General features: G+C 43.8%; 40 protein-coding genes (1 of these 40 cut by a window edge). 26 read left to right on the plus strand and 14 right to left on the minus strand.

Going from position 1 to position 44373, the window contains the following annotated elements; all coding sequences use genetic code 11:
* Positions 1 to 923 carry the 3' portion of an ABC transporter substrate-binding protein gene (locus AB6E08_RS04600; protein WP_372043838.1) on the plus strand. Its footprint begins 43 nt before the window's first position, so the window shows 923 of its 966 coding nt (coding positions 44-966); its start codon lies off the left edge, out of view; it ends in the stop codon at positions 921 to 923.
* A 251-nt stretch (positions 924 to 1174) separates the two neighbouring features.
* Positions 1175 to 2641, plus strand: a complete 1467-nt coding sequence (locus AB6E08_RS04605; protein ID WP_372063820.1) for a GGDEF domain-containing protein — start codon at positions 1175 to 1177, stop codon at positions 2639 to 2641.
* Between the two features lie 43 nt (positions 2642 to 2684).
* Here AB6E08_RS04605 and dusC read toward each other — a convergent pair whose 3' ends face one another.
* Both dusC and AB6E08_RS04615 read right to left on the minus strand, forming a co-directional pair.
* Positions 2685 to 3641, minus strand: a complete 957-nt coding sequence (gene dusC / locus AB6E08_RS04610) for a tRNA dihydrouridine(16) synthase DusC (protein WP_017099046.1) — start codon at positions 3639 to 3641, stop codon at positions 2685 to 2687.
* A gap of 70 nt (positions 3642 to 3711) precedes the next feature.
* A complete protein-coding gene (locus AB6E08_RS04615; RefSeq protein WP_009848626.1) occupies positions 3712 to 4254 on the minus strand; it encodes a prepilin-type N-terminal cleavage/methylation domain-containing protein in 543 nt (180 codons plus the stop codon).
* A gap of 219 nt (positions 4255 to 4473) precedes the next feature.
* On the opposite strand from AB6E08_RS04615, the gene AB6E08_RS04620 reads away from it, so the two are divergent.
* A complete protein-coding gene (locus tag AB6E08_RS04620) occupies positions 4474 to 5094 on the plus strand; it encodes an SEC-C metal-binding domain-containing protein (protein WP_017101192.1) in 621 nt (206 codons plus the stop codon).
* Between the two features lie 73 nt (positions 5095 to 5167).
* On the opposite strand, the gene dsbB is transcribed toward AB6E08_RS04620, so the two are convergent.
* Together dsbB and nhaB are read right to left on the minus strand one after the other, a co-directional pair.
* Positions 5168 to 5692 carry a disulfide bond formation protein DsbB gene (gene dsbB, locus AB6E08_RS04625; RefSeq protein ID WP_017101191.1) on the minus strand — a complete coding sequence of 175 codons (525 nt, stop codon included), beginning with the start codon at positions 5690 to 5692 and terminating at the stop codon, positions 5168 to 5170.
* 131 nt (positions 5693 to 5823) lie between these two features.
* Entirely contained in the window at positions 5824 to 7416 is a 1593-nt protein-coding gene (nhaB, locus tag AB6E08_RS04630) for a Na(+)/H(+) antiporter NhaB (protein ID WP_017101190.1), read from the minus strand.
* Between the two features lie 641 nt (positions 7417 to 8057).
* On the opposite strand from nhaB, the gene fadR reads away from it, so the two are divergent.
* Positions 8058 to 8897 (plus strand): fatty acid metabolism transcriptional regulator FadR, encoded by an 840-nt coding sequence (gene fadR, locus AB6E08_RS04635; RefSeq protein ID WP_009848622.1) that lies wholly within the window; start codon positions 8058 to 8060, stop codon positions 8895 to 8897.
* A 141-nt stretch (positions 8898 to 9038) separates the two neighbouring features.
* On the opposite strand, the gene AB6E08_RS04640 is transcribed toward fadR, so the two are convergent.
* Entirely contained in the window at positions 9039 to 9518 is a 480-nt protein-coding gene (locus tag AB6E08_RS04640) for a DUF1456 family protein (RefSeq protein WP_372063823.1), read from the minus strand.
* Between the two features lie 220 nt (positions 9519 to 9738).
* Positions 9739 to 11799 (minus strand): methionine--tRNA ligase, encoded by a 2061-nt coding sequence (gene metG / locus AB6E08_RS04645; protein WP_372063825.1) that lies wholly within the window; start codon positions 11797 to 11799, stop codon positions 9739 to 9741.
* Between the two features lie 158 nt (positions 11800 to 11957).
* Between metG and apbC the strand changes: the two genes are divergently transcribed.
* The 3 genes from apbC to AB6E08_RS04660 all read left to right on the plus strand — a co-directional run bounded on the left by apbC (position 11958) and on the right by AB6E08_RS04660 (position 16201).
* Positions 11958 to 13034 (plus strand): iron-sulfur cluster carrier protein ApbC, encoded by a 1077-nt coding sequence (gene apbC, locus AB6E08_RS04650; RefSeq protein WP_372063827.1) that lies wholly within the window; start codon positions 11958 to 11960, stop codon positions 13032 to 13034.
* Positions 13035 to 13290: 256 nt separating this feature from the next.
* Positions 13291 to 13932: a uridine kinase gene (udk, locus tag AB6E08_RS04655; protein ID WP_004734002.1), complete on the plus strand. Its 642-nt coding sequence runs from the start codon at positions 13291 to 13293 to the stop codon at positions 13930 to 13932.
* A gap of 106 nt (positions 13933 to 14038) precedes the next feature.
* On the plus strand, positions 14039 to 16201 hold the full coding sequence (locus AB6E08_RS04660) for an AsmA family protein (RefSeq protein WP_372063829.1): 2163 nt from the start codon (positions 14039 to 14041) through the stop codon (positions 16199 to 16201).
* A gap of 227 nt (positions 16202 to 16428) precedes the next feature.
* On the opposite strand, the gene cobO is transcribed toward AB6E08_RS04660, so the two are convergent.
* Positions 16429 to 17034: a cob(I)yrinic acid a,c-diamide adenosyltransferase gene (gene cobO, locus AB6E08_RS04665; RefSeq protein ID WP_029224060.1), complete on the minus strand. Its 606-nt coding sequence runs from the start codon at positions 17032 to 17034 to the stop codon at positions 16429 to 16431.
* A gap of 84 nt (positions 17035 to 17118) precedes the next feature.
* Between cobO and AB6E08_RS04670 the strand changes: the two genes are divergently transcribed.
* Positions 17119 to 17568, plus strand: a complete 450-nt coding sequence (locus tag AB6E08_RS04670; RefSeq protein WP_012603561.1) for a low molecular weight protein-tyrosine-phosphatase — start codon at positions 17119 to 17121, stop codon at positions 17566 to 17568.
* 110 nt (positions 17569 to 17678) lie between these two features.
* Here the strand turns inward: AB6E08_RS04670 and AB6E08_RS04675 are convergent, their stop codons facing one another.
* Positions 17679 to 19226 (minus strand): SulP family inorganic anion transporter, encoded by a 1548-nt coding sequence (locus AB6E08_RS04675; protein ID WP_102248942.1) that lies wholly within the window; start codon positions 19224 to 19226, stop codon positions 17679 to 17681.
* Between the two features lie 261 nt (positions 19227 to 19487).
* A complete protein-coding gene (rne, locus tag AB6E08_RS04680; protein WP_372063832.1) occupies positions 19488 to 22640 on the minus strand; it encodes a ribonuclease E in 3153 nt (1050 codons plus the stop codon).
* 618 nt (positions 22641 to 23258) lie between these two features.
* On the opposite strand from rne, the gene rluC reads away from it, so the two are divergent.
* Positions 23259 to 24203 (plus strand): 23S rRNA pseudouridine(955/2504/2580) synthase RluC, encoded by a 945-nt coding sequence (rluC, locus tag AB6E08_RS04685; RefSeq protein WP_371707014.1) that lies wholly within the window; start codon positions 23259 to 23261, stop codon positions 24201 to 24203.
* Positions 24204 to 24455: 252 nt separating this feature from the next.
* On the opposite strand, the gene AB6E08_RS04690 is transcribed toward rluC, so the two are convergent.
* Positions 24456 to 25037 (minus strand): nucleoside triphosphate pyrophosphatase, encoded by a 582-nt coding sequence (locus tag AB6E08_RS04690; RefSeq protein WP_017099037.1) that lies wholly within the window; start codon positions 25035 to 25037, stop codon positions 24456 to 24458.
* 149 nt (positions 25038 to 25186) lie between these two features.
* Between AB6E08_RS04690 and yceD the strand changes: the two genes are divergently transcribed.
* The 15 genes from yceD to AB6E08_RS04765 all read left to right on the plus strand — a co-directional run bounded on the left by yceD (position 25187) and on the right by AB6E08_RS04765 (position 38461).
* Entirely contained in the window at positions 25187 to 25714 is a 528-nt protein-coding gene (gene yceD, locus AB6E08_RS04695) for a 23S rRNA accumulation protein YceD (protein ID WP_004733994.1), read from the plus strand.
* A gap of 44 nt (positions 25715 to 25758) precedes the next feature.
* Positions 25759 to 25929, plus strand: a complete 171-nt coding sequence (gene rpmF, locus AB6E08_RS04700; protein WP_004737376.1) for a 50S ribosomal protein L32 — start codon at positions 25759 to 25761, stop codon at positions 25927 to 25929.
* A gap of 9 nt (positions 25930 to 25938) precedes the next feature.
* Positions 25939 to 26964, plus strand: coding sequence for a phosphate acyltransferase PlsX (gene plsX, locus AB6E08_RS04705; protein WP_012603565.1), 1026 nt, complete (start codon positions 25939 to 25941; stop codon positions 26962 to 26964).
* A 5-nt stretch (positions 26965 to 26969) separates the two neighbouring features.
* Positions 26970 to 27920: a beta-ketoacyl-ACP synthase III gene (locus AB6E08_RS04710; RefSeq protein ID WP_010437276.1), complete on the plus strand. Its 951-nt coding sequence runs from the start codon at positions 26970 to 26972 to the stop codon at positions 27918 to 27920.
* A gap of 80 nt (positions 27921 to 28000) precedes the next feature.
* Complete coding sequence (gene fabD / locus AB6E08_RS04715; protein WP_012603567.1) at positions 28001 to 28924, plus strand: ACP S-malonyltransferase; 924 nt, start codon at positions 28001 to 28003, stop codon at positions 28922 to 28924.
* A gap of 25 nt (positions 28925 to 28949) precedes the next feature.
* On the plus strand, positions 28950 to 29684 hold the full coding sequence (gene fabG / locus AB6E08_RS04720) for a 3-oxoacyl-ACP reductase FabG (protein WP_029222897.1): 735 nt from the start codon (positions 28950 to 28952) through the stop codon (positions 29682 to 29684).
* Between the two features lie 166 nt (positions 29685 to 29850).
* Positions 29851 to 30084 carry an acyl carrier protein gene (acpP, locus tag AB6E08_RS04725; protein ID WP_012603569.1) on the plus strand — a complete coding sequence of 78 codons (234 nt, stop codon included), beginning with the start codon at positions 29851 to 29853 and terminating at the stop codon, positions 30082 to 30084.
* A gap of 93 nt (positions 30085 to 30177) precedes the next feature.
* Positions 30178 to 31422 (plus strand): beta-ketoacyl-ACP synthase II, encoded by a 1245-nt coding sequence (gene fabF / locus AB6E08_RS04730; protein WP_004736554.1) that lies wholly within the window; start codon positions 30178 to 30180, stop codon positions 31420 to 31422.
* Between the two features lie 103 nt (positions 31423 to 31525).
* Positions 31526 to 32404 (plus strand): aminodeoxychorismate lyase, encoded by an 879-nt coding sequence (pabC, locus tag AB6E08_RS04735; protein WP_269334936.1) that lies wholly within the window; start codon positions 31526 to 31528, stop codon positions 32402 to 32404.
* Positions 32401 to 33417 (plus strand): endolytic transglycosylase MltG, encoded by a 1017-nt coding sequence (gene mltG, locus AB6E08_RS04740; RefSeq protein WP_012603571.1) that lies wholly within the window; start codon positions 32401 to 32403, stop codon positions 33415 to 33417. Before pabC ends, mltG begins: the two co-directional genes overlap by 4 nt.
* Before the next feature lie 10 nt (positions 33418 to 33427).
* The gene (gene tmk, locus AB6E08_RS04745; protein WP_017099458.1) at positions 33428 to 34060 is read left to right on the plus strand and encodes a dTMP kinase; all 633 of its coding nucleotides are present in this window, start codon (positions 33428 to 33430) and stop codon (positions 34058 to 34060) included.
* A 6-nt stretch (positions 34061 to 34066) separates the two neighbouring features.
* Positions 34067 to 35032 carry a DNA polymerase III subunit delta' gene (locus tag AB6E08_RS04750; RefSeq protein WP_017099457.1) on the plus strand — a complete coding sequence of 322 codons (966 nt, stop codon included), beginning with the start codon at positions 34067 to 34069 and terminating at the stop codon, positions 35030 to 35032.
* The gene (locus AB6E08_RS04755) at positions 35023 to 35790 is read left to right on the plus strand and encodes a TatD family hydrolase (protein WP_017099456.1); all 768 of its coding nucleotides are present in this window, start codon (positions 35023 to 35025) and stop codon (positions 35788 to 35790) included. Before AB6E08_RS04750 ends, AB6E08_RS04755 begins: the two co-directional genes overlap by 10 nt.
* Positions 35791 to 36234: 444 nt before the next feature.
* On the plus strand, positions 36235 to 37665 hold the full coding sequence (gene ptsG, locus AB6E08_RS04760; RefSeq protein ID WP_009848984.1) for a PTS glucose transporter subunit IIBC: 1431 nt from the start codon (positions 36235 to 36237) through the stop codon (positions 37663 to 37665).
* Between the two features lie 391 nt (positions 37666 to 38056).
* Complete coding sequence (locus tag AB6E08_RS04765) at positions 38057 to 38461, plus strand: hypothetical protein (protein ID WP_017100270.1); 405 nt, start codon at positions 38057 to 38059, stop codon at positions 38459 to 38461.
* Between the two features lie 58 nt (positions 38462 to 38519).
* Here the strand turns inward: AB6E08_RS04765 and AB6E08_RS04770 are convergent, their stop codons facing one another.
* The 3 genes from AB6E08_RS04770 to AB6E08_RS04780 form a co-directional block, all read right to left on the minus strand.
* The gene (locus AB6E08_RS04770; protein WP_009848986.1) at positions 38520 to 38618 is read right to left on the minus strand and encodes a methionine/alanine import family NSS transporter small subunit; all 99 of its coding nucleotides are present in this window, start codon (positions 38616 to 38618) and stop codon (positions 38520 to 38522) included.
* Between the two features lie 2 nt (positions 38619 to 38620).
* Positions 38621 to 40081, minus strand: coding sequence for a sodium-dependent transporter (locus AB6E08_RS04775; protein ID WP_372063838.1), 1461 nt, complete (start codon positions 40079 to 40081; stop codon positions 38621 to 38623).
* A gap of 497 nt (positions 40082 to 40578) precedes the next feature.
* Positions 40579 to 41172, minus strand: a complete 594-nt coding sequence (locus AB6E08_RS04780; protein ID WP_029223909.1) for a hypothetical protein — start codon at positions 41170 to 41172, stop codon at positions 40579 to 40581.
* 145 nt (positions 41173 to 41317) lie between these two features.
* Here AB6E08_RS04780 and AB6E08_RS04785 point away from each other — a divergent pair, with 145 nt between their 5' ends.
* Entirely contained in the window at positions 41318 to 41407 is a 90-nt protein-coding gene (locus tag AB6E08_RS04785) for a YnhF family membrane protein (protein WP_102248935.1), read from the plus strand.
* A gap of 41 nt (positions 41408 to 41448) precedes the next feature.
* The gene (locus AB6E08_RS04790; protein ID WP_372063840.1) at positions 41449 to 42651 is read left to right on the plus strand and encodes a patatin family protein; all 1203 of its coding nucleotides are present in this window, start codon (positions 41449 to 41451) and stop codon (positions 42649 to 42651) included.
* A 178-nt stretch (positions 42652 to 42829) separates the two neighbouring features.
* Here AB6E08_RS04790 and pyk read toward each other — a convergent pair whose 3' ends face one another.
* Positions 42830 to 44278 (minus strand): pyruvate kinase, encoded by a 1449-nt coding sequence (gene pyk, locus AB6E08_RS04795; protein WP_012603578.1) that lies wholly within the window; start codon positions 44276 to 44278, stop codon positions 42830 to 42832.
* Between the last annotated feature and the right edge of the window lie 95 nt (positions 44279 to 44373).

Raw genomic sequence — 44373 nt, forward strand, 5'->3', positions numbered from 1 at the left:
TGTTGTTGCTATGGACAAGCAATGTCATGGCGAACGTTGCCAAAGTTTCGGTTTCACAAGTTGTTGACCATCCAGATCTGAATGCAACACGTCTAGGACTTCTTGAAGGATTGAGAGCAAAAGGTTACGAACCGGGTAAAAATTTAGAGTTTTCTTATGAAATGGCTGGTGGCAATCCCGTTCAGGCAGCAAAAATAGCCAGAGAGTTAGTTAGTGAGAACCCTCATGTATTAGTTGGCATCGCGACACCGACCTCTCAAGCGTTGGTTTCAGCGACTCGAACGATCCCGATTGTGTTTACTGCGGTAACAGACCCTATCGGCGCAAGGCTTGTTAAACAATTGGAACAGCCGGGACGAAATGTCACAGGCCTTTCTGACTTATCACCTATTTCCCAACATGTATCTCTTATTAAAGAGCTGCTCCCTAATGCAGGTTCAATCGGTGTGGTTTATAACCCTGCCGAAGCGAATGCCGTTGCATTAGTTGGGTTATTGAAAAAGGCCACACGAGACTTTGGTTTTACTTTGCATACTGCTAAAGCGTTGACTATCGATGATGTAGAAGAAAAAACAGCATCCGTGGCTAAAAAATCTGATGTTATCTACGCGCTAACCGATAACACGGTGGCAAGCGGTATTGAAGGACTTATAAATGCAGCAAACCAAGCTGGCACACCCGTGATTGCAGGAGCAACGTCTTATGTTGGCAAGGGAGCAATCGCTGGATTAGGTCTAGATTACTATGACGTCGGGGTGCAGACCGCTGATTATGTGGCCGCTATTTTGAACGGACAAAAACCAGGGAAGTTGAGTGTTAAAACGGCTCAAAGCTCTCAGTTGGTAGTTAACCTAGATGCCGCTCGTGAGCTTGGTTTGACGCTACCTAAGTCTGTGGTTGATCGCGCTATAGTCAGCCGTTGATTAGTATTGACATCAAAAAAACAATGCTCAATAAGTCATTTTGTTAACAGGAATTTAAACCATCACAATGAACAACATTAGTCGACTCTAGCCATTAGCTGCGATCTATTTTATTCATTTTTAAGTAGTTATTTCCCCTTCAGGTGCAACGTTAATACCAACTTACATTATTTTACATCGAGAGGGCTGTCGATTAATGTCATAATATTAATGGAACTAATGAAAATAACTGAGCGCTAAGAGCACATTCTATGAAAGTAAATAGGCACTTTAGCCTTACCTTTGTCTTCGGCTTTCCCGCTGTGATCGCGACCATGTTACTTGGGCTGATAGGAAAAAATTATTTTGATGCGGTTGAAAAAGACATCAGCAGTGAGTTTCAGCGTATTGAAGAAGTGTTTAAACGAACGACCAAAATTGTTACCGCTCTAGATTACAGCTTCTCTAATTACTACAAATCAGGAAACCCTCTTTTCCTTGATCACAATAAGCAAGTGGTTGATGGTCTTTGCCGAATTTGGCCCATTGACGTATTACTTCTTGCTGACGGAAAAACCGCAGATATCCCCTCTGTCGATATCGACTATATGTTGGTTGGTCAAGAACCCCTTTGTAATGAAACCAGTGATAGCTATAAAAGTGCGTCAGAAAAAATTGCTCTAGCGCCAATTCTTTCATTTTTGTCCCAGCTTGATGAATATCACAACGGCGTACACTTTATTGATACTCGTGGGTATGTGATCTCTTCGCCAGAAGACTTTGCTAAAGAGCTAGGGAAAGAACTACTTTCGACCATAAAAAGTCGCCCGTATTGGCAAAGAACCGCCAACAATCCAGAACAATTGACTTTAACGGGTCCTGCGTATCGATTTGACTCTCTTGACCGTATGATAAGCATGACGATTCCGGTGTTTCATAAGGGGATACATCAAGGAATGCTTTCTGTTGAGATTGACGCCAGTAAATTGCTTGCGAGTTCGAATGAGCACTTAGCCGGTAGAATCGATATTATTGATACCACCTTGGTTAATCCGGTTGATAGCGCTACTTTCTATCACGCGATACAACTGGAAGGAGTCACCTCTCATCACGCGATGTACTACGAATTAGATTTTGCCAAAGAGGTCGAGTACTTTTTTGTCTACGAGAAAGACAGTCTGATTGTCGCTATCATCGTATATCTATTCTCTGTAACGCTCTTTTTCTTCGTTAACTCCAATATTGAACGTGGTTACTTCAAAGAACTAGCAGCTAAAGATCCAATGACCGGGCTGCTAAATCGCAGAGGATTGGAAGCTTTTTGGCGCAGTGTGGAGCATGACCAGTTATTCGCTTTGACTGTATTTGACATTGATAATTTCAAGTTGATTAATGATACCTTTGGTCATGACAAAGGGGATGATGTTATTCGCTACATGTCCCGCCAGATAAGTAATAGCATTCGAAGTAGTGATGTAGCAGCAAGGTTTGGTGGTGAAGAGTTTGTCGTTTATCTTAAAGGTGATGATCGTGAAACGTTAATGAGGACATTAGAGCGTGTTAAAAATGCTGTCTGTGCGAACTCAGCTAACATTGTACCTAATGGTTTTACTGTCTCTGGTGGTGTTTGTATTACTGAAGTTGAGCATAACAACCTAAGCTTTGAAGAGATATTCAAATACGCGGATGAAAAGTTGTACGTGGCTAAGACGACAGGTAAAGACCGCATCGTATTTTAACCACGCTATTGAACTTCTATGCTAGAGAAGAAGGGGAACTAACTCACACAGTTTGGCGATGTTCCTCTTGATAACGCTGAAGGCGCTCCACAATAGGTGGCGCTTTCTTGAAAGTACGAATTTCTTTAAATAGTTCGTTCGCTTCAGGGTAGCCTTTACTTAGATAAACAAACCACTGCTTCACTCTATTGGGGTAGTACATGCCTTTGTCCCCTTTTATTTGAAACTCTGAATAGCGTAGCAAAAGTTCGATGACTTTATTCCACGGCATTTTTGGGTGGTTGTGCTTAACGACGTTGCCAAGATTTGGAATGTTGAAAGCGCCACGGCAGACCATCAATGAATCGACGCCAGTGGCTTCTATGCAATCTTGACCATCTTGATAGTTCCAGATTTCCCCATTAGCAATCAAAGGTAGAGACGTTTTTTCTCTTATTTGATTGATGTAATCCCATTTAATTTCGCTGGCTTTATAGCCGCCAACTTTGGTTCTTGCATGCACAGTGAGTTCGTCTGCCTTTGCTTGTTCGATAGCGTCGACAATTTCAAAGCACTCTTCCGGGTGCTCCCAACCCAATCGAATTTTTGCAGATACGGGAATGTGTGCTGGCACCGCATCTCGACAAGACTTCACCACTTGATAGATGAGTTCTGGTTCTTTTAGCAGTGACGCACCGCCATTACTTTTGTTTACCGCTTTTGCAGGGCAACCAAAATTAAGATCAATGCCTTTAGCGCCTAAACTAGCAGCTTGAAAAGCATTCTCGGCCATCCAATTTGGGTGTTGTCCTAGAAGCTGGAGATGGATTGGAACACCAGCCATGGTTTGAGAGCCTTGATGCAATTCAGGGCAAATACGGTGAAAAACATGCGGAGGAAGAAGTTGATCAACTACGCGCACAAATTCCGTCACACAGAGATCGTAATCATTGATCTCTGTGAGAATTTCACGCATTAGATGGTCTAAAACGCCCTCCATAGGGCCAAGTATTACTCGCATTTGCTTTACCGAAACTGAATGGATCGAAAATTAAGACGCGTGATTGTACGGGCAAGTTAAAAGCTTGTCACTATGAGCTAGGTGAATCTGACGTAACAGTTATTTCACCGGTTAGAGGGAAGTAGTTGAGCCTTGGTAAATCTTCGCCTAGCGAGTAACCATCAGTGTAGTAGTAATAGCAGCTTGGATCTGATGTATACCAAGCAACGATCGGTTCTTCTGAAGGGAATACTGAGCTACCGTGATCTCTAACGGTGAGGTCAGTATTCATGAGCGCCCGCCAAAGCCTTGCGCAGTCACTCCCTCTAATTGCAGTCCCCGAATTAATCGGTAGTTGATCAACAGCGATTGGAAAACCAGTCGATGAAGGATAAACGCTGCCTTCACCATAATCGACATCTTGATTAAAATCAGGCTCTCCATCAACAAGCCACTGTGAGTGGTAAAGGTTAACCGCAGTTCGAAAAGAAGAAAAAGCACCTTGAGCTATAGCTTCATGGCTATCGCGTTGGTAATTTAGAAAGCGAGGAGCTGCGGTAACGGCAAGTATGCCTAAAATAACGACGACAGAGACCAGCTCTATCAAAGTAAAACCATTTTGGTGTTGTTTCATAATGTATTCTATATGTAACTAAATATTTCAGTGACTCTTTTTACACTTCAAACTTAAATTTTCAAAATGAAATAAGTTTAGTTTGCTGAATTGAACTAAAGATAATGTTTGCGTGGCTACTGGTAGGTGTAATTAATCATAGAGCTATACGAATAATTACTAATTGTTAGCCTTGTGGGTATAATGGAGACAACAGAATTGACCGACTAGTGAAGTAATATGAAGTATCAATTATTGAGTCTTCCTGACTCAATTAACGACGTAACAGCCCAGTTTGTAGAAGGTGCTATATTTGCATCTAACCTTGCAACTAAACCTCTTGACCCAGAGGCTTGGTTACCTATAGCTATTCCTGAAACTGGTCAGGACTTTGTTCCTCAAGTCACCGAGCAAATTAATCGCCAACATAACCTCATTCAGCGAAGTGAATATTTGCTTACAGAAGTGCTTGATGCAGATAACTTTGCTGAACAGCTAGCCGATTTTTCTGAAGGTTTTATGATGGTCTGGCCGACGATTGAAGAACAGTGGCAGGAAACGTCAATCGCAGATGGCACATTACGCATGCTACAAGCAATGTTAACAACATTCATGCTGGCGATTGATGAAGAACAGACAATCGAGCAAATGAAAGCGGCTGGATTAGAAACCCCGCCAACTTTGAATGATCTCGTCGGGCAAGTCGATTTGATGGTGACAGAAGTTGCGCTAGCAGCGGATGAAGCGATGCTCGGAAATAAATCTCAAAGTGTGAATCCGTTTAAGGGCATCGGCCGAAATGATGTTTGCCCGTGTGAAAGTGGTAAAAAGTTTAAACAGTGCTGTGGTAAAAAAGCTTAATTGCATTGTTTATAGATAATAAAAAGTCGACGTAATGTCGACTTTTTCGTTTCTTAACATGATGAGCTAATTGTTAGTCATTCTTTGATTTAACGAATTGAGAGATCACTACAAAACTGAAAGCAACCAAGTTACCCGCGAAGATAATCACTAGCCATTGAGGCATTGAAAGTTCTAAGAACTGCCATACTACCTTGCTGCAGTCGCCGTAGGCCTCAAACATCCACGGAGCCCATTGGTTTAGAGGTGCCCAGGTAGGGAAGGTCACGAACAGGTCACAGGTAGCGAAAGGAGACGGGTTAAACTGGTAGTCAACGTGCTCTAAAGCAAGCATCAACCCTTTATACGCACCTAACCCCCAACCAAGTAGACCTAGCCAACGTGATATCGGATTATGCGGGGCAATAGCACCAATCATTGCTGCGATGCCGATAGCGAGCATAGCAACGCGCTCGTAGATACACATTACACAAGGGCCAAGCATCATCACGTGCTGAAAGAAAAGAGCACATGCTTCAAAAAAGACAATAAAAGCCAGCAGTAAAAGCCAAGATAAACGTCCCTTAGAGAAGTCTTTGAGCATTGCAAAAAAGTTCACGAATTTAATCCTGTCAATAAAATAAAAAAGCCCTGATTACTCAGAGCTTTTTATCTTGGATAAGTTTCCTAATCAACTAATATTTTTGATTAGTTAGATGTACCTATTGTGTTTAGCGATAGAAATCCGGGTTAGTGGCCACCGGAGATAACTGGAGCTACCACTTCACCCGTACGGTGAATGATCCAACCTGCATCATAGAACCATGCTGTCATCGGTTCTACGAAGAACACAATACCGGCAAGGCCAACAAGTGCTAATGCGAGAGTATATGGCAAAGCCATGATGACCATGCGGCCGTAAGACAGTCGAATTAACGGAGCAAGTGCTGACGTTAATAGGAATAGGAATGCAGCTTGGCCGTTTGGCGTAGCAACAGAAGGTAGGTTGGTACCTGTGTTGATAGCAACAGCAAGCAGATCAAATTGGTCGCGAGTGATGACGCCTTCAACCAGAGCTGTTTTAACTTCGTTGATGTAAACCGTACCGACGAATACGTTGTCTGAAACCATCGACAAGATACCATTGGCTACGTAGAAGAGTGCGAGCTGTGCGCCTTTATCTTCAACGTGAAGTACAGCATCGATTACTGGCTTAAATAGAGCCTGGTCGATGATTACAGCAACAACCGCAAAAAAGACGGCAAGAAGTGCGGTAAATGGCAGTGCTTCTTCAAAAGCTTTACCCATCGAGTGCTCTTCAATTACACCTGTAAACGCTGTAGCTAAGATGATCACTGAAAGGCCAATCAAACCGACTTCAGCGACGTGAAGCGCAAGGCCAACAATAAGCCAAACTGCGATTGCACTCTGAACCCATAGTTTAGCTACATCTTGTTTTGTACGATTTGCGCGTTCTTTGTTGTCAAATTCAACTAAGATTTGGCGAACGTTATTTGGCAGCTCTGCACCGTAGCCAAACACTTTGAATTTCTCGACAAGTGCACAAGTTAAAATACCACAGAAGAAAACAGGCAGTGTAACTGGCAGCATGCGGATAATAAATTCACCGAACTCCCAACCCGCTTGCTTAGCAATTACTAAGTTTTGTGGTTCACCTACCATGGTCATTACACCACCCAGAGCAGTACCAACACCGGCGTGCATAAGTAGTGAACGTAAGAATGCGCGGTAGTTTTCAAGGTCATCACGTGTTAGCTCAGAGATCTCTTCATCATGAGTATGATCGTGCGCAGACGTTGTGCCCTTACCTGATGCAACCTTGTGGTAGATAGAGTAGAAGCCCACTGCAACGCTAATGACTACGGCGATTACTGTCAGCGCATCTAGGAAGGCAGACAAGAATGCTGCGGCGACACAGAAAGCGACAGAGAGTAGAATTTTGGATTGGATACCGAGCAGGATCTTCGTAAAAATGAACAGAAGTAGTTCTTTCATGAAGTAGATGCCAGCAACCATGAATACGAGTAAGAGTAATACTGGTAGGTTTGCTTGTAGCTCATGATAAACCATTTCTGGTTTAGTCATGCCAATGGCGACGGCTTGAATTGCCAATAAGCCACCGGGTTGGAGAGGGTAGCACTTTAGAGCCATAGCTAGAGTGAAAATAAACTCAACCACTAATAGCCACCCCGCAACAAATGGGTCAACTAGGAAAAAAACAAACGGGTTGATGATTAAAAAGGAAATGATGGCAAGTTTATACCAATCAGGAGCTTTACCAAGGAAGTTTTTGATAAAAGCGTTTCCGAGAGACATCGGCATGTTAATACTCTTTTATGTTGATTATGAATAGACAAGCAATACAACATTTTGAGAATCGAGCTGTAGATTTAGTTAAAACCTATAACTAACAGTGACTTAGAAAAACTACATTCCATGTAATGTTCTGTGGTCTTGCCAAGTCACTCCCTTAGAAACTCAAGCACTGCTTATTTTTGAGCGCAACTCTACTCTTAGATAACATTTAGTCAACAGGAAAACCCCTGTAGCACTAAAAATACCTCTTTTTTGTTGAGAAACGCGATCAAAGTAGCGCAAGCATACCACTTAAAATGTGATAAAAACCGACTAGAATCAATATTTCAGCGAAATGATTAAAATTTACAGAATAACGACGGCTTATATATGATTATTACAACTTAATATTGCAAATTAATAGATTTAAAAATATGACCAATCTCATTGATTTTAAAAAGAATTTGTTGTGTTAATGGTTTGTTTAAATGATGATTTGTAGTCGCTTGCTATCCAAACCTTGAGTGCAAACGTGTGCTGAACTTTAGAGTTTTAACTCTACTTGGGTTTTGAGTGAGTAAAATTTTTTGGGGGTATTTCCGCAGGGTGTTAACTAGTGGTATGATGAGTAAATTAGAACAAAATAATTAAATTGGATTGAAGTGTAGATGGTCATTAAGGCAAAGAGCCCGGCAGGATTTGCAGAAAAGTATATCATTGAAAGTATTTGGAATGGCCGTTTCGCCCCAGGTTCTATCTTGCCCGCAGAGCGTGAGCTTTCTGAGCTGATTGGTGTTACACGTACTACGCTTCGTGAAGTACTTCAGCGTCTTGCTCGTGATGGTTGGTTGACAATCCAACACGGTAAGCCAACTAAAGTTAATCAGTTTATGGAAACGTCAGGTCTTCATATCCTTGATACATTAATGACGTTGGACGTTGATAACGCAAGTAAAATGGTAGAAGACCTGCTTGCTGCTCGTACTAACATCAGCCCTATCTTTATGCGTTATGCATTCAAAGCAAATAAAGAGGCTTCAGAGCGTACGATTACTAACGTAATTGAATCTTGTGAATCTTTACTTGCGGCACCTACTTGGGATGAATTCTTAGAATCGTCGCCATATGCTGACAAGATCAAACAATCGGTGAAAGAAGACGTAGAAAAAGATGAAGCGAAGCGTCAAACGATCTTAATTGCTAAAACTTTTAACTTCTACGATTACATGCTTTTCCAACGTTTAGCATTCCATTCAGGTAACCAAATTTATGGCCTGATCTTCAATGGTGTTCGTAAGTTGTACGACCGTGTTGGCAGCTACTACTTCTCTAACCCAGAAGCTCGTCGTTTAGCCATGGAGTTCTACAAAAACTTGTTTGTTATTTGTGAAAGCGGTGAGCGTGAGAATTTACCACTTGTGATTCGTAACTACGGTATCGCAAGCGCACAGATTTGGAACGAGATGAAGACAACGTTACCGACAAACTTTACTGAAGACGACAGCTAAGTCTTTTCATAAAAGTATTGTTCGGTTGTTTTACTTATTGAGTAAACGACGTAAAGAAACGAAAAAGCGGCGAGATAATCAAATTATCTCGCCGCTTTTTATTTATTGATAGTTGGTGAAAACGTATCAATAGGCAGTAACTTACCCTGCAAACTCTTCTGAGTCTGGACGGTTAGTAAATTGCACGCCATTTAGAAAATCGCAAAGTAGTTGGTCTTCACATACTTTGTAGTTCTTGTTCTCTGGCTTACGGAAGTAGGCACCAATCTCGTACTTACTTAGGCTGATGCCTACCACTTCTAATATATCTAATACATCTTCTGCTTTCATGTTCAACGCAATACGCAGCTTCATGAAAATCATGTTGTTAGTCAGAGAAACTTCAGGTTTAGGTTGAACACCTTCTTTTTTGCCACGCTTAATATTGATAAAACCATTTAGGAATACCGCTAACTCTTTATCTTTCATCTTAGAGCATGACTTGTCGTTGTCGTCTTTTAGCCAATTAATCACTTGGTCATGAGCAACGGTCACATCAGCTTGCTCGATAGCTTTAATGATCTGTGCATTTTTAAGGTTTAGCGCGTGTTGAATACGACGCAAGATTTCGTTGTTAGTCACTGGGGATTCCTAAAAAGGGTTTGAAGAGTAAAAGGTGTTGGTTAGCCCGTTATTGTCGGCAAACAAATTTCTACTCTACATAGCATAGTTGACGGCGACTCTAACAGAGAACGCTTATTTTCGGTAGATATAAAAAATCCCCAATGCTTATCAACTCATTCAAGTTAAAAGTGCATTAGGGATTTCGCTATGAGTGCTTGTTATCTGACTGAAGCCAGAGCTACATTACACGCATGCCAGGTTGAGCACCTTCGTGTGGTTCAAGGATCCACAAGTCACTGCCACCAGGACCAGCAGCTAGGATCATGCCTTCAGACATACCAAACTTCATCTTACGAGGTTTAAGGTTTGCTACCATGACAGTTAGTTTGCCTTCTAACTCTTCAGGTTTGTACGCTGACTTGATACCAGAGAATACTTGGCGAGTTTCACCACCGATGTCCAGTTGGAACTTCAGTAGCTTGTTCGCTTTTGGTACTTCTTCACATGAGATAATACGAGCAATACGCATATCGACTGCTGCAAAGGCATCGAATTCAATCTCGTCTGCGATTGGCTCTTTGTCTAGCTCAGTTTGGCTTGCTTGCTCTTTTTCAGCTTCTGCTTTTTCTTTCGCAGCGGCTTCTGCGGCTGCATCTTCTTTAGAAGACTCGATCATTGCTTCTACTTTCTTCGGTTCAATACGGCTAAACAACGCCTTGAACTTAGTGATTTCGTGATCAGTTAGCGGAGTAGCAATCGCTTCCCACGTAAGCTCTTCGTTTAGGAAAGCCTCAGTGCGAGCCGCAAGCTCTGGCATAACGGGTTTCAGGTAAGCCATTAGCACGCGGAATAGGTTAATACCGACAGAAGAAACTTCTTGAAGCTCTTTCTCTTTACCTTCTTCTTTTGCAAGAACCCAAGGTGCTTTTTCGTCGATGTACTGGTTAGCTTTATCAGCTAGTGCAGTAATTTCACGGATAGCGCGGCTGAACTCACGAGTTTCGTATAGCTGACCGATACGCTCTGCAGCAGCAACGAATTCGTTGTATAGCTCAGGTTCTGCAAATTCAGCAGAAAGCTTGCCTTCGAAATGCTTAGTGATGAAGCCAGCGTTACGAGAAGCTAGGTTAACAATCTTGTTTACTACATCCGCGTTTACACGTTGAGTGAAGTCTTCAAGGTTAAGGTCAAGGTCATCGATACGGCTGTTTAGCTTAGCAGCGTAGTAGTAGCGTAGACACTCAGGGTCTAGGTGATTTAAGTACGTACTTGCTTTGATGAATGTGCCTTTCGACTTAGACATTTTCGCACCGTTCACCGTTACGTAGCCGTGTACGAATACGTTGTTTGGCTTACGGAAACCAGCGCCTTCTAGCATTGCAGGCCAGAATAGGCTGTGGAAGTAAACGATGTCTTTACCGATGAAGTGGTAAAGCTCAGTTGTGCTGTCTTTCTTCCAGTATTCGTCAAAGTTTAGATCGTCACGCTTGTCACATAGGTTCTTGAAAGAAGCCATGTAACCAACAGGAGCGTCTAGCCATACGTAGAAGAATTTGTTTTTCTCGCCTGGGATTTCGAAGCCGAAGTAAGGTGCATCACGTGAGATATCCCACTGTTGCAGACCAGACTCGAACCATTCCTGCATTTTGTTTGCAGTTTCATTCTGTAGAGAACCAGAACGAGTCCACTCTTTAAGCATGCTTTCGAACTGAGGTAGGTCGAAGAAGAAGTGCTCAGAATCTTTCATTACTGGAGTTGCGCCAGAAACCGCTGATTTAGGGTTAATTAGCTCAGTTGGGCTGTATGTCTCACCACAGTTATCACAGTTATCACCATACTGGTCTTCTGACTTACACTTAGGGCAAGTACCTTTTACGAAGCGGTCTGGTAGGAACATCTCTTTCTCAGGATCGAAAAGCTGAGAAATAGTACGGCTAGAAATGAAGCCGTTCTTTTTAAGTTCTAGATAGATGTGAGAAGCCAGTTCACGGTTCTCTTCGCTATGTGTGCTGTGGTAGTTATCAAAGCTGATATCAAAGCCAGCGAAGTCTTTTTGGTGCTCTTCACTAACAGCAGCGATCATCTCTTCTGGCGTGATACCCATCTGTTGAGCTTTAAGCATAATTGGCGTGCCGTGAGCATCGTCAGCACAGATGAAGTTTACAGTGTTGCCACTTAGACGCTGGTATCGAACCCAGATATCAGCTTGGATATGCTCAAGCATATGGCCAAGGTGAATAGAGCCGTTAGCGTACGGAAGCGCACAAGTTACCAAAAGTTGTCTTGGATCAGTTGCCATACTTAATAATTCGCTTTTTTGATAGGTATAAATTTTGAGAGGTAATACTACTTTATAACGTGTGATACGCCAAGGTATCAGACAAAGGATTCCCCTAGTTTTTTAGGGGTTCAGTCTTCATCTCGTGGGTGATAGCATAAATAAAAAAAGGAGCCCCAATGCGTAACTTTACTTCTAAGCAAGATTTCTGTTCATGGTTGAATGAGTTCGAGTCACCAATCCTCATCCCAGAGTGGGCGCTACACCAAAATATTGTATCGGTTGATCCGCGTGGGTCATTTGTTATTACCTTGCCTTTTGCTGCCAATCAGCTCGCGGTTGAACTGGAACAGTGGATCCACTCCCAGATTGAACCGCAACTTGTTAGCGCTTTTCAGTTTGAAGTAAAAGTGAAGCCGTCTGCGCTAGAAACAACAGTCGCGACACCTTTGAAGGGCGTTAAGAACATTATCGCCGTGACGTCGGCAAAGGGTGGGGTGGGTAAATCGACAACTTCGGTAAACCTTGCGCTTGCGTTATCTAAGTCAGGTTCAAAAGTGGGCTTGTTGGATGCGGATATCTACGGTCCATCTGTGCCTATGATGCTCGGTCAACTGGATGCAAAGCCAGAAGTGCAGAACAACAAATGGATGATGCCAATCGAGGCGCACGGCATTTTTACGCATTCTATTGGCTATCTTGTGTCGAAAGATGATGCTGCAATCTGGCGTGGCCCAATGGCAGCGAAGGCTTTAGGTCAGCTCGTGAATGAAACCGTATGGCCAGAATTGGATTACCTTGTTATCGACATGCCACCGGGTACGGGTGATATTCAGCTAACGCTTTCGCAGCAGATCCCAGTGACGGGCGCGGTTGTGGTGACCACCCCTCAAGATTTGGCATTAGCCGATGCGCGTAAAGGTGTGGCGATGTTTGATAAAGTGAGCGTGCCAGTGGCAGGCTTAGTGGAAAACATGAGCTACCATATCTGTAGCCACTGTGGCGAGAAAGAGCATATATTTGGCGCTGGTGGTGCGGAAGCCATGTCTGAAGAGTTTTACCTCGATATCTTAGCGCAAATCCCGCTGCACATTGATGTACGGGAAGATATTGATGCAGGTTGCCCAACCGTTATACGTCGTCCAGATAGTGAACACACGCGTCATTACTTAGAGCTTGCTGAGAATGTGGCTGCGAAGATGTTCTGGACGGGAAAAGCGAGACCAGAGGCGATTAACTTCTCGATGGTTGAATAGCAATGGCTGATCACAAAGGTGTGTAAATCATGTTTGGGTGAGATAAACAACGGTTGGATTAAGTGGATAGCCATAGGGCTTGTGCACATAGTTGTATTTAAGTTATTTGAAAGCAAACGATTGTTTTAAGTAAATGTATTGAGATCATCAATTTGACTGCAATTAGCTAACATCGCGACTAGAATCTATATGCTTTAGCCCCTATAATCAGGCGGTTTATCTCTTCCCACCACCAAACCATATCGGGTGCAAATTAATGTCTGATAATAATCAATGTGTCATCGTAGGTATCGCTGGCGCTTCAGCTTCAGGAAAAAGCCTGATCGCGAGTACGATTTATAATGAGCTGCGCGAAAAAGTAGGCGACCATCAAATTGGTGTTATCACGGAAGATTGCTATTACAGCGACCAAAGTCACTTGAGTATGGAAGAGCGAGTTAAAACTAACTACGACCACCCAAATGCACTAGATCATGACCTTTTATGCGAACATCTACAGCAGCTAATGAGTGGCAATGCCGTGGAAGTTCCTGAATACAGCTACACAGAGCACACACGCACTTCTGAAACGACTACACTTACTCCTAAGAAAGTGATCATTTTAGAAGGTATTCTGCTTCTGACAGACCCGCGTCTTCGTAAACTAATGCACGCAAGCGTATTTATGGATACACCGTTGGACATCTGTCTACTACGTCGTGTTAAGCGTGATGTAGAAGAGCGTGGTCGAACAATGGATACGGTACTTAAACAATACCAAGAAACAGTACGCCCAATGTTCATGCAGTTTATCGAGCCTTCAAAACAACATGCAGACATCATCGTTCCTCGTGGTGGTAAAAACCGTATTGCGATTGATGTGCTAAAAGCGCATATTGCGAAGTTGTTGAAGTCTTAATCGAATAAAATTTTGCCTAAGTGACTCACTTAGCTTTATTTTTTACCGAATCAGTGGCACTTTTATAGTGCCACTTTCTTTTGGAATCTAAGCAAGGAATATGCGGATGAAGAAACTACTCATTTTCATAGCTGTACCAGTGTTTGTTGTCGTTGCAGCAATTCTGGCACTAGTGCTGTTAGTGAATCCCAACCAATTTAAGCCATTAATTGTCGAACAAGCCCAAAAACACACAGGCCTAGAGCTTGTGATCGAGGGTGATATCAGTTGGCAATTCTTCCCATCTATTGGCTTCGAACTTGGTCAAACTGAATTACGTAACCCTGAAGGGTTCACTCAACCAAACCTGTTTAAGGTTGATACGGTTGGCGTTGATGTTTCGGTTACTCCGCTATTTAGCAATCAACTAGAGATCGGCAATATCACTCTAGATGGTGCAGAATTTTATTTAGAAACGCTTAAAGATGGTCGCAAGAACATCGATGCGCTCACACAAGTGTCTGCTCCTAAGGAGTCTGAACCTTCAGCGGATACAAGTTCTGAAGCAACACCGGCGCCTCAAGAGCAAACTTCTACAGACACATCTGGCTGGACGATCAATCTTGCAGGTGTAACAGTCTCAAACGCATTGTTTGAGATGGACGACAAGCAAGCAGGTTCATTCACTAAGCTATACGATGTGTCTTTGAGTCTTTCTGAGTTTGCCGTTGATACATGGACGACCGCGACATTTGCGGCTTCTGGTGAAAACAACCAACAGAAGTTCTCTGCAAATGGCAGTGCTGAATTCAAATTAGCGGAAGGCTTTGCAAGCTACGCATTACGAAATATTGACCTTAATGCGAAGTTCAATGATCCAGCAACGTCGATCGAGTCAGCGAAGATTGGCTTAAATACGTTTGAGTTCGATAAGGTTAACCAACTGACTTATGCGGTGATTGGTAATGCTGCTGGTCTTGACCTTGATCTTAAAGGTGGCGGTGACTTAACTGTCGATAGCGCGATCTCAAAAGTTACACTGAACAAGTTAACATTAGACTCAACATTCAAAGGTGAAACGCTTCCTCAATCACCAATGAAAGTGGATATGCTGTCTGACTTAAGCTTTGATCTAACGAAGAGTCACTTGAGCTTTGTGCTAGAGAAGCTGCAAGCTAACGCTATCGCACTAGACGGTAAAGCGGACATCACTTTATCTGAAATACCAAAGGTTCGTTTTTCTCTTCATAGCCCGAACATCGATTTAGATGAGTTCTTAGGCCTAGGTAATACAGAAGAAACAGCGAGCGCTGCGCCTTCTGATTCTGCTGGTGGCTCAACTTCAAATACTACAGCTTCTTCGACGTCAAGTTCAGATAACTCGGTTCCTGCGAAAGAAGTAGAACCTGATCTGTCAGCTCTGAAAACGCTCGATGTGAAAGGTAATATCACAATCGATAAGTTCAAGGCGAACAACGCAAAAATGCAGAACGTGAAAACTGCGTTCTCAGTTAACCGTGGTATCGCAGATCTGACATCGTTTACCTCGAATCTTTACCAAGGCTCTATCTCGGCAACAGCACGATTAGATGCACGCAAGACGCCTGCGACTTACACGGCTAAGAAAAAGATTAAAGGCGTAAAAGTACAACCGTTACTGGTTGACGTAGCGAACAACGATACGCTGGAAGGTACCGGTAATATCGATGTTAACGTTAAAGGTAAGAGCTTGACGCCAACAGGAATCAAGAAGAACTTGGTAGGTACTATTGCGATTAACTTTGAAGATGGTGCGGTTAATGGCATCAACATCGCGCAACTGATTAGAGAAAACTACGCTAAGATCAAAGGCGAAAAAGTCGAAAGCAAAGATGAGTCTCAAAAGACAGATTTTAGTGCAATGAAAGCAACACTCAAGGTTGATAAAGGTTGGGTTTCAACGAACGACTTATCGGCACAGTCGCCTCTTTTACGCGTGACAGGTCAAGGTAAAGCAAACTTCATCAATGAAACGGTCGACTTCCTGGTTCGCACGTCAATTGTTGGTTCGCTTGAAGGCCAGGGTGGTAAGAGCATTGATGATCTCAAAGATGTGACGATTCCAATTAAGGTAACCGGCCAGTGGGCTGACCCGAAATTTGGGCTTGTTTTTGATGATGTGTTGAAACAGAAAGCTGAAAAAGAGATTGATCGCGGTATTAAGAAACTTGAAGAAAAATACGGTGACAAGATCAAAGATGAGAAAACTAGAGATGCAGTCAATGGTTTACTCAAAGGCTTGTTTAACTAATCGCCATTTTAAATAAATAGCATATAAATAGCGCCATTCCTTATTACGAGGAATGGCGCTTTTGTTTGGCTGCCGATAATACCCAAGAGAGATTCCCTATGAAGCTCGCCCCTCGCATTAGGGAATGACGATAGGTATTAGTGCCTTGTTCAAGGGCGTGACAGTCTAGTGGTCGTCATCCTCGAGAGGGAAGAATGACCGAGTCGGGGATCTCTGGTTGAATGCAATTACCAGTCAACGCCTTGCAGAGCTTTAACACCAGATTCAAAAGCGTGTTTAACGTTACGAACTTCAGACACGGTATCGGCCATGTCCGTTAAAGTTCGATGCGCTCCACGGCCTGTGATGATCACTGATTGCATTTTAGGGCGGTTATTCAGAGCTTCTACCACTTCATCCAATTCAATGTAGCCATAGCTCACCATGTACGTCAGCTCATCAAACAGAATTACATCAATCGACTCATCAGCTAGCATGCGTTGGCACTCTTTCCATACGCGCTGTGCGGCTTCAATATCTTTCGCCTTATTTTGAGTTTCCCAAGTAAAGCCTGTACCCATCACTTGGAACTCTACATCGAGTTTTTGAAGAACGTTCTTTTCACCGTTATCCCAGGTTCCCTTTACAAACTGAGCAACGGCACATTTCTTACCGTGACCGACTGCACGTGTAATCGTACCGAAACCTGATGTCGATTTCCCTTTCCCGTTGCCAGTAATAACCAATAACAGTCCTTTCACTTCTTGCGCTGCTGCAACACGTGCATCGACTTGCTCTTTTACTTTCTGCTGTCTTGCTTTGTGGCGTTGTTCTTTGTTGTCTTCGGTCGACATAACAAATCCTTTTAAGTTGTGATTACGCCTATCATAGCCTAACTTAACGATAGCAAAAACCATCGGAAGAACAGGTGATTACGGATGAAAAAGATACTCGTGGTTTGTATGGGGAATATTTGTCGTTCGCCAACAGGTGAAGCGGTGCTGAGAAAGAAAGCTCAGCAGATGGATATTAATGTAACGGTCGACTCCGCTGGGACGATTGGCTTTCATCAAGGCAATGCGCCAGACTCACGTTCAAAATCAGCAGGAGAGAAGCGCGGCTACAGCTTTAAAGGGATTACCTCTCGTAAAGTGGTAGATAATGACTTCGAAGAGTTTGACCTGATACTTGCGGCAGACAAGGAGAATTTAGATGACTTAGTGAGCCAGTGTCCAGTTCACCTCCAATACAAGCTCGCGTTATTTTTGAGTTTTGGAGAGTCACAATATCAAGAAATTCCCGATCCTTATTATGGTGAGGGGAATGGCTTTGAATTAGTGTTGGATTTAATCGAAGAGTCGAGCGAAGCGATACTGCGTTCAATATAGTGTAGAGGCTGTGTTCTTGGTGGGCGATAAAGTATCAAGGTTCATCGATATAAAAAAGGCCGACATTGAATGTCGGCCTTTCTAAATCTAGCTTTAAGCTATGACTAAGCTTACTTAGACATTACTTTGTAGATTGGGTCTTCTGCAACGTTCGCTTCAACTAAGCTACCGGCTTTGTGCAGCATAGCAACACAGTCTTGGCTTAGGTGGCGAAGGTGAAGTGTTTTACCTAGTGCCGCGTAACGGTCAGCAATCGTGTCGATCGCTTCAATAGCAGAGTGGTCAGTAACGCGTGAGTTTGCGAAATCAACGATAACATCTTGTGGATCGTTGTATGAGTCAAACAACTCAAGGAAGTTAGCGGTTGAACCAAAGAAGATTGGACCGTTAACTTTGTACTCTTTAGAGCCTTCAGCGTTAACCGATGTGTCTGCGTAGATGTGCTTAGCATGTTGCCATGCAAACATTAGTGCAGAAGCAACAACACCCACACCAACTGCTACCGCAAGGTCTGTTAGTACTGTAACTACAGTTACAAGGACGATAACGAAGAAGTCTTGCTTAGGAACGCGACGTGCCAACTTGAAGGTTGCCCATTCAAACGTACCGATAACAACCATGAACATAACGCCCACAAGTGCTGCTAGAGGAATCATTTCAATCAGTGCAGAGCCGAACAGGATGAACATCAGTAGTGCAACTGCCGCTACGATACCTGAAAGACGACCACGACCACCTGAGTTTACGTTGATCATCGATTGACCGATCATCGCACAACCACCCATCGCGCCAAATACTGAACACGTCACGTTCGCCATACCTTGACCAACACATTCGCGGTTAGATTGGCCACGAGTGTTTGTCATTTCGTCTAGTACGGTTAGCGTTAGTAGTGATTCGATTAGACCAATCGCTGCAAGAATCACTGCGTAAGGCAGGATGATGTATAGCGTTTCTAGGCTAAACGGTACTGCTGGAATAGAGAATGTTGGTAGAGAGCCCGCTAGTGTTGCTGCTTCGTCACCAGACATAGTACGTAGGAAATCAACAACAGTGCGAGTTTCAAGATCAAGGCCTACAACCAAAGCTGTTACTGTAACAATAGCTACCAATGAAGAAGGTACTGCTGTAGTGAGCTTAGGTAGGAAGTAGATGATACCCATAGTGAGTGCGACTAGACCTAGCATTAGTGTCATTTGACCGCTTGGTAACCAAGTTAGCGCACCTGTTACGTCTGGTGCTTTAAATTGTCCAAGCTGCGCTAAGAAGATAACGATCGCTAAACCGTTCACGAAACCAATCATTACTGGGTGCGGAACGATACGGATGAATTTACCTAGCTTAAATACACCCGCTGCAATTTGCAGAAGGCCGGCTAGCATAACTGCCGCAAATAGGTATTGAACGCCATGGGTTGCTACTAGGCTAACCATTACAACAGCCATTGCGCCAGTTGCACCAGAAATCATACCTGGACGACCGCCGAAGACAGAAGTGATTAAACCTACGATGAATGCTGCGTAAAGACCAACCATTGGGTCAACGCCTGCAACAAAGGCGAATGCTACGGCTTCAGGTACTAGAGCTAAGGCTACGGTAAGACCTGAAAGCACATCGTTTTTTACAGAGTGCTTTGAAAATTGTGGGAATTCGAACATGTTTGCTCAGCTATGCTTAAAATGGGTTTACCGACACGAGTGTATTGCGTAGCCAAACAGTGATGAAAAAGAGCGGCAATAGCTAAGTGTCGAAAATATAAGTGCGCGAATGCTACCCAAAAATGTGATTAAGTTCAAGGTTGAACCCTATTTTGAGTAATATATCTATTATAACTAATCGGAACTGTGGATATAAAAAAAGGGCGACTTATGAATAAGTCGCCCTTAGATAGTTCTCTGCAGATTACTCTGCGAAGCTCATTAGTATTGAGGTTTAGTCATGCCTGCGCCGGCTTTATTTGACGCTGCTTGGCTACCTGCACCTTTCGATACAAAACGCTCAGTACGGAATGGAGCCGCAACAACTTGAATCTCTTTGATCTCTTGAGGACCAGGAGCTTTAGTCATTGGTGAACCTGCTTGTTTTTTAGCAACAGCTGCCTTTGGTGCCGCTTTAGGAGCTTCTGCTTTTACAACAGGCGCTTCTTCAACTTTTGCACTTTCAGCTTTAGGTGCTTCAGCTTCAACAACTGGTGTTGTCTTTTCTACTGCAACAGGCGCTTCGACTTTCGTCGCTTCTACAATCACTGGAGCTTCAACTTTTTCAGTTTCAACAACCACTGGTGCTTCTTCAACGACTACAGGATCTTCAACTACCGCAGGAGCTTCAGTTACCTGAGTTTCAACGACAGTTTCAGCTTCTTCACGGCGGATAATGACTTTACCCATCGCAAGTTCAGGACATGCAAAGCCGCCAGCCATAGCTGTGTTACTTTGTGGTGCCGTCTCTTGAGCTACGTTTTGCTCTTGTACAGCAACTTGAGTTTCAACTGCTACTTGAACTTCAGCCACTTCAGGTTTTGCCTGATTATGGTGAGGTTTTGGAATGAAGCGAGGCATCACTTTACCCATAGCCATCTCTGGAGAAGCTACACCACCTTTACGTAGGCGGAATGGGTTAGGACGACGATCACGACCGCGACGACGACGTTGACCACTTGCACGTAGGTGACGTGGAGAACGACGGTTGCGACGTTGCTTCGGCTCTTCCTGTTCTGTTTGTTCATCAGCGTTTGCTTGAGTTGCTTCTACTTGTTCCGCAACTTTTTGCTCTTGAGCTACTGATTGTTCTTTCGCAATAGACTGTTCTTTAGCAACAGCAGACTCATTTGACGAGTTTTCTGAAGCTTCAGCTTGTTGGTCTTTAATACGAACTTGTTTGTTCAGTTTACGACGCTGACGACGCTCTTTAATCTTAGCTGCTTTCGCTTCTGGCTTAGCCTTAGGCGCTTCTAGTTTATCAGCTTGAGCTTCTGCCGCTAGCTGTAGACCTTCTTCTGCTAATTTAGATGGTGCTAGCTCTTCGCGTTGCTTCTGCTCATCACGTGGCTTATTGCGACGGTCTTGCTTAGGCTTACGAGGCTGGCGATTTTGCTGTGGAGCAGTTTCTTTCTGCTCTTCAGGTTTCTCATCACGAACTGGTTTACGACGGCGTTTGTTGTCACGGTTTTCGTTACGATTGTCACCACGCTCACCACGTTGTTCACCACGGTCACCACGTTGGTTACGACGACGGTTATCGTTACGATCACGGCGTTGACGGTTGCCGTTGTTGCGATTGTTCTTAGGTTTCTCTTCTTGCTTCTCTTCTTCTTTTTTCTCTTCTTGAGTTGAAGAGCCAAATAAGAAGCTACCGATAGCTTTGAAGAAACGACCAACTAAACCTGGTTCTTGAGTCGCTGCTGATTCAGCTTTTTTCTCTTCTACAGCTTTAGGAGCTGGAGCAGGAGTCGGTGCTGATTGAGCAGGAGCTGCGAAGCCTTTAAGAGCTGGCTCTTCGATCTTCTTAGGACGAATAGTCTGTTCTGCAGGCTCTTTGCTTTCTGCTTCTTTTAGAGCTTCTAGCTTGGTAGGCAGCAAGTAAGACAGTAGGTCGAACTCTTCACCTTCACGAACACGGATAACCTCAAAGTGCGGTGTTTCCATATCAGAGTTAGGAACTACAGTGATCTTAACTTCTTGGTTCTTCTCGATGTGGTTTACTGAGCGACGTTTTTCGTTCAATAGGTAAGAAGCGATAGGAACAGGGACTACAGCAAGAACTTGCGCAGTGTTGTCTTTTAGAGCTTCTTCTTCGATCAGACGTAGAACAGATAGTGCTAGAGATTCGTTATCACGAACAACACCAGTACCTGTACAACGAGGACAAATGTGGTGGCTTGCTTCTGCTAGTGATGGACTCAAACGTTGACGAGACATCTCTAGAAGACCAAAGCGAGAAATACGACCAATCTGAACACGTGCGCGATCTAAACGAACGGCATCACGTAGACGGCTTTCTACTTCGCGTTGGTGGCGAACCGGAGTCATATCGATAAAGTCGATAACAACAAGACCACCTAGGTCACGTAGACGTAATTGACGTGCAATTTCATCGGCTGCTTCTAGGTTAGTGTTAAGTGCTGTTTCTTCGATATCGCCGCCCTTTGTTGCACGAGCAGAGTTGATATCGATAGAAGTCAGAGCTTCTGTTGGGTCGATTACGATAGAACCACCAGATGGAAGACGAACTTCACGTTGGAAAGCAGATTCGATCTGGCTTTCAATCTGGTAATGGCTGAATAGTGGTACTTCACCATCGTATTTCTTAACGCGATTCATGAAATCTGGGCGTATTAATTGAATGTGCGCTTGTGCACGTTCAAAAATAGTATTGCTGTCGATTAGAATCTCGCCAATATCACGACGTAGATAGTCACGAATCGCACGAACGATAACGTTACTTTCTTGGTGAATAAGGAAAGGAGCTGCATTTGAATCAGAAGCTTGCTTGATAGCGCCCCAGTGATTCAATAGAACGTTCAAGTCCCACTCTAGCTCTTCTGCACTTTTGCCTACACCCGCTGTACGCACAATTAAGCCCATACCTTGAGGAAGCTCAAGAGTGCTTAATGCTGCTTTCAGTTGAGTGCGTTCATCACCTTCGATACGACGAGAAATACCGCCAGCGCGAGGGTTATTTGGCATAAGAACTAAGTAACTACCCGCCAAAGAGATGAAAGTTGTCAGTGCAGCGCCTTTGCTACCACGTTCTTCTTTCTCAACTTGTACGATTACTTCTTGTCCTTCTCTTAGCACTTCTTTAATGCTAGGACGGCCTTGGTATGTATAACCTTCAGGGAAGTATTCGCGGGCAATTTCTTTAAGAGGGAGGAAACCGTGACGTTCTGCGCCGTAATCAACAAATGCCGCTTCTAGGCTTGGTTCAATACGGGTAATACGTCCTTTGTAGATATTCGCTTTCTTTGATTCGTGACCTGGACTTTCGATATCTAGATCGAACAGTCGCTGGCCATCAACCAAAGCGACACGCAACTCTTCTTTTTGAGTTGCGTTAATTAACATTCTTTTCATTTAGAAATTCTCATTGTCTTTTCTTATTTTCATCATTGGTCTTATCGCTTTAGTTCGTTTCTCATGGTGCCAGATCCCATGGCTTTATCGGTGCAGCCTCCCGGCTGGAGAGGGATGCTCTGGGGCACGTCAGTCATCATAGGGAGTTAGCCTATGATCCGCGATGTGGCGGTGAATACTCAACATGAGTGTACGTGAGTAGAGCGATAAGGAACTCAGTTGACCGTGTCTTACGCCGATTGCAGCACTGTCTAATCTGAGTCATCTACTCATTTACTTGCTTATGAATGGTTAGCTGTTTAAATATTAGTCAATCCATTGATAGCAGCTGTGAACTATAGCAGTGGTCGGTAAACACAGCAATCTGCTTTGTCGTAATGCGGTAAAAAAAACAGTTTTTGTTTGGGTTTTGATAGCTCTAACTCACTGTCTATAAATAATTTATCAATTGATATTTTAATTTGCAGGAAGCTTGGTGCTTTTTTGTTCGGAGAATCAAAGAAATATAGAACTTCAATGACCTTTTAGGGATAGAGTCGCAGGGATTTTAGATAAATAAGTTCAGAATAGGGTTAAGAAAATCTCAATTATCAAAAGTGACAGTGATACAATAACCCAATGAGCGAAATTAGAACCCAAGTCCAATTTGTCGACATTGACGAAGATATGGCTGGTCAGCGTATTGATAACTTCTTACGCAACCAATTAAAAAACATCCCGAAAAGCATGATTTACCGAATCGTGCGTAAAGGCGAAGTCCGCGTTAACAAGAAACGTATCAAGGCTGAGTACAAACTAAAAGCTGGCGACTTAGTACGTATCCCTCCCGTTACTATTGAAGAGAAAACGGAAGAGAACGTACTGAGTACGAAACTCAATAAGGTTTCGGAATTGGAACAGTGCATCATCTATGAAGATGATCACATGCTGATTCTCAATAAACCATCAGGTACTGCGGTTCATGGTGGCAGCGGCTTGAAGTTTGGCGCGATTGAAGCATTGCGTGCTCTTCGCCCTGATGCTCGTTTTCTTGAGTTAGTGCACCGTATTGATAGAGATACGTCTGGCATTTTGCTTGTTGCTAAGAAGCGCTCGGCGCTAAGACACCTTCAAGCACAGTTCCGTGAAAAAACGGTTCAAAAATACTATTTCGCTCTAGTGATGGGCGAATGGAAGAACAGTTGTAAAGTCGTCAACGCACCTTTGTTAAAAAATGAAGTGAATAGCATTGTTCGAGTGAACCCGAATGGTAAAGCTTCTGAAACCCGCTTTAAGGTTTTAGAGAAATTCCAAGAGGCGACGTTGATTCAAGCTAGCCCAATTACAGGCCGTACACACCAAATCCGTGTGCACGCTCAGTATACTGGTCATCCAATAGCTTGGGATGATCGTTACGGTGATCGCCGTTTCGATGCTTATACGGGTAAAGTAGGACTGAATCGTCTGTTCTTACATGCAGCCAACATCAAGTTTACCCACCCAGGTAGCGAAGAGAAGATGGATATCTCGGCGCCAATGGAAAGAAGGCTAGAGAAAGCCTTAACTGGTTTACGTAAGCTTTAAGAAGATACGAGATATTTCGTGAATTGAGTATCGATGCATCAAATGGAAAAGGTTGACGAATATCGTCAACCTTTTTTTGTTGTCATATGTTGCAGAAGCTCCCCAACTCGCTCGTTCCTCGCTCTTGAGGATGACGACTTTTTAAGGTCACGTTCTATATCATTAGCGGATTAGATAAAATTGCGCGTTCCGTCACTCCCTAGACTGACGAAGGAAGGAGTAGGGAATCTCCAACAGAGTGGTAAGTATCGCTTACAACACGTTCATTCCTTGTGCCTCAAGCATATCGACTAAATCGATCAGAGGTAAGCCGATCAGCGTGTTTGGGTCTTTACCTTCCATCTGTTTAAACAATGCAATACCTAACCCTTCGCACATAAAACTGCCCGCGCAGTAATAAGGCTGCTCTTTCTCAACATAAGAAATGATCTGTTGCTCAGTTAAATCGCGGAAATGCACAACAAAGGTGTCGAGACGCGTGTCAGCTTTATTGGTCTCGCTGTTCCATACCGTTATCCCAGTATAGAAAGTGATGCTCTTACCACTTTGACGAGACAATTGCTCAATCGCTTTCTCACGAGTATGAGGTTTGCCAATGATTTCTTCGTCAATCACACATACTTGATCGGAACCAATCACTAGGCTTGGTTGTTCGACAGCACAAGACTTGGCTTTGGTTTCAGCAAGACGCATTACCAATTGTTGAGGAGTCTCTTCTGGAAGTGGCGTTTCATCGCAGTCAGGCTTCGCTGTGACAAAGTCTAACTGTAGTTTTTTGAGGATCTCTTGCCTAAATGGAGATGTAGAAGCTAAAACTAGTTGGTAATTTCTCATTTTAATTTACAATTCGTGTAAGCATTTAGTTCAGGATAACGTAACTTAGCCTGCTATTCATAATGCTCTGAACAGGAAAGGTAGGAAAGTACATTTTTTTTGCCATTTCCTTTGACTAAACACGATTTGGAAGATAAGATTCGCGCCCTATGCAAAAGGAAAAAATACCGCGTACAGTTGATCCGGCAAGAACGGCTCAAAAACGACTCGATATGGATGGTATCATTCAAGTCAGTCTTTTAAAGCGTTTAACCGAAACAACTGAAGGCGTAAAACGTGACGCGCAAGTCTCAATGTCATTTGGGCTTGATGAACAACGATTAGTCGTTATCTCTGGTAAAGCTAACGTCGAAGTCGATTTAGAGTGTCAACGTTGTAATGAGGTTTTCGCACATGAGTGCGATGTCCAATTTACTTATACTCCTGTTTACAGCGAGAAAAGTGAAGAGGAAGCACCGGAAGAGTACGATTTGGTAGATCTGAACGAGTACGGTGAGTTAGACCTGATTCAATTAGTTGAAGACGAGTTCATCCTTGGATTGCCACAAATAGCAATGCACGACGATGCGAAATGTAGCGTTAACTCAAATAACTTGGTGTTTGGTGAACTTCCTGAAGAAATTGAGGAAGATAAAAAGCCGAATCCATTTGATGTTTTAAAAAACTTAAAGAAGTAACTTATTAGTAAGTATCTTTAAGAATTTACATAGGAGTAGGGTCAATGGCCGTACAAAAGAGCAAGAAATCACGTTCAATGCGTGGCATGCGTCGTTCACACGATGCGCTAACTACAGCTGCACTTTCTGTAGACGCAACTTCAGGTGAAACTCACCTACGTCACAACGTGACTGCCGAAGGTTTCTACCGCGGCAAAAAGGTTATCAACAAGTAAGGTTGACCTTTGCAAAATCTAACCGTTGCGCTTGATGCAATGGGCGGGGACTTCGGTCCTCGTGTTACAGTGCCTGCCGCCGTGCAGGCACTGTCGTATTTCCCAGAGCTAAAAGTCATTCTAATAGGTGATCGAAACGCGATCACATCTCAATTATCTTCATTAGGTCGAATGCCTGATTCTCGTTTGAGTATCCAGCATTGTGATCGAGTCATTTCCAATTCTGAAAAACCTTCACTGGCCCTACGCAACAGTCAGGGTAGCTCTATGCGTGCTGCTATCGATCTGGTTGCCGAGTCACAAGCTGATGCTTGTGTGAGTGGTGGCAACACCGGCGCACTGATGGCGTTATCTCGTTTCCGACTCAAACTCCTTCCTGGTATTGATAGGCCTGCATTGGTTTCAGCTTTGCCTACCGCTTCTGGCAACCGTACATGGATGCTTGATTTAGGAGCGAACGTTTCTAGTGACGCGGATTCACTGTTTCAGTTTGCCGTAATGGGCAGTGCATTAGCAGAACAACATTTAGGTCGCGTGCCTCGTGTCGCTATCTTGAATATCGGCGCTGAAGAAATCAAAGGCAATGACCTTGTAAAACGATGCGCTGAAATGTTGTCGAATACTCAGTCTGTGAACTTCATAGGCTATATTGAAGGTAATCAATTACTTCAAGATGCTGCTGATGTCGTCGTATGTGATGGTTTTGTGGGCAATGTCTGCTTAAAAACGTGTGAAGGTACGGCTCAGCTCTTTATTGATAAGCTAAAAACGCGCATGATGGCTTCAACAATAAAGGGTTGGATCGCCAGAATGTTGTTTTCTGAGCTATTTACTGAATTAAAAACCTTGAACCCCGACCAGTATAACGGCGCAAGTTTGTTAGGATTGCGCGGCATTGTCATTAAAAGCCATGGAAGTGCTGATGTGTCTGCAGTCGTCAACGCGATTGGTGAGGCAGTACACGAGGTCAAACGACAAGTCCCCAGTCGCATTAGCGATCGTTTGGAAGCGGTTTTACTCGAGAGGCATTATTAGTCTTCATGTATAGCAAAATTTTAGGTACTGGCAGCTACTTGCCATCTCAGGTGCGTACTAACGCAGACTTAGAGAAAATGGTAGAGACTAGCGATGAGTGGATCGTTGCTAGAACAGGTATTAAAGAGCGTCGTATTTCAGCGGAAAACGAAACTGTTGCGGATATGGCGTTTTACGCTGCTGAGAATGCCATTGAAATGGCAGGTATCGACAAAGAAGATATTGATTTAATCATCGTTGCGACAACCAGCAGTAGCCACACATTTCCGTCTTCGGCATGTCAGGTACAAGGCAAGCTTGGTATCAAAGGCTGCCCTGCGTTTGATTTGGCTGCGGCGTGTTCTGGTTTTGTCTACGCACTGTCTGTTGCTGATCAACACATCAAGACTGGCATGTGTAAGAACGTTTTGGTAATCGGTGCGGATGCACTGTCAAAAACCTGTGATCCGACTGACCGCTCTACTATCATCTTATTTGGTGATGCTGCAGGTGCGGTGGTTGTTGGCGCAAGCGAAGAGCCAGGTATTTTGTCTACTCACATTTACTCTGATGGTAAATATGGTGAGCTTCTAAGCCTAGAAGTTCCAGAGCGTGGCGGTGATGCGGACAAATGGTTGCACATGGCGGGTAACGAAGTATTTAAAGTGGCGGTAACTCAGCTTTCTAAGCTAGTGAAAGACACATTAGCGGCGAACAATATGGATAAGTCAGAGCTTGATTGGTTAGTTCCACATCAAGCGAACTACCGTATTATCTCGGCAACCGCTAAAAAGCTGACGATGTCGCTTGATCAAGTTGTGATTACTCTTGATAAGCACGGCAATACGTCGGCAGCTACCGTACCAACGGCCCTTGATGAGGCAGTTCGCGACGGGCGAATTAAACGTGGTCAAACGCTTCTACTTGAAGCGTTTGGTGGCGGCTTCACTTGGGGTTCTGCGTTAGTTAAATTCTAACCCCAAGCGATAATCAACAAACAAGGCACATAACTTATGTGCCTTATTCAATTTTTTGCTTTGCTTAAAGGAAAATTACTATGAGCAAATTTGCTATCGTATTCCCAGGCCAAGGCTCTCAAGCTATCGGTATGCTTGCTGACCTAGGCGAACAGTATGATGTTGTTAAAAAGACATTTGCTGAAGCTTCAGAAGCACTTGGTTACGATCTATGGGCATTGGTTCAAGATGGTCCAGTAGAAAATCTAAATGAAACTTTCCGTACTCAACCGGCTCTACTAACAGCGTCTGTTGCAATCTGGCGTGTATGGCAAGAGCTTGGTCTAGAGCAACCTGCAAACCTAGCCGGCCACAGCCTAGGCGAATACTCTGCACTAGTGTGTGCGGGTGTTATCGACTTTAAAGAAGCGATCAAGCTAGTTGAGCTACGTGGTCAACTGATGCAAGAAGCGGTTCCTGCGGGTGTTGGTGCAATGTACGCAATCATCGGTCTAGATGATGAAGCGATTGCTAAAGCGTGTGAAGAAGCGGCACAAGACGAAGTTGTGTCTCCAGTTAACTTCAATTCACCTGGCCAAGTTGTTATCGCGGGTAACAAAGCAGCAGTAGAGCGCGCTGGTGCACTATGTAAAGAAGCGGGTGCTAAACGTGCACTTCCTTTACCAGTATCTGTGCCGTCTCACTGTGCCCTTATGAAGCCTGCAGCAGACAAGCTAGCAGTTGCTCTAGAAGCTCTAGAGTTCAACACGCCGGCACTGCCTGTTATCAATAACGTTGATGTTATTGCTGAAACAGACCCGGCAAAAATCAAAAGCGCACTTGTTCGCCAGCTGTACAGCCCAGTTCGTTGGACTGAAGGTGTACAAGCTATGAATGAGCAAGGCGTAGAGAAGCTACTAGAATTAGGCCCAGGTAAAGTTCTTACCGGTCTAACAAAACGAATCGTAAAAACTATGACAGCTGCTGCAGTTAATGACACTGCATCACTAGAAGCTGCTAAGTAAATAAACACTTAATAGAGAAGTTATGATGAATTTAGAAGGCAAAGTTGCACTAGTTACAGGCGCAAGCCGTGGTATCGGTCGTGCAATCGCTGAACTTTTAGTTGAGCGTGGTGCTAAAGTTATCGGTACTGCTACGTCTGAAGGCGGCGCTGCTGCAATCAGTGAGTACCTAGGTGAGAACGGTAAAGGTCTTGCTCTTAATGTAACGGATGTTGACTCAATTGCAGCTACACTGAAAACCATCAACGATGAATTCGGTGCGATTGACATTCTGGTTAACAACGCAGGTATCACTCGTGATAACCTACTTATGCGTATGAAAGACGATGAATGGAATGACATCATCGATACTAACCTAACGCCTATCTTCCGCATGTCTAAAGCTGTATTGCGTGGCATGATGAAGAAGCGTCAAGGACGTATCGTAAACGTTGGTTCTGTAGTCGGTACTATGGGTAACGCTGGTCAAGCTAACTACGCAGCTGCAAAAGCAGGCGTAATTGGTTTTACTAAATCAATGGCTCGTGAAGTTGCGTCTCGTGGTATTACAGTGAACACTGTAGCACCTGGTTTCATCGAAACTGACATGACTAAAGCGCTAAATGATGACCAACGTGCAGTAACTTTGGCGAATGTACCAGCAGGTCGACTAGGTGACCCTCGCGAAATCGCTGAAGCTGTGGTATTTTTGGCGTCACCTGCGGCAGCTTATATCACAGGTGAAACACTTCACGTCAATGGCGGTATGTACATGGTGTAAATTATGTGCAACATTTGTGCATGATTTAAGTCAAGATCATACGTAATTTCGGTTAAAATCGTGAAAATTGTGGTTTGACCAGAAAAGTTGACCTTGCAACTTTCAATAGATTGAATAAACTACGGAAAACATCGCATAAAGCGAACTCTGTAAAGGAAAAGAAAAAATGAGCAACCTCGAAGAACGCGTAAAGAAAATCATTGTTGAACAGCTAGGTGTAGACGAAGCTGAAGTTAAAAACGAAGCTTCTTTCGTTGATGACCTAGGTGCAGATTCTCTAGACACAGTTGAGCTAGTAATGGCTCTAGAAGAAGAATTCGACACTGAGATTCCAGATGACGAAGCTGAGAAAATTACTACTGTTCAAGCTGCTATCGATTACGTAACTAGCGCTCAGTAATAATCTCTCCCAGGCGGTCACCTCGACCGCCTGTGTTTTATCTAACTCATCTATCCTCATCTTAAATCACCTCAATCCCCGGAGTGTAATATCGTGTCCAAGCGTCGTGTAGTTGTCACTGGCATGGGTATGTTGTCGCCGGTAGGCAACACTGTAGAATCTTCTTGGAAAGCCCTGCTAGCTGGTCAAAGTGGTATCGTTAATATCGATCATTTTGACGCAACCAATTTCTCAACTCGTTTTGCAGGTCTAGTTAAAGACTTTAACTGCGAAGAGTATATGACTAAAAAAGATGCTCGTAAGATGGACTTGTTCATCCAGTACGGCGTCGCAGCAGGTATTCAAGCTTTAGATGATTCAGCCCTAACTATTACTGAAGAAAACGCTCCTCGTGTAGGCGTTGCTATCGGTTCTGGTATTGGTGGTCTTGGTTTGATCGAAGCCGGTCACAAGGCTCTAACTGAAAAAGGCCCTCGTAAAATAAGCCCGTTCTTCGTACCGTCGACGATCGTGAATATGATTGCGGGTCACATGTCTATCATGCGTGGCCTACGCGGTCCAAACATCGCGATCTCTACAGCATGTACGACTGGCCTACATAACATTGGCCACGCGGCTCGTATGATTGCATACGGCGATGCTGACGCAATGCTAGCGGGTGGTGCTGAAAAAGCATCGACACCACTAGGTATGGGCGGTTTTGGTGCGGCTAAAGCACTGTCTACTCGTAACGATGAGCCTCAAAAAGCTTCTCGTCCATGGGACAAAGGCCGTGACGGCTTCGTTCTTGGTGACGGTGCAGGCATGATGGTTCTTGAAGAGTATGAACATGCTAAAGCTCGTGGCGCTAAGATTTACTGTGAGCTAGTTGGCTTCGGTATGTCGGGTGACGCTTACCACATGACATCTCCAAGTGAAGATGGTTCTGGTGGCGCACTAGCAATGGAAGCGGCTATGCGTGATGCTGGCATTACTGGTGAACAAATCGGTTATGTTAACGCACACGGTACTTCGACTCCTGCAGGTGACGTAGCGGAAGTGAAGGGCATCAAGCGTGCTCTTGGCGAAGCAGGCAGCAAGCAAGTCTTGGTTTCTTCTACGAAATCAATGACTGGCCACCTTCTAGGTGCTGCGGGTTCTGCTGAAGCGATCATCACTGCGATGTCTCTAATTGATCAAATTGTTCCACCAACAATCAATTTAGATGATCCTGAAGAAGGCTTAGATATTGACTTAGTACCTCACACTGCGCGTAAAGTTAGCGGTATGGAATATGCTGCATGTAACTCATTCGGTTTCGGTGGTACTAACGGCTGTTTGATCTTCAAAAAGATTTAATCATCTTATATAAGAGTCAAACATCGTAGATAGTCATAATTAGAACTGTTTTTAAACGGCTCGATGCTTTAGCATTGAGCCGTTTCTTTTTATGGGGAAAAACATGTTTTGGGTTGATGGAGAAAGTCAGCAAACTGTCGATATCTTAGATCGCTCGTTTCAGTATGGAGACGGCTGTTTTACTACCATGCTTGTTCAAGATGGCCAGATTCAATATTTTCACGATCATCAGCGTCGTGTTGATGATTGTCTTAAAGCGTTACGCATTTCCGAACTTGATTGGAATACGGTTAACCTTTGGCTCGATAATGCACTTGAACATATCCAACACAATGCGCTTCCTGGTACAAAGAGCCTTAATGGTTCAACGAATCTTCAAGACAAAAACAAGCCTCATAATGAAAAAGCAGGGCTCAAGCTGCACGTTAGCCGTGGGGCTGGCGGTCGTGGCTACAGTGCCAAGAATATCGCCAAGCCAACAATCACCATCAGTACATTTGATTACCCAAATCATTATTCCGCGTGGCAAGATTCCGGTGTAGAACTCGGTATCTGCCAACAAGCACTGGGTTTGAGCCCATTATTGGCCGGTCATAAGCACAATAATCGCCTTGAGCAAATCTTGATGAAAGATGAAATGGATCAGGCCGGTGAAGTGGATGGCGTGGTTCTGGATATATCAGGTAACGTGATTGAAACCACCATGGCTAATCTGTTTTGGCGAAAAGGGCAGACGATTCACACTCCTCAACTGACGCAAAGTGGCGTTGCAGGGGTTATGCGTAAGCAAGTGTTAACCGCGCTGAATCAAGCTGAATTTTCCGTTACTATTAGTGACTACTGCTTATCTCAACTCATGCAAGCTGATGAGGTTTTCATGACCAACTCCATTTTAGGGGTTGCCCCAGTTACCCGTATTAGTGATACCCAATTCAACATTGGAACCGTTACTCGTAGCCTTCAAGGACAACTAAACTCGTGATCAAAAAGTTATTTATTTTTATTATCTTGTGCCTAATCGCAGCCGCGGCTGCTGGTTTTTATGTTTACAACCAAGCGCAAGATAACCTGAAACAAGTTATTCAATTAGAAAAACCACAAGTCGTGACTGTTGCTTCAGGTAGCAGCTTTAACCGCGTTCTAGCCCAGTTGATTAACGAGGGGCTTTTCGAGGCTTCTCCTTATGAGAAATTAATCCGTAAGTTACATCCTGAGCTTGTAGACGTAAAAGCGGGTACATTCCTGCTTGAACCGGGTTTAACCTTAGAGCAGGCGCTACAAGTGCTTGTAGAAGGGAAGGAGCACCAATTTACCATTACCTTTGTAGAAGGCAGTCGTTTTGACGAGTGGCTTGTTCAGCTAAAAGACAACGAATTCATTCAGCAGACGTTGAATGATGTCTCTGAAAAAGAGATCGCACAAAAGCTTGGTATTGAAAATGAAAAGCTAGAAGGCCTTTTCTTAGCGGAAACATACCACTACACCTATGGCACAACGGATTTAGATTTGTTGAAACGTGCCCACCGAGATCTAATGAACGTGGTCAATGATGAGTGGGAAAATAGAGCCGATAAACTGCCTCTTAAATCGCCTTATGAAGCTTTAATTCTTGCGTCTATCATCGAGAAAGAGACTGCTGTCGCTTCTGAGCGTGAGCGTGTGTCTTCTGTATTCGTTAACCGCTTGAACAAGCGTATGCGTTTGCAAACTGACCCAACGGTTATCTACGGCATGGGCGATAGCTACAAAGGCAATATTCGTAAGAAAGATCTACGCACACCAACGCCGTACAACACCTATACAATGAGCGGTTTGCCGCCAACACCGATCGCGATGGCGGGTAAAGCGTCTATCAACGCGGCTCTGAATCCAGAGAAGAGCAACTACCTTTATTTTGTTGCGAGTGGAACCGGCGGTCACGTATTTTCAAAGAGTTTGACTGAGCATAACCGTGCAGTACGAGCTTACTTAAAGCAATTAAGAAAAAACAAATAAAGAAAGAATTATGAATCAGTCGAAATTTATCGTGGTTGAAGGCCTTGAAGGTGCTGGCAAAAGTACAGCAATCAATGCCATCGTTGAGACATTGAAAACAGCTGGTGTCGCTGACATCGTTAATACTCGTGAACCCGGTGGTACCGTGCTTGCCGAGAAGATGCGCTCGTTGGTCAAAGAAGAACACGAGGGCGAGAAGCTTCAAGACATGACTGAGTTGCTGCTGATGTACGCAGCGCGTGTTCAATTAGTAGAAAACGTCATCAAGCCTGCACTAGACAGTGGTAAATGGGTGTTGGGTGATCGCCATGATATGTCTTCTCAAGCATACCAAGGTGGTGGTCGTCAGATCGCTCGTAGCACTATGGAATCACTGAAAGCAACCACGCTAGGCGGCTTTAAGCCAGATTTAACACTATATTTGGACCTAGACCCTAGAGTCGGGCTTGAACGCGCTAGAGGTCGTGGTGAGCTTGATAGAATTGAAAAGATGGACATCTCATTTTTCGATCGCACGCGTGAGCGTTACTTAGAAATTGCAGGGCAAGACGATTCTGTACTCGTGATTAATGCACAGCAAGAGATTGAGCAAGTGGCTGCTGATATTAAAGTTGCGCTAGGTGCTTGGCTCGATAAACAGTAGGTAGTCATGGCTGAAGTTTATTCTTGGCTCACACCTGTATGGAGTGAGTGGAAAAAAAGTCTCGATGCAGAACGTTTTCCTAACTCTGTGATCGTTAATGCGCCTGAAGGGCTGGGCGTGGAAGCGCTGGTTAGTCAGCTCACGTCGGCACTGATGTGTGTTAACTACGAAAGTGAAGCATGCGGCTTTTGTCACAGCTGTGAATTAATGAAGTCGGGGAGTCACCCTGATTTCCATGTAATCGAACCTGAGAAAGAAGGTAAATCGATTACCGTTGACCAAGTGCGTGCGAGTAACCGCTGGGCTCAACAGTCGTCACAGTTGGGTGGCTTGCGTGTCATTTTGCTTAGTCCGGCTGAAGCGATGAATGAATCGGCGTCTAATGCGCTGTTGAAAACACTGGAAGAACCTGCGAGTAATTGTATTTTCATCCTTTCAACGCGCAACAGTAATCGCTTAATGCCAACTATTCTTAGCCGTTGCCAGCAATTTAATGTGGTGTGTCCACAATTGGATGCAGGATCGGCATGGTTAAATGGAGAAGTTGGTAAAACGGTTCCTCAGTACATACTGACATTGAACGACAACGCCCCCCTGAAAGCGAAAGCAATGTTTGATCAAGGTGGCGTCGAAGCTTCAACAAAAGCGCTCGATGGCTTTGTGAATGTGATAAAAGGCACTCAACCCGACATGCTGAAGTTCTCTACAGAGCTTAGCAAAGACCCTTTGATTCAACTTAGCTGGCTTTGGCATTTATTGTCAGATGTACAAAAGCTGCATTTTGGTTTAGCTAATCAGGCTATCATTCCGAGTGCGAAAGCACTGTGTGAGGTGATGTCTTATCAAAGTGCTTATGCAGCGTCGAATAAACTGCTGATATTGATTGAGCAGTTAAAGCAACACCCTGGGCTCAATACGGAGCTACTCATAATGAATTGGCTGATAGCCACTTGCGAGGAAACATGTTCGTAGATTCCCATTGTCATTTAGACAAACTGGATTACCAAGATTTACACACCAGCGTAGAAGACGTGGTTAATAAAGCGAAAGCAGCCAACGTTGACCAACTGCTTTCTGTCGGTGTGACGTTGGATTCGTTTGAAAACATGCTTGAGATGATCTCGCCGTTTGATAACGTTAAGGCTTCGTGTGGCGTTCACCCTCTCGACGTAGAGAGCGACTTCTGTTTAGAAAGAATGCGTGAGTACGCGAGCAACCCGAAAGTGGTAGCTATTGGTGAAACTGGCCTAGATTATCATTACCAACCAGAGACTGCAGAGCTACAACAGCTCAGGTTCAAGCAGCACGTTGAGTTGGCTGTTGAGCTTAATAAACCTTTGATCATCCACACGCGTAACGCGCGTGAAGATACGTTAGCTATTTTACGCGATGGCGGAGCAGAGAAGTGTGGTGGTGTGATTCACTGCTTTACTGAAGATCAAGCGTTCGCTGAAGCAGCAATGGAATTAGGTTTCTATATCTCGATTTCAGGTATTGTGACCTTTAAACAAGCCACAGAACTTAAAGACGTTGTGAAAAACCTACCTCTAGATAGGTTGCTGATCGAAACGGATTCGCCATATTTGGCGCCAATTCCATATCGTGGTAAAGAGAATCAGCCTGCATATGTAGTCGAAGTTGCGGCTTATATCGCCCAGTTAAAAGGGGTATCAATGAAAGAGGTTGCTGAACAAACGACCAAAAATTACCAAAAACTTTTTTTGCGATAGAAATCTAACTAAACAAACAAAAGGGAGCGAAAGCTCCCTTTTTGTGTTTTTGATCACCAAAAATGCGTTTTTTTTTAATGTTTACGGAATATGTTGAACTTGAGAGCGTGAATTACAACATTTGTAATTTTGTTACTAAAAATAACATTACCCTCTATTTTATTTACTCAGTAAAATAATAGGGATGGATTATAATTTATTTATTTTTCAGCTAGTTAGTGGCTTGTAAAGCATTGCATTTCTATATTTGACATGTGATCCAAGACGTGTTTTGAAACTAAATTTCGTAAGTGACTAGAAAGTTAGTTCCCCATCAATATATATTTAGCGGCAGAAAATATAATGCAATACATGGTTACATTTTCACTGGGTGCTAACATATAGGCTACGGGGGTGTGCCGTTAGGACCCATATAATTATTTTATCTTTATCAGGAGCATAAACATGTTTAAGAACCTTTTTGCTAGCCTGCAGAAAGTTGGTAAGTCTCTGATGCTACCAGTATCAGTTTTACCAGTTGCGGGTATTTTGCTAGGTGTCGGTGCAGCAGACCTTCCTTTCATTCCAGAAATCGTTTCAAACTTAATGGAACAAGCGGGTGGTTCAGTATTCGGTCAAATGGCACTACTGTTCGCAGTAGGCGTAGCACTTGGCTTTACTAATAACGACGGTGTAGCTGGTCTAGCTGCTATCGTTGGTTACGGCATCATGACTGCTACACTAGGCGTAATGGCTGGTGTAATGGGCGTTGATAAAATCGACACTGGTGTACTAGGTGGTATCCTAGTCGGTGGTGTTGCTGCTTGGGCATTCAACCGTTTCTTCCGTATTCAACTACCAGAGTACCTTGGCTTCTTCGCTGGTAAGCGTGCTGTGCCAATCATCACAGGTTTCTCTGCGATTGGTCTAGCAATCCTACTATCTGTAGTATGGCCACCAGTTGGCGGCGCTATCTCTGCGTTCTCTGATTGGGCTGCTCACCAAAACCCACAAGTGGCGTTTGGTATCTACGGTATCGTTGAGCGTTCTCTGATTCCATTTGGTCTTCACCACGTTTGGAACGTACCTTTCTTCTTCGAAGCTGGTACTTGTGTAAACGCTGCTGGCGAAACTCAAAACGGTGTTCTTACTTGTTACCTAGTTGCTGATGACGCATCTCGTGCAGCGGGCAATGGCTTCGGTCAGCTAGCTGGTGGTTACATGTTCAAGATGTTCGGTCTACCTGCTGCTGCAATCGCGATTGCACATTCAGCTAAACCTGAAAACCGCGCTAAAGTAATGGGCATCATGGCTTCTGCTGCGTTGACTTCATTCCTAACGGGTATCACTGAACCAATCGAATTCTCATTCCTATTCGTTGCTCCTGTACTGTACGCAATCCACGCTCTATTAGCTGGTTCAGCATACGTTCTTGCGAACACTCTAGGTTTTGTACACGGTACATCTTTCTCACACGGTCTAATCGACTTCCTAGTTCTATCTGGCAACGCGTCTAAGATGGGTCTAATGGTTGTATGTGGTGTTGCTTACGCTGCAATTTACTACATCGTATTCCGCACTGTGATTAAAGCACTTGACCTTAAAACTCCGGGCCGTGAAGACGAATCTGAAGAAGAAGTAGTTGCTACAGGTTCTGAACTTGCTGGTGAGCTAGTTGCTGCATTCGGTGGTAAAGCGAACATCACTGGTCTTGACGCTTGTATTACTCGTCTACGTGTTGCAGTAGCTGATACCGCTCTTGTTGACCAAGACAAACTGAAGAAACTAGGCGCTGCAGGTGTTGTTGTAGTTGCTGGTGGCGTACAAGCTATCTTCGGTACTAAGTCTGACAACCTTAAGACAGACATGGATGAGTGGATCCGTAACAACGGTTAATTCGCTGATTCAATAAATTGAAAGGAGGCCTTACGGCCTCCTTTTTTGTTTTCTGCAATATGCAAAATATCCTCACGTTTAATACCAATCGTAGTAAATAACTGGTCATCCTAGCTTGTTAAAAACCTCGATAACTTCGTTAGAATTTTTGATTGTAGAATAGCTACTTATCAAAAAATTATGCCTTGTTCTCAAGATTTTTTCCTGCGCTATTCCTGAACACTTACTTACTGTGATTGGTATAAGCTCTTCTTACTCAACTAGTTCTACTCAACTCTATGTGTTGAAGGCCGATACCGAACCTTGAGCGCCAGTTCGCTTTTACCTAGCGATGACACCTCTCTTTGTGAACCCAGTACACTACCATTTTTAAAAACAGTCTGAGAATATTATGAAACATCGTTATTTGGTCGGCCTTATGTGCTGCAGCGGAGCCGCGTTTGTGCATGCTTCTGAAGCACCAGATTTGGAAGTTGGATTAGCCATTGACCAAGACCTGAGTGTCGTTGTCGAATTTGATCAGAAATACCGTGCCACGATTGGCAACGACGGTGCTGCATTTGACTATATTTTGAAGCGTGGTCAGTTTGAGACTGAAGCTCCGTTGAGTTGGTATGTCGGTGCAGGTGCTTGGGCTGAGTGGAATGATGATTTTGGCTTACGTTTGCCTTTAGGTGTTAAAGTGAACTTCTACGAAGGTTGGAATGCGTACGCGCAAGTTCACCCTGAGCTCGACATGTATAAAGGTGTTGAATTACAAGTGGGTGGTGCACTGGGTATCACCTACAAATTCTAGGTGATGAGACAAAAAATGCCAGCTTAGTAGCTGGCATTTTTGAATGGTTTAAATAAGGTTATTTCTGTTTGTCCATTGCACGCTTTATGCAAATTGCAGCACCACCCCAAGTGATACCAAGACCAAGAACCATCATAATAATCGCACTCGTTGTCATGATTATGCTTCCTTCTTACTTGTCATATTTATGATAATGCCAATCGCTAGTAATCCTGCGATCATTGCCCAACCAAGAGTCAGGTCGTAGCCACCGTAACCGTCTGTAAACAATGCGCTTAGTTTTGTTGCAAGAATGATTGCAAGCATAACTGGAGTGACGAAGCGTAAACATACGTTAAACCATACGCCAATAGAGAAATCTGAAATCTCATTGACGTACGCACGTACATCGCTAACTTTGTTTAGTAACCATGCCATTAGAAGGATTTCAATGAATCCGCCTACCATGATGCCGACGTTGTTAGCGAAGTGATCGACTAGGTCTAGTAGAAGTAGGCCGCCGTTAGTTGCAAATGCCATAGACACCACAACACCAACGCCAATAACAATACTTGCTGCTTTTTTACGGCTCCAGTTCAGCTTGTCCATAATTGCAGATGTTACTGCTTCCATAATTGAGATATGAGAGCTTAAACCAGCCACAACAAGTGCAAAGAAGAATAGTGGACCCAGAATATACGGTGCTGGAAGTAAATTAATCGCAGCAGGTAGCGTAACAAACGCAAGGCCAACGCCTGCTGATACAACTTCAGTTAATGGTTTACCTTGTTCTTGAGCCATGTAGCCAAGAACAGAGAAAATCATAATACTCGCAAGAATTGAGAAACCACAGTTGATAAGAACCGTCATGAACGCGTTGTTCGTGATATCTGATTTTTCAGGCAGGTAGCTTGAGTAAGCCAGCATGATCGCAAAACCGATACTTAGCGTGAAGAAGATTTGTCCATAAGCAGCAGCCCATACTTTTACGTCCCAGATCTTGCTGAAATCAGGTTCGAACATGTAGTTCACACCATCTAGAGCACCAGGAAGGAAAACCATGCGTCCGATAAGCAAAATCACCATTATGAACAACACTGGCATCATTACTTTAGAAGCACGTTCGATACCAGCTTTAACACCACCCACGATAGCTGCATAAGTGATTGCCCAAGCGAGTAACATTGCGCCAGCGATGCCCCATTGGATGCTACCTAGGTTCGTCGGTGAGTTATCACCTAGAGCTAGATATTCACTGAAGAAGAATGCGTTAGTGTCTGTTCCCCAGCTTTGATTGAATGACATACCGAAGTATGAAATTGCCCAACCGATAACGGCAACATAGTAGACCGCGATGACAGCCGCTACACCCACTTGGAACCAGCCAAGCCACTCAAATTTTGAGTTGATGCGCGCTAAGGTTGCAGGTGCAGAGCCACGATATTTTTGACCCATACTGAACTCTAGGATCATAAATGGGATACCAGCCGTAAGCATGGCAAATAGATATGGAATGAAAAAAGCACCGCCGCCATTTTCATAAGCCATATATGGAAAACGCCAAATGTTTCCTAAACCAATAGCAGATCCTACTGCGGCAAGGATAAATCCTGCTCGGGATCCCCACTGTTCTCGCTTCATATTTAACTCCTTTACAACTTCCCTGAGGTATGAAGCTTCTCGTCACGCTGTGCTTGGTAAGGAGATGATAGTTAAAACAGGCAAACGGTTTGACTGTTTACTTTATCTTCCGTGATTAAGCAAAAGTTTAGATTATTATGTTGTTAGCGATTGGAGGACTCAGCGGATAATTCTTAATTGTTTGATGTGTGTTTGCATAACCTGAAATATTCAGCTGATGCGTGCTAATGAGCCTACCTAGTTAGAATGGTTAAAGCAATAGATTAGGTATGTTTAATAACTGTGGTCTTATGGTCTTTAAGATGTTAAATGATGGTTATTTTAGAGGTATGAATTGGTTTGGGGTTTTCTGATTGGTTTATGTGTCTAATTTTTTCTGTTTTATTAGGTTATATGACTTTATTTAAAAGTAGAGCGTATGACTGAAATTCATACACTCTATAGTTGAACTGACCAACTATTCGGAGGTTCTATTGGTATGAGATGGTCATCGATACTTAGAAAGTAAAACTCAGTCCGACATTGGCTTGGAATTGGTTCATCCAGTCGGTATCAAAGCGGATGATGCACTCTTGCCCGTTACTTGGGATGTTACAAACACCGGAGGTGTCGTTATCGACAACGGTACCTAACCAACGTAGTTGTGTGTTTAACGCTAATCGGTCACTAAATTTGTACTCTAAACCACCAAAGATAGAGGTTGAGAACCCATACTTATCTTTTGCCCAGTCTACATCGACGTAAGAAGCACCAAGGCCTAACCCCAAATAACCAGACAACACAGAAGAAGCTGGGTAGTAAATGCTACTTTGAAAGTGCAGGTATTGGATGGAGGAGCTTAGGTTGAGCGTTTCTAATTCAGAGCTTTGATTAGAATAGAAAAAGCCGATGCGTCCTTTTTCAAATGGCGTTTCAATCGCAAAGGTGTAGTTTTCAGACCCTTTCATATCATAGGTTTTACCGTCCTGGTCTTCGACACTGCCACCGCCTGTATAGCCCACCATCGGAGTAATGATGATCTCCGGCGAGGCATGTACGCTCGAAACGGAGATAAGCGTAATCAGTGCCATTATATTTGCTTTGTTATTCATGAGTATATCCTTATCCATACACTTACTAATTGTGATGGTTACATCAATATTGTGCGACTAATTTCGACGATTCTTGAAGATACTTCACACACCTGATAGTACTTAAATAGAGACTCGACAAATTAATAATAAGACAGAGGTGTCTATGGACCATAATCTGAAAAATGCCCTACAAATAACGGTTGTCATCTACGCAATCATTCTCTCATTTGGCTTTATTGCAATTGGTAGTTAATACCATCTATTGCGAGGCTGGGTTTTTATACTCAGGGAATAATGAATAGTGGGATTATAACCAATATTGATACAGCAATAGACTTAGATTATTACGCTAAGTTTATTGCTGGAAAAACAGCACTGGTCGCCCAAGATGGCGGACAGAGAAGTATTTTTACTTCTGGAGTGCTGGATGCCTTTCTTCTTTCAAATTTTGATCCCTTCGACGAGTTTTTTGGTACCTCTGCAGGTGCTCTTAATTTGTGTGCTTATCTGTGCCGCGATAAAGGCCTTGGCCGTTCTTTCCTTCTCGACCTCACAACATCACCTGAATTCTTCAATCTCTTTTCTTATATACGACACAGAAAGAACCTTGGATTAGAATGGGCCTTAGAACAAATCATGGCTTACCCATATAAGCTTGATTTGGATTTAGGACGACAAACGCTAGGCGATCGCCATTTCTATGCAGCCGTCACGGATTCTAAAGACTTACGAGATCACTACTTTCCAGTATTGGGTGAAGATTGGTACAAAGTGATGATTGCAACCTGTGCGATTCCTCGCTTATACAATGATGAAATCTTTATTGGCGACAATGCTTATGTGGATGGTGGTGTATCAGCTTGCATCCCAGTTCAAGAAGCGTGGCGTAGACAAGCCCGTTCCATTGTTGTGATCCGAACTGAGCCTACGCTAGAGGAAGAGGTCGAGGTTCAAGCTAACAGTACGCGATTAAAAACACCCAAACCGATATCAGCCGAAGAACTGGAATGGTTCCGCGAATCTTTTGACAGTGTTCAAGGTCATTGGCAACAAAAAGTGGAGCAGTGGAAAACCGATTGGAGCTCGTTCTTTCAACAACAAATTCTCAGCTCAAAAGAACAGAAGCGCGACAGATCACATTTGGATTTACTGAATGGTGGTCGATGGTTATTCGGGGCGGATGACATCTATAGATTAAGTCATTTAATTGGTGATAAGTTTGATTCCGGCTTAGCAGATATGCTGATGGTGCATTACCAAACTTACTCATTGACTCAGGATTTTTTGAACTCCCCACCAGACGATGCTTTTGTAGTGCAAATTGCCCCGAGTAAGCCGCTGAAATCCAATTCATTAATGAGTAATAAAGAAGATTTACTGCACGATTATGAATTGGGTTTAGAAGCCGGTTACCGATTTGTTGAAACTTATACCTCTACGAAAAATGCCCGCAGTTCACACATGCCACAGTTGGCAACCATTGCTGCTGAGAAGTAATGCTTGAGGTTGATTAATAATATTTGAAGTTGATGAGTTAGCATGCTGTGAGCTGAACGTGCTGTTTAAACTGATCGTTAGTGAGTCGTGTTCTGAAATGAAAAGGGTTATTGAACTTGGTTCGATAACCCTTTTTTGTCATGAGACTAGGCAAATCGTTTCGCCTTACGGGCAAACATTAGGTGACAGGCAAGATTCTCATACAGTTGGTTGATCCCGCCACATCCATAATGTCGCCTTGAGTGACGATAACGAGATCGCCAAACTTAAGATGCTCTTGCTCTTTTAGGCAGGTGAGCGTAGATAGGGCAATGTCAAAACTGTCTTTGGCTTCTGTCTCGAAGTAGATAGGTGTTACACCTCGGTACAAGGTACAGCGATTAAGTGTTCCTTCGTTACGAGATAGTGCGTAGATAGGCATATCTGCACTTAGACGAGACATCATCAGTGCAGTACGGCCTGATTCAGTGAGAGTGACTACGCCTTTAATGCCTTCCATATGGTTTGCCGAGTAGATAGTCGCCATCGAAACGGTTTCTTCGGCGGTCACAAACGTGCGGTCAATTCGGTAATTGGATTGGTTGTTAATCCCCGCCATTTTCTCAGCACCAATACACACTTCAGCCATCGATTTTACGGTTTCGACCGGGTAATCACCTGCAGCTGTTTCACCTGAAAGCATGACCGCATCTGTTCCATCAAGTACCGCATTGGCAACGTCCATGACTTCGGCACGGGTTGGCATTGGCGCTGAAATCATCGATTCCATCATTTGGGTTGCGGTGATCACCGTTCGGTTAAGCGCTCTAGCACGGCGTATAAGCTGCTTTTGTACTCCGACCAATTCAGGATCGCCAATTTCGACTCCGAGGTCACCACGAGCCACCATGACCACATCTGAGGCCATTATGATGTCATCCATGTTCTCAACAGTGGCTACCGTCTCTGCTCGCTCTACTTTTGCTACAAGGTGAGCTTCTAAACCTGCTTCACGTGCGAGCTGACGAGCGTAGTGCATGTCTTCGCCGTTGCGTGGGAAAGACACCGCGAGGTAATCCACTTTGATTTGTGCGGCGGTGACGATGTCGCGTTTGTCTTTTTCTGTCAGCGCTTCTGCGGACAAGCCGCCGCCTTTTTTGTTTATGCCTTTATTATTCGAGAGAGGGCCGCCAATGATGACTTCGGTATGAACGCGACAACCTTCCACTTCGGTTACTTTTAGCTGCACACGACCATCGTCGAGCAACAGGATGTCGTTAGCTGAAACGTCGTTAGGTAATTCTTTATAATCAAGGCCGACCGCTTGTTGGTTGCCTTCGCCTAAACCAAGGCTACTGTCGAGAGTAAATTGGTCACCAACGGCAAGTTGGATTTTGCCATCTTTGAATGTTGACACTCGAATCTTGGGACCTTGTAAGTCACCGAGAATAGCGATCTGAGTACCAAGCTTTTTGGCTATTGCTCGGACATTTTCTGCACGTTGTATATGGTCGTCGCTAGTGCCGTGAGAGAAGTTCATACGGACGACATTGGCACCGGCTTTGATGATCTCTTCAAGCACGTTACCTTTATCAGTAGAAGGGCCTAGCGTTGTGACGATTTTCGTTTTTCTTAATTCGGCTGTCATGAATACTCCTAGAGTGAGGCCAAGTAATCTATTAAAAGACTAGGGCGTGTTGATCTTTCGAGCTGATTTTTGCAGCGAGTTGCTGGGTATTTATA

This window comes from Vibrio sp. 10N.247.310.24 (genome assembly GCF_041467175.1).
Classification (GTDB): domain Bacteria; phylum Pseudomonadota; class Gammaproteobacteria; order Enterobacterales; family Vibrionaceae; genus Vibrio; species Vibrio tasmaniensis_A.

Coding starts and splice junctions, on each gene's coding strand:
- acpP (WP_012603569.1), top strand. CDS start 29,851: ATGAGCAACCTCGAAGAACGCGTAAAGAAAATCATTGTTGAACAGCTA.
- AB6E08_RS04660 (WP_372063829.1), top strand. CDS start 14,039: ATGAAGAAACTACTCATTTTCATAGCTGTACCAGTGTTTGTTGTCGTT.
- cobO (WP_029224060.1), bottom strand. CDS start 17,034: ATGTCGACCGAAGACAACAAAGAACAACGCCACAAAGCAAGACAGCAG.
- AB6E08_RS04750 (WP_017099457.1), top strand. CDS start 34,067: ATGGCTGAAGTTTATTCTTGGCTCACACCTGTATGGAGTGAGTGGAAA.
- metG (WP_372063825.1), bottom strand. CDS start 11,799: ATGGCAACTGATCCAAGACAACTTTTGGTAACTTGTGCGCTTCCGTAC.
- AB6E08_RS04605 (WP_372063820.1), top strand. CDS start 1,175: ATGAAAGTAAATAGGCACTTTAGCCTTACCTTTGTCTTCGGCTTTCCC.
- AB6E08_RS04775 (WP_372063838.1), bottom strand. CDS start 40,081: ATGAAGCGAGAACAGTGGGGATCCCGAGCAGGATTTATCCTTGCCGCA.
- AB6E08_RS04620 (WP_017101192.1), top strand. CDS start 4,474: ATGAAGTATCAATTATTGAGTCTTCCTGACTCAATTAACGACGTAACA.
- pyk (WP_012603578.1), bottom strand. CDS start 44,278: ATGACAGCCGAATTAAGAAAAACGAAAATCGTCACAACGCTAGGCCCT.
- AB6E08_RS04765 (WP_017100270.1), top strand. CDS start 38,057: ATGAAACATCGTTATTTGGTCGGCCTTATGTGCTGCAGCGGAGCCGCG.
- AB6E08_RS04785 (WP_102248935.1), top strand. CDS start 41,318: ATGGACCATAATCTGAAAAATGCCCTACAAATAACGGTTGTCATCTAC.
- rluC (WP_371707014.1), top strand. CDS start 23,259: ATGAGCGAAATTAGAACCCAAGTCCAATTTGTCGACATTGACGAAGAT.
- AB6E08_RS04615 (WP_009848626.1), bottom strand. CDS start 4,254: ATGAAACAACACCAAAATGGTTTTACTTTGATAGAGCTGGTCTCTGTC.
- fabD (WP_012603567.1), top strand. CDS start 28,001: ATGAGCAAATTTGCTATCGTATTCCCAGGCCAAGGCTCTCAAGCTATC.
- dusC (WP_017099046.1), bottom strand. CDS start 3,641: ATGCGAGTAATACTTGGCCCTATGGAGGGCGTTTTAGACCATCTAATG.
- AB6E08_RS04770 (WP_009848986.1), bottom strand. CDS start 38,618: ATGACAACGAGTGCGATTATTATGATGGTTCTTGGTCTTGGTATCACT.
- AB6E08_RS04710 (WP_010437276.1), top strand. CDS start 26,970: ATGTATAGCAAAATTTTAGGTACTGGCAGCTACTTGCCATCTCAGGTG.
- AB6E08_RS04670 (WP_012603561.1), top strand. CDS start 17,119: ATGAAAAAGATACTCGTGGTTTGTATGGGGAATATTTGTCGTTCGCCA.
- udk (WP_004734002.1), top strand. CDS start 13,291: ATGTCTGATAATAATCAATGTGTCATCGTAGGTATCGCTGGCGCTTCA.
- fadR (WP_009848622.1), top strand. CDS start 8,058: ATGGTCATTAAGGCAAAGAGCCCGGCAGGATTTGCAGAAAAGTATATC.
- rpmF (WP_004737376.1), top strand. CDS start 25,759: ATGGCCGTACAAAAGAGCAAGAAATCACGTTCAATGCGTGGCATGCGT.
- AB6E08_RS04755 (WP_017099456.1), top strand. CDS start 35,023: ATGTTCGTAGATTCCCATTGTCATTTAGACAAACTGGATTACCAAGAT.
- ptsG (WP_009848984.1), top strand. CDS start 36,235: ATGTTTAAGAACCTTTTTGCTAGCCTGCAGAAAGTTGGTAAGTCTCTG.
- rne (WP_372063832.1), bottom strand. CDS start 22,640: ATGAAAAGAATGTTAATTAACGCAACTCAAAAAGAAGAGTTGCGTGTC.
- fabG (WP_029222897.1), top strand. CDS start 28,950: ATGAATTTAGAAGGCAAAGTTGCACTAGTTACAGGCGCAAGCCGTGGT.
- nhaB (WP_017101190.1), bottom strand. CDS start 7,416: ATGCCGATGTCTCTCGGAAACGCTTTTATCAAAAACTTCCTTGGTAAA.
- apbC (WP_372063827.1), top strand. CDS start 11,958: ATGCGTAACTTTACTTCTAAGCAAGATTTCTGTTCATGGTTGAATGAG.
- tmk (WP_017099458.1), top strand. CDS start 33,428: ATGAATCAGTCGAAATTTATCGTGGTTGAAGGCCTTGAAGGTGCTGGC.
- AB6E08_RS04690 (WP_017099037.1), bottom strand. CDS start 25,037: ATGAGAAATTACCAACTAGTTTTAGCTTCTACATCTCCATTTAGGCAA.
- yceD (WP_004733994.1), top strand. CDS start 25,187: ATGCAAAAGGAAAAAATACCGCGTACAGTTGATCCGGCAAGAACGGCT.
- pabC (WP_269334936.1), top strand. CDS start 31,526: ATGTTTTGGGTTGATGGAGAAAGTCAGCAAACTGTCGATATCTTAGAT.
- AB6E08_RS04780 (WP_029223909.1), bottom strand. CDS start 41,172: ATGAATAACAAAGCAAATATAATGGCACTGATTACGCTTATCTCCGTT.
- AB6E08_RS04790 (WP_372063840.1), top strand. CDS start 41,449: ATGAATAGTGGGATTATAACCAATATTGATACAGCAATAGACTTAGAT.
- AB6E08_RS04675 (WP_102248942.1), bottom strand. CDS start 19,226: ATGTTCGAATTCCCACAATTTTCAAAGCACTCTGTAAAAAACGATGTG.